The organism is uncultured Planktomarina sp., from assembly GCA_943788425.1.
In the GTDB taxonomy this organism is placed as follows: domain Bacteria; phylum Pseudomonadota; class Alphaproteobacteria; order Rhodobacterales; family Rhodobacteraceae; genus Planktomarina.
In genome coordinates this window covers 1-40,557 of the sequence record CALSQF010000016.1, presented here as the reverse complement: position 1 = coordinate 40,557, position 40,557 = coordinate 1, and the positions used below count along the sequence as shown (strand labels likewise).

At 56.7% G+C, this 40,557-nt stretch carries 31 protein-coding genes and 2 pseudogenes; 14 read left to right on the top strand and 19 right to left on the bottom strand.

Annotation, left to right across the window (positions count from 1 at the left end):
* The 9 genes and pseudogenes from ABLW18_RS12215 to ABLW18_RS12175 form a co-directional block, all read right to left on the bottom strand.
* Nucleotides 1–1,582: hypothetical protein (locus ABLW18_RS12215; protein WP_347825061.1), on the bottom strand; the 1,582-nt coding region annotated here is incomplete at its 3' end.
* A 9-nt stretch (nt 1,583–1,591) separates the two neighbouring features.
* A complete protein-coding gene (locus ABLW18_RS12210; protein ID WP_347825060.1) occupies nt 1,592–2,764 on the bottom strand; it encodes a biopolymer transporter ExbB in 1,173 nt (390 codons plus the stop codon).
* Nucleotides 2,765–2,831: 67 nt separating this feature from the next.
* Complete coding sequence (locus ABLW18_RS12205) at nt 2,832–3,362, bottom strand: gamma-glutamylcyclotransferase (protein ID WP_347825059.1); 531 nt, start codon at nt 3,360–3,362, stop codon at nt 2,832–2,834.
* 412 nt (nt 3,363–3,774) lie between these two features.
* Nucleotides 3,775–4,680, bottom strand: coding sequence for a prephenate/arogenate dehydrogenase family protein (locus ABLW18_RS12200; RefSeq protein WP_347824529.1), 906 nt, complete (start codon nt 4,678–4,680; stop codon nt 3,775–3,777).
* A complete protein-coding gene (gene hisC / locus ABLW18_RS12195) occupies nt 4,677–5,762 on the bottom strand; it encodes a histidinol-phosphate transaminase (RefSeq protein WP_347824530.1) in 1,086 nt (361 codons plus the stop codon). The genes ABLW18_RS12200 and hisC overlap by 4 nt, the downstream gene beginning before the upstream one ends.
* A gap of 197 nt (nt 5,763–5,959) precedes the next feature.
* Nucleotides 5,960–6,580 (bottom strand): 30S ribosomal protein S4, encoded by a 621-nt coding sequence (gene rpsD / locus ABLW18_RS12190; RefSeq protein ID WP_347824531.1) that lies wholly within the window; start codon nt 6,578–6,580, stop codon nt 5,960–5,962.
* Nucleotides 6,581–6,967: 387 nt separating this feature from the next.
* A complete protein-coding gene (locus ABLW18_RS12185; RefSeq protein ID WP_347825058.1) occupies nt 6,968–8,947 on the bottom strand; it encodes a DEAD/DEAH box helicase in 1,980 nt (659 codons plus the stop codon).
* Nucleotides 8,948–9,079: 132 nt separating this feature from the next.
* Nucleotides 9,080–9,451 (bottom strand): DUF393 domain-containing protein, encoded by a 372-nt coding sequence (locus ABLW18_RS12180; RefSeq protein WP_347824533.1) that lies wholly within the window; start codon nt 9,449–9,451, stop codon nt 9,080–9,082.
* Nucleotides 9,452–9,569: 118 nt separating this feature from the next.
* Nucleotides 9,570–11,832, bottom strand: a pseudogene (locus tag ABLW18_RS12175) (adenosylcobalamin-dependent ribonucleoside-diphosphate reductase).
* 126 nt (nt 11,833–11,958) lie between these two features.
* Between ABLW18_RS12175 and ABLW18_RS12170 the strand changes: the two are divergent.
* The gene (locus tag ABLW18_RS12170) at nt 11,959–12,390 is read left to right on the top strand and encodes a DUF1489 domain-containing protein (protein WP_347825057.1); all 432 of its coding nucleotides are present in this window, start codon (nt 11,959–11,961) and stop codon (nt 12,388–12,390) included.
* A 3-nt stretch (nt 12,391–12,393) separates the two neighbouring features.
* Here ABLW18_RS12170 and hisG read toward each other — a convergent pair whose 3' ends face one another.
* The 3 genes from hisG to hisS are packed head-to-tail and all read right to left on the bottom strand — an operon-like array spanning nt 12,394 to nt 15,607.
* The gene (hisG, locus tag ABLW18_RS12165; RefSeq protein WP_347825062.1) at nt 12,394–13,071 is read right to left on the bottom strand and encodes an ATP phosphoribosyltransferase; all 678 of its coding nucleotides are present in this window, start codon (nt 13,069–13,071) and stop codon (nt 12,394–12,396) included.
* Entirely contained in the window at nt 13,062–14,111 is a 1,050-nt protein-coding gene (locus ABLW18_RS12160) for an ATP phosphoribosyltransferase regulatory subunit (RefSeq protein WP_347825056.1), read from the bottom strand. Before ABLW18_RS12160 ends, hisG begins: the two co-directional genes overlap by 10 nt.
* Complete coding sequence (gene hisS, locus ABLW18_RS12155) at nt 14,108–15,607, bottom strand: histidine--tRNA ligase (protein WP_347825055.1); 1,500 nt, start codon at nt 15,605–15,607, stop codon at nt 14,108–14,110. Before hisS ends, ABLW18_RS12160 begins: the two co-directional genes overlap by 4 nt.
* A gap of 132 nt (nt 15,608–15,739) precedes the next feature.
* Between hisS and ABLW18_RS12150 the strand changes: the two genes are divergently transcribed.
* Nucleotides 15,740–15,937: a SlyX family protein gene (locus tag ABLW18_RS12150; protein ID WP_347825054.1), complete on the top strand. Its 198-nt coding sequence runs from the start codon at nt 15,740–15,742 to the stop codon at nt 15,935–15,937.
* A gap of 22 nt (nt 15,938–15,959) precedes the next feature.
* On the opposite strand, the gene dnaE is transcribed toward ABLW18_RS12150, so the two are convergent.
* Nucleotides 15,960–19,460: a DNA polymerase III subunit alpha gene (gene dnaE / locus ABLW18_RS12145; protein ID WP_347825053.1), complete on the bottom strand. Its 3,501-nt coding sequence runs from the start codon at nt 19,458–19,460 to the stop codon at nt 15,960–15,962.
* Nucleotides 19,461–19,682: 222 nt separating this feature from the next.
* Between dnaE and xdhA the strand changes: the two genes are divergently transcribed.
* The 8 genes and pseudogenes from xdhA to ABLW18_RS12105 all read left to right on the top strand — a co-directional run bounded on the left by xdhA (nt 19,683) and on the right by ABLW18_RS12105 (nt 30,103).
* The gene (gene xdhA, locus ABLW18_RS12140) at nt 19,683–21,056 is read left to right on the top strand and encodes a xanthine dehydrogenase small subunit (RefSeq protein WP_347825052.1); all 1,374 of its coding nucleotides are present in this window, start codon (nt 19,683–19,685) and stop codon (nt 21,054–21,056) included.
* Nucleotides 21,053–23,356: a xanthine dehydrogenase molybdopterin binding subunit gene (xdhB, locus tag ABLW18_RS12135; RefSeq protein ID WP_347825051.1), complete on the top strand. Its 2,304-nt coding sequence runs from the start codon at nt 21,053–21,055 to the stop codon at nt 23,354–23,356. The genes xdhA and xdhB overlap by 4 nt, the downstream gene beginning before the upstream one ends.
* Nucleotides 23,353–24,273 carry a xanthine dehydrogenase accessory protein XdhC gene (gene xdhC, locus ABLW18_RS12130; protein WP_347825050.1) on the top strand — a complete coding sequence of 307 codons (921 nt, stop codon included), beginning with the start codon at nt 23,353–23,355 and terminating at the stop codon, nt 24,271–24,273. Before xdhB ends, xdhC begins: the two co-directional genes overlap by 4 nt.
* Nucleotides 24,270–25,775, top strand: coding sequence for an ABC transporter ATP-binding protein (locus tag ABLW18_RS12125; protein ID WP_347825049.1), 1,506 nt, complete (start codon nt 24,270–24,272; stop codon nt 25,773–25,775). The genes xdhC and ABLW18_RS12125 overlap by 4 nt, the downstream gene beginning before the upstream one ends.
* A pseudogene (locus tag ABLW18_RS12120) lies at nt 25,762–26,848 on the top strand (ABC transporter permease). The gene ABLW18_RS12125 and the pseudogene ABLW18_RS12120 overlap by 14 nt, the downstream one beginning before the upstream one ends.
* Before the next feature lie 51 nt (nt 26,849–26,899).
* Nucleotides 26,900–27,832, top strand: a complete 933-nt coding sequence (locus ABLW18_RS12115) for an ABC transporter permease (RefSeq protein ID WP_347825048.1) — start codon at nt 26,900–26,902, stop codon at nt 27,830–27,832.
* Between the two features lie 28 nt (nt 27,833–27,860).
* Nucleotides 27,861–28,940, top strand: coding sequence for a BMP family ABC transporter substrate-binding protein (locus ABLW18_RS12110; protein WP_347825047.1), 1,080 nt, complete (start codon nt 27,861–27,863; stop codon nt 28,938–28,940).
* Between the two features lie 83 nt (nt 28,941–29,023).
* On the top strand, nt 29,024–30,103 hold the full coding sequence (locus ABLW18_RS12105; RefSeq protein WP_347825046.1) for an FAD-binding oxidoreductase: 1,080 nt from the start codon (nt 29,024–29,026) through the stop codon (nt 30,101–30,103).
* Between the two features lie 59 nt (nt 30,104–30,162).
* Here the strand turns inward: ABLW18_RS12105 and ABLW18_RS12100 are convergent, their stop codons facing one another.
* A complete protein-coding gene (locus tag ABLW18_RS12100; RefSeq protein ID WP_347825045.1) occupies nt 30,163–32,661 on the bottom strand; it encodes an FAD-dependent oxidoreductase in 2,499 nt (832 codons plus the stop codon).
* Nucleotides 32,662–32,869: 208 nt separating this feature from the next.
* Between ABLW18_RS12100 and ABLW18_RS12095 the strand changes: the two genes are divergently transcribed.
* On the top strand, nt 32,870–33,166 hold the full coding sequence (locus ABLW18_RS12095; protein ID WP_347825044.1) for a pantoate--beta-alanine ligase: 297 nt from the start codon (nt 32,870–32,872) through the stop codon (nt 33,164–33,166).
* 2 nt (nt 33,167–33,168) lie between these two features.
* Nucleotides 33,169–33,678: an SH3 domain-containing protein gene (locus ABLW18_RS12090; RefSeq protein ID WP_347825043.1), complete on the top strand. Its 510-nt coding sequence runs from the start codon at nt 33,169–33,171 to the stop codon at nt 33,676–33,678.
* 1 nt (nt 33,679) lies between these two features.
* Here ABLW18_RS12090 and ABLW18_RS12085 read toward each other — a convergent pair whose 3' ends face one another.
* From ABLW18_RS12085 to ABLW18_RS12065, 5 genes are read right to left on the bottom strand one after another with little or no spacing between them, the layout of a single operon-like run.
* Complete coding sequence (locus ABLW18_RS12085) at nt 33,680–35,689, bottom strand: M3 family metallopeptidase (RefSeq protein WP_347825042.1); 2,010 nt, start codon at nt 35,687–35,689, stop codon at nt 33,680–33,682.
* A gap of 1 nt (nt 35,690) precedes the next feature.
* Nucleotides 35,691–36,740, bottom strand: coding sequence for a molybdopterin-synthase adenylyltransferase MoeB (gene moeB / locus ABLW18_RS12080; protein ID WP_347823415.1), 1,050 nt, complete (start codon nt 36,738–36,740; stop codon nt 35,691–35,693).
* A complete protein-coding gene (gene dut, locus ABLW18_RS12075; protein WP_347823419.1) occupies nt 36,737–37,180 on the bottom strand; it encodes a dUTP diphosphatase in 444 nt (147 codons plus the stop codon). Before dut ends, moeB begins: the two co-directional genes overlap by 4 nt.
* A 14-nt stretch (nt 37,181–37,194) precedes the next feature.
* Nucleotides 37,195–38,385, bottom strand: coding sequence for a bifunctional phosphopantothenoylcysteine decarboxylase/phosphopantothenate--cysteine ligase CoaBC (gene coaBC / locus ABLW18_RS12070; protein ID WP_347823414.1), 1,191 nt, complete (start codon nt 38,383–38,385; stop codon nt 37,195–37,197).
* 56 nt (nt 38,386–38,441) lie between these two features.
* On the bottom strand, nt 38,442–39,320 hold the full coding sequence (locus tag ABLW18_RS12065) for an RNA polymerase factor sigma-32 (protein WP_347823413.1): 879 nt from the start codon (nt 39,318–39,320) through the stop codon (nt 38,442–38,444).
* Nucleotides 39,321–39,409: 89 nt separating this feature from the next.
* Between ABLW18_RS12065 and cobU the strand changes: the two genes are divergently transcribed.
* A complete protein-coding gene (gene cobU / locus ABLW18_RS12060; protein ID WP_347823412.1) occupies nt 39,410–39,943 on the top strand; it encodes a bifunctional adenosylcobinamide kinase/adenosylcobinamide-phosphate guanylyltransferase in 534 nt (177 codons plus the stop codon).
* Nucleotides 39,940–40,512: a histidine phosphatase family protein gene (locus tag ABLW18_RS12055; RefSeq protein ID WP_347825041.1), complete on the top strand. Its 573-nt coding sequence runs from the start codon at nt 39,940–39,942 to the stop codon at nt 40,510–40,512. Before cobU ends, ABLW18_RS12055 begins: the two co-directional genes overlap by 4 nt.
* Nucleotides 40,513–40,557 lie beyond the last annotated feature (45 nt).

Genomic DNA, 40,557 nt, shown 5'->3' with positions numbered 1-40,557 from the left:
CAGCAGTCAATTGCCGCTCAGCCGTTTGGCGCGCAGCAATGGCTTTGGACAGCGCTGAACGTAGATCATCTATGTCTGAATTTTGCGCGATCGCCTCAGCTTCTTGTAAAGCGACTTTCAAGCTCTCAAGCCGCAACAAGGCCGTTTGCAACTCCTGTTGACTTGCCGCATCGCGTGCGCTCACAGCTTCCAACTCATCTTGCGAACGCGCCTGCGCCAATCGCGCCGCCTCAAGTGCCAACAAAGCCGTCGTCAGCTCGTCGTCCAAGGTTTTCTCAACGCTCTGCGCTGCGGCCAAAAGCGCCAGGGTTTCCTCGGCTTTTTTGCGTTGATCGTTCAATTGCAAAGTCAAAGAGGATATTGCCGCTTCACTCTCTTCAAGATCAGCCCGCAGTTTTTCGGCTGCCGCTGCCATGGACAATTGTTCGAGTTCTTTCTGGTTCAATGCCGCCTCTGCAACCTCCAAACGTTCGCGCAAAAAGGCCGCAGACACGCGGTTGAGCTCTTCGTCACTCAATGCCTCCGCCAATTCTTCTGCCCGGCGACTCAGCTCTTGATTGTCCTGCTCAAGACCGGCTGCACGTTCCTGCTGCGAAGCCAAAAGCGCTAGGGTATTGGCAAGGTTCATATTTGTATTCTGCACATCGCGGCGCAAATCTGCCAGCATCTCATCCATGAGTTCGCGTTGGCGTTGCGCCAGCGCAGCCTGCTCAGTCTGCGCTGCAATTGTCGCCTGCGCCACCAGCAATGATTGCTGCAAACTGGCCTTGTCCGCATCCAGCGTCGCCAGTTCTTCACGGCGCATCGCCTCAGTGTTGATCAGCTCCTGGAGCCGGGCCTCAAAATCTGCAATGGTGGCTTCCGCAGTAGATTTTTCATCCTGCAGCGCACTGATTTGCGCCTCTGCATCTGCAATGCGCGCCGTATCTTGCAGCGATTGGGCCAGCAGCAGGGTCAATTGCGCTTCCAGCTCCGTAATTTGCCCTTCTGATTGGGTTTGTTCGCGCAAAAGCGAAGCCACTTGCGTTTCGAAATCTAGGATCGTGCCCTCCGACTGGAGTTGCTGTGTTTGAAGTTGCGACACTTGGAGTTTGAACTGCTCAATTTCGCCTTCCGCCCGCTGTTGCAGGGCCAACAAATTGGCCACCTGTATCTCGAAATCATTAATCCGTGCTGTGGCCGCCATGAGGTCTGCGGCACGCGCATCGCGCTCGGCAGTCAAAGTTGCTATAAGGCCCAATTGCCTTTCCCCGTCTGCCTGCGCTGCGGCAAGCTGATCGTCGAGCTTGGCAACTTGCAAAGTGAGATCAGAGGCCGCTGCGCGCTCCAGACCCAAAGCATCGCCCAGGGCCAAAATCTGCCCTTCCAAATCCTCCAATTGCGCATTTTTTTGGGCGATATCGATGTTGAGTTCGTCGAGCATCGCCCCCTGCCCTTTGATGGTTTGCTGCAATACAAATTGCATCACCACAAAGATCGTGAGCACAAACATCAAGACCAGCAGCAAGCCAGTCATCGCATCGACAAACCCCGGCCAGATAGAGGCTTGGAACCTTGCGCCAGTGCGTCGAGAAAGTGCCATCGCGCGCGCCTAGCTCTGATCGCGACTTGTGGGCTTGGCCAAGGCCCTGATGGCCTTTGTCAGATTGGCCAGATCACTGCGAATTTCAGATAGGCTTTCATGCCGGCCACTTGAGACTTCCTCCAGCACGCGCAGCATCTGCACATCAATCGACCGCAGGCGCATCCGGCTCTCCGCATCCATACCATCACCGCCGCCGCCTTCTCCCATCCGCGCGATCATCCGCTCTTGGCTGGCCGCCACACGTTCAAGCGCTTCGGTCTGCCCCTGATCGAGTTTCTGAGTGAGCTTCTCCAAACTCGCTGTCATCGCCATCAAATGCGCCTGCACATGAGCCTGATCTTGCCCAGTCTGGGCATACATCCGCGCGATACCGTCCATTTGCTCAGACATCTGCTCCATCATCGCGCCCAGCATGGTGTTCTGCGCGCCCTCTTCGCCCTCGCCACCCGAGAAACCCACCCGAGTGATGGTCGATAACCATTCTTCCAATTCTCCGTAAAAGCGGTTTTGCCCACGGCCCGAAAACACCTCAAGCAGGCCGACAATCAGCGAACCTGCCAGACCCAATAAGGAGGAGGCAAAGGCCACGCCCATCCCGTCCAGCTGCCCTTCAAGACCCACCTGTAGGCGGGAGAAAATGTCCACCGCGCTTTCATTTTCCGCCGGGGTCAGAGATTGAATGGTCGCCACCAATGCCGGGACGGTGGTCGCCAGACCATAAAACGTGCCCAACAAACCAACCAGGATCAGCGTATTGGTGATATAGCGGGTCAATTCGCGCTGCTCATCAATCCGAGTTGAAACTGATTCCAAAATAGACCGCGAAGAGGCAGAGCCCAATTGCGTCCGCGCGCCACGCCCCCGCAGCAAGCTGGCCAGGGGCAAAAGCAATTGCGGCGGCTTGGCCTCCTCATGCCCCTCGCGCTGGCTGGCAAAGCCTTCGATCCATTGCACGGAATAGATCAGCGACAACACCTGGTGAAAACAGGTCGCCACGCCGATGAGAAACACAAAGAGAATAAAGCCGTTGAGATAGGGATTGGCCCAAAAGGTTGGCCCAACGCTGGGATAGGCCAGATAGCCCAAGCCCATGACCCCGCCGACAATGGCCAGCATGGTGAGGATTTGACTAAACGGCTGCGAGAACTGAGGCGTTTGATCTCGGCGGATATGATCCATATCTGTAGTCCTGCCCTAAAATTCTAAGTGTATAAGTTTACTGCGCACGGCCCTTTAAGCCAAGCGGTTATGCACAATTAGTTAAGTTTGCGACTTTCTCCGCCAAATAATCCAATTGCGGATCCGGAATGCCCAAATCATGCAACATTTCAGCGGTTTTAAACAGGTATTCCGGGTTCGGGCCGCGCCCGCCTACGGCACCTGCGATGATCTGGGCCTGCTGATCCAGCCCGTAGCGGCAATATTGCGCATGATCGCGGTCCACCACATAAGTTACGGCCTGCACGATACGCCCATCGGCCAAAGGCAGGTCCACCCATTTTTCCACATAGGCCGATGAAATCAGCTCTCGCGCGCGCAGCTCTTGCAGCACATGCTCTGCCGCGCGCTCATGCACCCGCAGGGCCAGCCCAGCGCAGACCTCCGACGGCTCTGCCGCATCCAGCGCGAGCACCAAGCCCGGATCCTCAGGCGTGCCGCGATGATGGATCGAGAGCATGCAAAACGAGCGCCGATAGCCCGGCAAATCCGCGCGCACCTGCTCGGCGGCCTCAAACCCAGGGTTCCAAAGCAAGGAGCCATAGCCAAACACCCACATTTTTACTGCCCTCCGGCCTGCCTCAGATGACGCAGCCTATACGCCCTATTTCGCGGCAATAAAATACCCCACGCACATCCCGCGCCCTTGGCGCTTTATAGAGGGTGGCCCGCGTATATGATAGGGAAATCTGGCATAGAATATTGAGCCAAAAGCAGATTTTGAAAAGCTATTTGGGAGGAAGGAATGACGCACACAGCACCAGAAAACCCATGGTGGCAAGTGGCGGTTTGAAGCGCTCTTTATGCGGCGTATTTCATGGCAACCTACACGCTGCATCTGGGCATGGAGCGAATGGATTTTGCGCTCCGCGTCATGGGGCTTTCTGTTGCGAATTTATGTTCCGTCTTTGGATTTCACCGGCGGTGTCCCAGTGATCTTTTGGCAGATCGGGCGACGGGCGCGATCGGCTCTAGCTTTTCTGGCGGCCAAAATCCGGCGCATCGGTGTCTTGGCCCGCATCTATGATGCCCCGGCGGATGGCGCGGGTTCGGGTGAAATAATCATGCAGCATCTCACCATCGCCAGTTCGGATCGCCCGTTGCAGCGCGAAAAGCTCTTCGGTGAAGCGCCCGAGGATCTCTAAAGTCGCGTCCTTATTGGTCAAAAACACATCGCGCCACATGGTCGGATCACTGGCCGCGATGCGGGTGAAGTCACGAAAGCCGGTGGCGGAAAAATTAATCACCTCTGAATTCGTCACCCGGTGCAGATCGTCCGCCACACCCACCATCGTATAGGCGATCAAATGCGGTGCGTGGCTGGTCACCGCCAGCACAAGATCGTGGTGGTCAGGATCCATTTCTTCGACCTTCGCCCCCAGCGCCTGCCAATAGCGCGACAGTTGCGCCACAGCCGAGGCATCGGCGCCGTCGGGGGTCAAAAGACACCAGCGATTGTCAAACAGCTCGGCAAAACCCGCCCTTGGCCCAGAATGCTCGGTGCCCGCCAGCGGATGGCCCGGCACAAAATGCACCCCCGGCGGCACATGTGGCGTAACCGCCTCCACCACCGCACATTTCACCGAGCCCACATCCGTGATCGTAGCACCCGGCTTGATATAGGGGGCCGCCTCAGCCATCACCGTCCCCATCGCGCCCACCGGCAAGCAAAGCACCACCAGATCCGCCTCACGCACCGCACTGGCCAGATCATCGCAGACCATATCGCATAGGCCAATCTCGCGGGCCGTGGCGCGGGTCTGTTCGGAGCGCGCATAGCCTGTCACATGCGCACCCATACCCGCTCGGCGCATCGCCCAGAACATCGACGAGGCAATCAACCCCAAGCCAATAAAGGCCACGCGATCATAGCTCATGACTGTTTCTCCAAAAAGCTCTGCACCGCCTGCACCACCCGCGCGCAGCCCGCCATATCCGGCACTGTGATGCGCAAACACTGCGGCAATCCATAGCTGCCGACCCGGCGGACAAGAATGCCAAGGCTTTGCAGATAGTCATCGCACGCCTCCGCCTGCGCTTGATCTGAAAAGCGGGCCAGAATGAAATTCGCGTCTGACCTGTCAGAGGCCACGCCCAGCGCGGCCAGCTCCTTGGCCAAATGGGCGCGGGCCGCATTGTTTTGCACCCGGTGTTGAATGACGAATTCATGATCGCGTACCGCCGCCTCACCGGCGGCCAATGCTGGGGCGGAAATATTGAACGGCCCGCGAACGCGATTGAGCACATCAATGATATGTTGCGGCCCATAGCCCCAGCCCACGCGCAATCCGCCCAGCCCGTACATTTTGGACAGGGTGCGCAGCATGACCACATTGTCATTCGCCTCCACAAACCCGGCGCCACCATCCCAACCTTCCACATAATCGGCATAGGCCCCATCGAGCACGATCACGACAGTCTTCGGCGTTTTCGCAATCAACTCCGCAAGATCTGCATCCGAAATTTTTGTCCCCGTCGGATTGCCGGGATTGGCAATAAAGATCATGCCGGTGCGCGGGGTGATGGCGTCCAAAATCGCCTGCACGTCCACATGCCGCTCGGCCTCTGGCACCCTGACAATGCGCCCGCCCGCGGCCATGGCATAAAGGCGGTACATCAAAAACCCATGCTCTGTATGAATGACCTCCACCTCCGGGCCTGCATAGGCCTGGCATAGAAAGCTGATGATCTCATCGGATCCACAGCCGCAGATAATCCTCTGGCTATCCAAACCATGCAGATCCGCCAAAGCCGCACGCAGCTCGCTGTGATCGGAGGATGGATAGCGATGCAAAGTACTGGCCGCCTCCGCAAGCGCCTGTTGCGCCGACGCAGGTGGACCATTGGGGTTTTCGTTTGAGGACAATTTGAGAATATCCTGCACGCCCTGCACAGAGGATTTTCCACCGACATAAAGCTCAATATCCAAAATTCCAGGCTGAGGTTGTGGCTGTGTCATCTGATATTCCCTTCTGCCGCCCTTCTAACGTCAATCTCAAGCAGTTCCAGCGGTTTTTGAATGGCCAATGCCGCACCACGCCTGCCCCGCGAAACACTGTGACGAAATGCGGAGCGGTGTAAACTGGGCATATCGCCCCAAATAAAAAAGCCGCGGCGGTGTCCCGTCGCGGCTTTCGAAACTTGATCTGGCAAAGATTAGTTCTTCGCGTAAAATTCCACCACGAGGTTCGGTTCCATAACCACAGGATAGGGCACGTCGCCAAGACCTGGGGTGCGCACGAAAGTCGCGGTCATCTTGCTGTGATCTGCATCGATGTAATCTGGCACATCGCGCTCAGCCAATTGCGTGGCTTCGAGCAAAGCGGCCATTTGCTTGGAGCGATCACGCACCTCAATCACGTCGCCTTCAGATACGCGATATGACGCAATATTCACCTTCTTGCCGTTCACACGCACATGACCGTGGTTCACGAACTGGCGGGCTGCAAAAACTGTCGCCACGAATTTCGCACGATAAACTACAGCATCCAAACGACGCTCCAGAAGACCTATCAATTGCTCACCTGTGTCGCCTCTGAGACGCTCAGCTTCGGCATAGATGCGGCGGAATTGTTTCTCGGTCAAATCGCCATAGTAGCCTTTCAGCTTTTGCTTTGCGCGCAGCTGTGTGCCGAAATCAGACAGTTTGCCTTTGCGGCGCTGACCGTGCTGACCGGGGCCATACTCACGACGATTGACGGGTGATTTAGGACGACCCCAGATGTTTTCGCCCATCCGGCGGTCAATTTTGTATTTGGCAGCGGTACGTTTTGTCACCGGCTGATCTCCTTCGATAAAGTCGAAGCCCAACATGGGCCACTATGAAGGGCGTTGTCCTTTGGGCGAACCCCGACAGGCATCCCCTTGCGGGGGCCACCAACACCAATGAGGCGCGGATGCCAGTCCTGATGGGGGATGTCAAGGCCCAAGAGGAACGCCTTACGACGTTCCTCTGTCATCCATCGCTCTTAAAAGCTTATGGAGCCTGCAGGGCCCTGCGTCCACGTCTCTGTGAGATCCAAAATCCCATCGGTGGCGTCTGTCCCTGCCATGTCACTGCTCAGTCTTGCGCTGCTTTATCACAGTGGTAGCAGAGGTGATTCGCCTTGTGAATCCCCCTTGTGACTTTTTTCGACGCGCGCATGCCCAAGCAAATCAGAGCGTTTAAGACGGCTTTCGCTTCGGCTTACCTGGATCAAACTTGCGCGTGTCAAGGCGCCCGCCTGGCGCGCCGCCTTTGGGCTTTCCCGAGGCTGGTTTGTTTGCCGACTTGCCACCCGACTTAGCACCGGGCTTGCCATGCGATTTGCCCACAGCGGGTTTGCCCGCACCCGGTTTCCCGCTGCCAGTTTTTTTCTTGAAACTCTCAACCACCCCGTCAGGGCGGCGTTGCGCCTCAGTCTTGGATTTAAATTTGGGCTTGCCGTCACTGGATTTGGGCTTGCGGGTTTTAGGTTTTGGCGCATCGTTCCAATCTATCGGTCCGCTTGGCTTGTCCACAGGCGGCTTTTTGTCTGAACGCGATTTTGGTGCACTTGACCGCTCATAGGGCACATCAGCCGGCGGCGCTTTAAGTTCCGTCACCACTGCATCATCCTCGACAGTCATATTCGGACCCAAGGCTTTTTTGAACCCGTCAACGCTGGAGAGTTTTACCTCAAAAAACGAGGCGTCGGGATGAATTTTGATCGCGCCAATGTCATGTTTGGTCAACCCACCGGCGTTACAAATCATCGGCAAAAGTCGTCCCGGCAATGTGCCAGAAGCCCGGCCGCCGGGAATGGAGAACCAGACTGTTGGGCCAAAATCTGCAACGCGACGTGGCTTGGCCTCCTTGGCCTCGCGCGCATCTACCGCAGAAAGCTCTTCTGGAGCCGATTGCTTGGCTGAATAAACCCGCAAGAAAGCCGCGGCCACCTGAGTGGGCGAAAAATGCGACAAAAGCTCCTCGACCGCCACCTGATCGGTGGCTGAAATTTCCTGATGCCAGGCAGGATCTTCCAAAAGCCGGGCCCGATCCTTGGCTGTCACCTGATCCGAGGAGGGTGGCAGGGCCCATTCTGCCTTTACCTTCGCCCCTTGCAAAATGCGCTCTGCCTTGCGCCGTGCCGAGGGGGGTACGATCAGCGCGGAAATCCCTTTTCGTCCAGCCCGGCCCGTACGGCCAGAACGATGCATCAAAGTTTCAAAATTGCTCGGCAATTCCGCATGGACCACCAAATCCAAATTTGGCAGGTCAATCCCGCGTGCCGCCACATCGGTGGCCACACAAATCCGCGCCCGGCCATCGCGCATGGCCTGCAAGGCATGCGAGCGTTCCGCTTGGCTCAATTCGCCCGACAGGCTGACCACAGAAAAACCACGGTTGGACAGTCGCGTGGTCAGGCGACTGACCATAACCCGCGTATTGGCGAAAACCAAAGCATTCGGAGCTTCATAGAAGCGCAACACGTTGATGATGGCATTTTCCACGTCTCGCGCAGCCACGTTCAAGGCGCGGTACTCGATATCCGTGTGCTGGGATTTTTCCGCAACGGTCGACACGCGCTGTGCGTTTCTTTGATAGGATTTTGCCAAAGTGGCGATGGATTTTGGCACAGTGGCGGAAAACATCAACGTGCGGCGCGACTCTGGCGCGTGACCAAGGATGAACTCCAGATCTTCCTTGAAGCCCAAATCAAGCATTTCGTCAGCCTCATCGAGCACCACCGCCCGCAGCTCGGACAAATCAATCGAACCCCGCATGATGTGATCGCGCAAACGGCCCGGCGTGGCCACAACGATATGCGCCCCGCGGGCCAAAGCACGACGCTCGTCGCGCATATCCATCCCGCCCACACAAGACGCCATTGTCACCTGCGCCTCGCCATAAAGCCAGTGCAGCTCGCGCTTGACCTGCAAGGCGAGCTCGCGGGTCGGGGCAATGATCAAAGCCAAAGGATTGGCCGCGCGGTCAAAAACTTCGTTACCGCCCAAAAGGCTGTCACCAATGGCCAGACCAAAACCAACCGTCTTCCCGGATCCTGTTTGGGCCGAGACCAATAGATCGGCCTGTGCCAGTTCTGGTGCGGTAACGGCCATTTGAACGGGCGTCAAAGTGTCATAGCCGCGCTTTTGCAGCGCGTCAGCTAGAGCTTGTTTCACGAGTGTCTCTTTCTATGTCATGCGGGCGCTACAGCCCCCCATGGACCGACCAACCCCCGTTCGGCGCCTAAAGGCCACCATACCAGAGCGCCGATAGGCGGTTTTGCACCAGAAGTATAGAGCGGGCGTAAATTAGAGGCCCGCACCTGCGCGGCGCCGTCTTCGGCGCTTATGCGCCGCAAACAAAAGTGGCGCGAGACATCGGCGATAAATCACAGAGGAGATCGCCTTAATGGGTTTGAAATTAACAATTGGGGCCAAGATCCAAAAATAAGGCAATTGCCGCCAAATCGCCACAAAGGCCTCAACACCAACCGAGATCTGCGCACCGCGCCGAACGTGCAGCTGTTTGGCAGCTTGATCCTCGCTCAGGCCCCAATCTGCCGCCGTTTCAGCGGTGATTTCAACATAGGTCAAATCATCGCCAGAGATCCGCTTGTAATGCTCGATCTCTCGACGGCAAATCGGGCATTCAGCATTATAAAGAACTTCTAATTGGGCCATTGGATCTCTGCTCGCTGCTTCGTCTTGTCACCCATGAGATAGGTCATCGCATGGCCAGGTCCAGCCGCAGAACCGGCCCAGCCTTGTGAAGAAGATCAGCAGGCCGGGCCTATAGAATTCAGCCGCATTTCGAAAAGCCGCAGCTGCCGCATGTCATGCAGCCTTCGACCATGCGCAAATCAAACTGACCGCAACTTGAACAGGCGCCGCCCCTGCTCTCTTGGAGGTTGACCACTTCGGCTTGCGGATCGGATTTCAGACCCATGCCTTCGCCGGACAAAAACCCCGTGACCACCATGTGATGTTCAATCACCCCGCCGATAGCGGCCAGAATCGAGGGGATATATTTCCCATCCACCCAAGCCCCACCGCGTGGATCGAAGACCGCCTTCAACTCTTCAACCACAAAGCTGACATCACCGCCGCGCCGGAACACTGCCGAGATCATCCGCGTGAGCGCCACGGTCCAGGCAAAATGCTCCATGTTCTTGGAATTGATGAACACTTCAAAGGGCCGGCGATGCCCATTGAGCAACAGATCATTCACAGTAATATAAAGCGCATGCTCGCTGTCGGGCCATTTCACCTTATAGGTTTGCCCTTCCAACGCTTCGGGGCGGCTCAAAGGCTCACTGATATAGACAACATCGGCGCCTGTATCGGCCTCGGGTGCTTTCTCGCCTTCCTCTGACACAGATAAAACAGACCCGGTCACAGCATTGGGCCGATAGGTGGTGCAGCCTTTGCACCCTTGATCCCAAGCGGCCATATAAACGTCTTTGAAGGCCTCAAAGCTGATATCCTCGGGGCAGTTGATGGTTTTCGATATAGAACTGTCGATCCATTTCTGCGCCGCAGCCTGCATCCGTACATGTTCGAGAGGCGCCAGGGTTTGCGCGTTCACGAAGTAATTGGGAAGCTCTGCATCACCCATCTTTATCGCGCCACATTTGCACGGCATAGTCGATCACTTCTTCTTCTGTTCGCGTGCCATCTTTTTGCAGAACTTTGCGCGTGTAGGCATAGGCAAAAACCGGCTCGATCCCAGAAGACACATTGCCGGCATAAAGGCTGATTGTTCCGGTGGGAGCAATGCTGGTCAACAAGGCGTTGCGAATGCCATGTTCTGCGATCGCATCGCGCACATCAGCGTCCATCTGCTCCATCGCGCCGCTTGTGAGATAGCCCACAGCGTCGAAGAGCTCAAACGCCCCCTTTTCCTTCGCCAGCTCAACCGAGGCCAGATAGGCTGCTCGGGCGATTTGATGCATCCAAGCCTCCGTCTGAGCCGCGGCCTCCACGGAGCCATAACGCAGCCCAACCATAAGCAACGCGTCCGCAAGCCCGGTGACCCCAAGGCCAATCCGCCGCTTGGCCTCTGCCTCGCGTTGTTGGGCCTCCAGAGGAAAGCGGCTGGCATCCACCACATTGTCCATCATCCGAACCGCGGTTGCGACCAAATCAGACAAGACCGCCTCATCCAGCGCCGCCTGCTCTCCAAAAGGATCAGAGACCAAACGGGCCATATTGATAGATCCCAGCAAACAGGCACCATAGGGTGGCAACGGTTGCTCACCGCAAGGGTTGGTGGCCGCAATGGTTTCGCAATAATTGAGGTTATTGGCCTGATTGATACGGTCAATAAAGATCACGCCTGGTTCGGCAAACTCAAAAGTGGAGTTCATAATTTGATCCCAAAGCTCGACCGCCCGAAGGGTCTGATAAACCTCCCCTTCAAAAACCAAGTCCCAAGGATCATCCGCCTTAACCGCGGCCATAAAAGCATCCGTGACCAAAACCGAGACGTTGAACATCCGCAAACGCGCAGGATCGCGTTTTGCGGTGATGAAATCCACAATATCGGGGTGATCACAGCGCATGGTCGCCATCATAGCGCCGCGCCGGCTTCCAGCCGACATAATCGTGCGGCACATCGCGTCCCACACATCCATAAAGGACAAAGGACCAGAAGCATCCGCAGCAACGCCCTTAACCTTCGCCCCTTTCGGACGAATGGTCGAGAAATCATATCCAATGCCGCCACCTTGCTGCATCGTCAGCGCAGCCTCTTTCAGCATGTCAAAAATCCCGCCCATACTATCGGGAATTGTGCCCATGACAAAGCAATTGAACAAAGTCACACTGCGCTCTGTGCCCGCACCGGCGGTGATCCGCCCCGCTGGCAAGAATTTGAAATCTGACAAAGCATCATAGAACTTTGGCTCCCACTCAGCCGGCGCAGTTTCTACGGCGGCCAAGGCCTGCGCGATGCGCCGCCAGCTGTCCTCGACGGTGGTATCAATCGGCGTTCCATCCGCTTGTTTGAAGCGGTATTTCATATCCCAGATTTGTTCGGCGATTGGAGCTGTAAAGCGTGTCATGGCTCGTCCCATCTATAAGCGCAAGAGTAGGAAACAAAGCTAGCCCGCACGCGTTAAAAGGTCAACTTGTATCCCCGGCTCGAATCTGATCTTTTGCAAAACATACACAATATATGGGGTGGCGAGTTGTCGAAATACATAAACTTAGTAAAACTCAGCGTCGGCACCGAGTCGATTGAGGGTCTGCGCGCTTGGCAGTCCAGCCCTATGGCTCAGACCCGCGACGGACTGCCGCGCCATGTCACCCGCATGTGGCCAAAACGCAGTGAAGAGCTGCTTGCAGGCGGTTCAATCTATTGGATTATCAAGGGCGCAATTCTGTGCCGCCAAAAGCTGATCCGCCTAGACGAGGCCATCGGTTCAGACGGCATTCGCCGCTGTGCGATTGTCACAGATCCCGAGCTGATCGCTGTGGCCGCCACTCCCAAACGGGCCTTTCAAGGCTGGCGCTACCTGCAGCCAAATGACGCGCCCTCAGATTTGGCCCAAGCCCGGCCCAACGATGACAGGCTGCCAGCTGAAATGCAGGCAGCTTTGGCCGCTATCGGTATCTTATGATCGTTATTGCGCGCTGATTTTCCGGATCAACGGCCCGCAATCGCCACCAGCGCTGTGCGATTTCCAGAGGGTCGCTTGAGATTTCAAGACCAAACCATCTTCCAATATTCGTAAGTGATTGGCCTCGATCGTCGCGCCAGTGCTTGTGATATCTGCGATGGCTTCGGCAGTCTCATTCTTCACCGCTCCCTCAGTCGCGCCTTGACTGTCCACCAATTGGTAATCTGCCACACCCTGCGCGGTCAAAAACTGTCGCACCAAGCGGTGATATTTTGTGGCGATGCGCAAGCGAAATCCGTGGTCAGCCCGGAACCGGGCTGCGACTGCATCAAGATCATGCAATGAGGTCACATCGCGCCAGCAGGCCGGCACGGCGATAATCAGATCTGCAAAGCCAAAGCCCATCTCAGCCACAGGTTCGACCACATCTGCCCAATGGACTAGTTTCTCATGCACCAAATCCGTGCCTGTCACCCCGAAGTGAATGCGGCCAGCGGCCAATTCGCGCGGGATCTCTCCAGCAGAAAGCAACACAAGCTCAACCCCATCGACTCCCTCAACCTGGCCGACATATTCGCGATCCGAGCCAGATTTCGACAGCTGAACCCCGCGTTCCGCGAACCAGTCAAAGGTCTCTTGCATCAACCGCCCCTTGGAGGGCACGCCAAGTTTCAACATGATAAGCGCCCCTTCGTGGCCCGCAGGCTATATTCAGGTCGAATAATGCCGCCCACAGCCGGCACCGCACAGCCCTGCCCCAATACACGGGTCAAAGCATCATAGCGCCCGCCGGAGGCAACGGCGGGCCAGCCGGGCTCTGCGGCATAAAACCCAAACACAAACCCATCGTAATATTCCATGGCCGTGAGACCGTAGGCCGCCTCAAAACCGATGGGCGCCACATCCATCCCTGCCGCATCAAGAGCCTTGATCCGTGCGGCCACATGCGCGACCGCAGGGCCAATGGAGGGCAATCGGCTGGTGAGTGCCTGCAAAAGCTTCAATGCCTCCGGCAATTTGCCCCGGATTGCCAATAGATCGGTCAAAGCCTCAATCTCGGCAGCGGGAATGGGCGGAGCGGTGGCCTCTTCTTCCAATTGAGCCAATCTTTCTTGCACATCCTGAGCGCTGCGCAGACCAATCTGCTGACCGTCTGCCCCTAAAGTTTTAGGCGCCACAGGCTGCGAGAACCGAGCCAGCAAGGACTGAAACCGCAAAGGCCGCCAAATATGACGCCGCAAGGCGGCTTTTCGCGCGTCAGAAGTGCTCAGCCCGTCAATGGCCGCGCGCAAAAGCCCCACATCACCGGTTGAGGCTGTCAAATCCAAGGGCGCAAGAATTTGGTGAAACAATCCGAAAACCTCAGCCTCGATCGCCTCAGGCGCACTGCGGTCGAACACTTCATACCCCACTTGCTCGCTCTGCGCCTCGCGGCCCGTCGCACTGTCTTGATAGCGAAAGACCGGTCCAGCGTAGGTATAACGGGCCGGTTCTGCGCTCACGGCCATGTGGCGTTGCACCACAGGAACGGTAAAATCTGGCCGTAGCATCTGCTCACCGCGCAAGGGATCTGAGGTCACATAAGCGCGCGCGCGAATATCTTCGCCATATAGGTCGAGCAAGACATCGGCTGGTTGCAAAATATCTGCCTCTACCCGCACGGCACCATTGGCCTCAAAAGCTGCCAAAAGACGTGCAGTTTCGGCGCGGAGCTGGCTCATTGCCCCGCGACCTGTGCCGCCAGCATCTCACGCACCTTATCCACAAGCTGCATGCGCGGCGCTTCAATTTGACTGGGCCGGGCCTTCCATTCTTCTAAGCTGGCCTCTTTGGCCAATTGCGCACCGAGGATCAGATCCTTAATCTGCACAATCCCAGCCGCTTTCTCATCACCGCCTTCGATAATGGCGATTGGGCTGTTGCGATTGTCCGCATATTTCAACTGAATACCAAAATTCTTCGGGTTGCCCAAATAAACTTCGGCCCGAATGCCCGCGGCGCGCAGTTCTGTTGCCATCGCTTGGTAGTCGCCCATGCGCGCCCTGTCCATCACCGTGATGACCACGGGTCCGGGCTGCGTATTTTGCATTTGGCCCTTCATCCGCAATGCCGCCAAGAGCCGGTCAACACCAATTGAAACGCCTGTTGCCGGCACTTCTTGCCCGGTGAACCGCTTGACCAAATCGTCATAACGCCCCCCGCCTGCCACCGAGCCAAATCGCCGGGGACGGCCTTTTTCATCCTTGATTTCAAAGGTCAATTCGGCTTCATAGACGGGACCAGTGTAATAGCCCAAACCGCGCACAACCGATGGGTCTAGCACGATGCGATCCGCGCCATAGCCCTGGGTTGTGACCAGCTCAGAGATCTGTTGCAGCTCATCCACACCAGCCTCTCCTATGGTCGACCCTGCGACCAGACCGCGCAAATTGCTCAAAGTTTCCGCATTGGTGGCGCCCAGCGCCTGCATGAAGCCCAAGACCACCTCAGCCTGTTTTGCGGCCAGACCCGCACCTTGGGTGAAATCTCCACTGTCATCTTTGCGGCCCGCACCCAGCAACGCCTGCACACCCTCCAGCCCCAAACGATCCAGCTTATCGATCGCCCGCAGCACGGTTCCGCGCTCCGCGGTAAATTTCTCGGAATCCAAAGGATCCAAAATACCAGCCACTTCCATGACACCATTCAGGACTTTGCGATTGTTCACGCGAATAATGTAGTCGCCACGCGCGATGCCCACCTGTTCCAACGTATCAGACAGCATCGTGCAAATCTCTGCATCTGCGGCCATGCTGGCAGATCCGACCGTATCAGCATCACATTGATAAAACTGACGAAACCGACCATGGTCGGGTTTTTCATTGCGCCAAACCGGCCCCATAGCAAAGCGACGATAGGGGCTGGGCAGTTCATTGCGGTACTGGGCGTAGACCCGCGCGAGAGGCGCGGTCAAATCATAGCGCAACGCCAGCCAATCGTCATCTTCTTGCCAAGCAAAGACACCTTCATTCGGTCGATCCACATCGGGCAAAAATTTACCCAAAGCCTCAACGGTTTCGACTGCGCTGCTTTCCAGCTGCTCAAATCCGTAGAGGTGATACACATCTGCAATGCGCCGCAGCATCTCCGCCCGCTCGGACACATCCGCGCCAAAGTAATCGCGAAACCCTTTTGGCGGCAGCGCTTTTGGTTTGGGTGCTTTTTTCTGTTTGGCCATGATCAACCCCTATGTCTTAGCCTGCATTTAACCGCCCGAGCGCCGGGGGGCAACATGCGAGTTGGCCCGCGCAGAAACCCGGGGCAGAAAAAGACGCTTGATCCTCGCGCGAAGATCCCGCAGATGGCAGGTATGACACAAGCACTAGAAGAACAAATCGCCCATCTGACGCGCACTGTCGAAGATCTCTCTGACGTTGTTGCCAAACAGGATGCCGAGTTGCGGCGTCTCGCTGGGATTGTCGATCTTTTGGCCCAGCGCGCTCGGGATCGTGAGGCCGATGGCGGCGGCGGCGTCATTTTTGGTGATGAACGCCCACCTCATTATTGAGCCGCAAGCCCACGGCGGCTGTCTATAGATCTTCCACCATCAACACGCCTTCAAGGCTTTTCAAAGCGCCTTTGATTTGCGGCGTGACCGGGAACTCCTGGCCCAGCTCCATATCAACCTCTCCAGGCAGGCTGTCATCAAGCAGGCAAAAAGAAATCGGACCCTTAGCGCCCCGCTGGGTGGCGCGGGCCGCCTCCCTTAAAACCGTTGCGACAGGCTCAATCGCAAGCGGTGTGTCGAGATAAATCCGTAATCCCGCGCCACCCGCCTGAGCCACGGCCCCATCAATAGGCTGTACCGAACGGGCTAGCAATTTAAGCTGATCGGCCTCCATGGTCGCCTCAACGCTCAGAACAATCTTCGAGCCGGCTTCAAGATGTTCGCGGGAGACCTCGAGCGTATCGCTGAACATGGTGGCCTCAAAAGCCCCGGTCGTATCGCTCAGTTGCACAAAGGCAAATCGATTGCCACGCGCAGATTTTCGTTCCTGCCGCCCGGCCACAATCCCGGCCAACTTGGCCACCAGCGGGCCGTCCTTGGCTTTTTCACTCAATTGGTCCAGCGTAATGACCCCAGAGCGTTTCAGCGAGGACATATAGTCATCTAGCGGGTGGCCGGACAAATAAAAGCCTATGGCCTTAAACTCTTCTGCCAATTGCACAGCGGGCAACCAATTGGGCACGGGAGATAGGCGCGGTTCAGGCAGATCCTCACCCGCCTCACCAAAGAGGCTTACTTGGCTCGAATTGCGCTGCTCATGCACCGCCGCTGAATAGGCAACAAGATCATCCAAACTGTCAAAGACACGGTGGCGATTTCGGTCCAATTGATCAAAAGCTCCCGCCCGGGCCAGCATCTCCAGGGGTCTTTTGCCCACTCGTTTGAGATCCACCCGCCGAGCAAAATCAAACACGGTTTTAAAAGGCTGATCGCCGCGGCCGTCGGCAATCAACCCCATCGCCTCAACCCCGACATTTTTCAACGCGCCAAGCCCGTAGACCAAAGCCCCATCAGCCACATCAAACCGCGGCTGCGAGCGATTCACGCAGGGCGGAATATAGGCAAGGTTGAGCCCTTTGCGCACTTCGTCAAAATAGATTGCCAACTTATCTGTGAGATGTAGATCGCAATTCATCACCCCGGCCATAAATTCAACCGGGTGATTGGCCTTGAGCCAAGCGGTCTGATAACTCACCACCGCATAGGCGGCCGCATGGGATTTGTTAAAGCCATAGTTGGCGAATTTATCGAGCAAGTCCCAAGTCGCCTTGGCGGTTTTTTCGTCCACCCCATTGCCCGCGGCGCCGGCCAAAAACTTAGGCCGTTCCGCATCCATCGCCTCTTGGATTTTTTTGCCCATCGCGCGGCGCAACAAATCCGCGCCACCCAATGAGTAGCCCGCCATTTGACGGGCAATTTCCATCACCTGCTCTTGGTAGACAATGATGCCCTGCGTCTCATCTAAGATGTGATCAACCGACGGGTGCAGCAACTCACGCTCGCTTAATCGATTTTTGACCTCACAATATTTCGGAATGTTTTCCATCGGCCCCGGCCGATAGAGCGCAACCAAGGCAACGATGTCTTCAATGCAGTTGGGCTTCATGCGCTTTAGAGCGTCCATCATGCCGCTGGATTCCACCTGAAAAACCGCGACCGTTTTAGCTGCGGAATACAGATCATAAGAGGCTTTATCATCCAAAGGTATTGCGCTGATATCGCCCTCGGTCCCGGGTGGCGGCGCATAAAGCTCGCGGCCATCGACCGATTGATGCAGTGGCCGTGAGCGATGGACCAAATCCACCGCATTTTGAATCACCGTCAGCGTCTTGAGGCCCAAAAAGTCAAATTTAACCAGGCCGGCCTGCTCCACCCATTTCATATTAAACTGCGTCGCCGGCATGTCAGAGCGCGGATCTTGATAGAGCGGCACCAATTGATCCAATGGCCGGTCGCCAATGACCACGCCTGCCGCATGGGTTGAGGCGTTTCGCAGCAGCCCTTCGATTTGCTGCCCATAGGTCAACAGTCGATCCACAACCTCTTCTGCCCGAGCTTCCTCGCGCAGACGCGGCTCATCGGCCAGCGCTTTTTCGATGCTCACCGGTTTGACCCCTTCCACGGGGATCATTTTGGACAGGCGGTCAACCTGACCATAGGGCATTTGCAGCACCCGCCCGATGTCGCGCACCGCCGCTTTCGACAACAAGGCCCCAAAGGTGATAATTTGCCCCACCCGATCACAGCCATATTTTTGTTGCACATAACGGATTACCTCTTCGCGCCGATCCATGCAAAAATCGATGTCAAAATCGGGCATTGAAACCCGTTCCGGGTTCAAAAATCTCTCGAACAACAAGCCATACCGAAGAGGATCGAGATCTGTGATCGTCAACGCATAGGCCACCAGGGAACCCGCGCCTGACCCGCGCCCCGGCCCAACTGGGATGTTTTGCGCCTTGGTCCAAGCGATAAAATCTGCCACGATCAAGAAATAGCCGGGAAACCCCATGCCCTCGATGATATCCAGCTCGAAGTCCAGCCGCTTTTGATAGTCCTCTCGTGACACCGCATGGGGGATCACAGCCAAACGGCGCGCCAGCCCCTCATTGGATTGTCGACGCAGTTCTTCCACCTCATCATCGGCAAATTTCGGCAAAATCGGATCGCGTTTGTAGACTTTAAACGCGCAGCGGCGGGCAATTTCCACTGTATTGTCCAGAGCCTCCGGCAGATCTGCAAAGAGCACCGCCATTTCCGCAGGTGATTTGAGGTAATGCTGCGGGGTGAGGCGTCTTCTCGAGCCTTGCTGATCCACATAAGCGCCGTCAGCAATACAGATCAACGCATCATGGGCCTCGTAAATTTCCGGCTTGGGAAAATAGACATCGTTGGTGGCCACCAACGGTAAATCCATCGCATAGGCCATTTCGACCAAGCCTCGTTCGCTCAGCCTTTCAGCCTCGGGCATACGCCCATCTTCGCCAGGATGACGTTGCAGCTCCACATAAAGTCGATCGCCATAGGCCTGCGCCAAGTCGTCAAGTAATGCCTGCGCCTTGGCAGTCTGACCGTTTTGCAGCAATTTTCCCAATGGGCCATTCGGCCCACCTGTGAGGCAGATCACACCCTCCGCATGGTTGGCCAGCTGTGCCATTTGCACCTGTGGCAGCGTGCCGTCACTGTCCAGATAGAGGCAAGAATTGAGCGCCATGAGGTTTTCATAACCCCGTTCATTTTGCGCCAAAAGCACCAAGGCTGCCGGCGCCCGCGGCTTTTCAGTCGCCGCTGCGGGATCATAGGTCAGATCAACTTGGCAGCCAATGATTGGCTGAATACCCGCCTTTGGCGCCGCTTCCGAAAACTCCAGGGCGCAAAACATATTGTTGGTATCTGTCACGGCGACGGCCGGCATGCCCATGGCCCCGACCAAATCTGGCAATTTTTTGAGACGCACAGCCCCCTCAAGCAGGGAATATTCGCTGTGAACGCGCAGATGGATGAATTTTGGATTCTCGGGCATATATCATGGATAAACTGCCGATGCCCCAGCATCCAGAGTAAAACGTTCGGCACAGCACTTTGCCGCCCAAACCACACCGAGACACCTGCGCCACTCAAAGGTCAGATTTTTTCCTTGCCCGACTCACGAAAATAAGAGTTACTTGATCCGCGCTCAGTTTGGTTTTACGCCGCATCGGACCTTCGCGCGATTACTTAACAGACAGTGGCACGACTCTTTCAAATGAACATGTCGTTTTTCCTCAATGGGAAGTCAGTGTCTGTCACCCCCAAAACAGGCAGTGAAACTCTTTTAGATTACCTGCGCCTTGACGAGAAGCTATGCGGCACCAAAGAGGGCTGTAACGAAGGGGATTGCGGTGCCTGCACCGTCATCGTCACGGGACGCGATGGTGTGCCCCGCCCAATGAATGCCTGCATATTATTTTTGCCCCAGCTGCAAGGCTGCGCCGTGCGCACGGTGGAGGGGCTGTCCGGACCCGACGGCACGCTGCACCCGGTGCAGGAGGCCATGATCACCCACCACGGGGCGCAATGTGGGTTTTGCACCCCGGGCTTTGTGACAACCATGGCGGCAGCACATGCGACCGGTGAGACCGATTTCGATGCGGCTCTGGCAGGCAACCTGTGTCGGTGCACCGGCTACGCACCCATCATCCGCGCGGCTCAGGCCGCAGAAAAGCTCCCTGTGCCCTTTTGGATGGATGAACCGCCAAAGTTCCAAGCCCTTCAGAGCCGCGATGATGTTTTTTGCCCAAAATCTTCCGATGAATTGGCTCATTGGTATGCCCGCAATCCCAGCGCGACGCTCATCGCCGGCGGCACCGATGTGGGGCTATGGGTGACAAAGAAAATGCAAAGCCTCGGGCCAGTCGCCTTTGTCAGCCATGCCGAGGATCTGCGCCACATTCACGATGAGAAAGACATCCTGCGCATCGGCGCGGCAGTCACTATCACAAGTTTGATGCAGGCTATACGGCCGATGTCGGCGTCGTTGCACCAGCTTTTGAGGCGCTACGGCAGCCCTCAGGTGCGCAATGCGGCAACCATCGGCGGCAATATCGCGAATGGATCGCCCATCGGAGACGGATCACCGGCCCTCATTGCCATGGGCGCGCGGCTGGTCTTACGTCTCGCAGATGAACGCCGCGCGCTTGATTTGGAAGATTTCTTTATCGCCTATCAAAAGCAAGATCTGCGACCGGGAGAATTTGTAGAGAGCATCGAACTGCCCAAGGCGCAAGGAAGGCTGCGCTGTTATAAACTGTCCAAAAGGTTTGATCAGGATATTTCTGCGGTGTGCGGCTGCTTTAAATTGGAGCAGGCGAATGGGGCGATCACAAAGGCCCGCATCGCCTTTGGCGGCATGGCAGCTACCCCCGCCAGAGCCTATAAAACCGAGGCCGCATTGTGCGGCCAGCCCTGGAGCTTGGAGACGTTCAATCAGGCACAGGCCGCTATGGCCGAAGATTTCAGCCCTTTGAGCGACATGCGCGCCAGTGCAGGCTATCGCGCGCAGGCGGCGGCCAATATGCTGATCCGATATTTTCATGATCTGCAAGCAACCCAAGTGAACATCCAAGAGGTGCATCCATGAGCGCCTCTGCCAGCCTACCGCATGACGCGGCGCGCCAGCATGTGAGTGGCAGCGCACGCTATGTAGATGACATCCCCACACCGCAAGGCACCTTGCACCTGGCCTTTGGCCTGTCGTCCTGCGCAGCGGGGCAGATTAAGTCGGTGGATCTCGATGCCGTGCGCGCCTGCCCCGGGGTGCATTTGGTGCTGGAGGCCAAAGACCTCCCCCATGCCAATGACGTCTCCCCCTCCGCCCATGACGAGCCGCTCCTCGCTGATGGCCGGGTGCATTATGCCGGACAACCCATTTTCTTGGTGGTGGCCGAGAGCCACCATCTGGCCCGCCGCGCCGCCCGATTGGCCACAGTTGAGATCGCAGCGGAACCGGCCATATTGACGATCGAGCAGGCCCTGGCCGCCGAAAGCCGCTTTGAGGATGGCCCGCGGATCTATACAAAAGGCAATCCCACCGGCGCTATGGACGATGCGATCCATCGGTTGCAGGGTCAAATCAACCTTGGGGGGCAGGAACACTTTTATCTCGAAGGACAAGCCGCGCTCGCTTTGGCCGGGGATCACGACGATGTTGTGATCCATTCCTCAACCCAGCACCCCACGGAAATTCAACATAAGGTGGCCGAGGCGCTAAATATTGCGCTCCATGCAGTGCGCGTAGAAGTGCGGCGCATGGGCGGCGGGTTTGGTGGCAAAGAAAGCCAAGGCAATGCGCTGGCCGTCGCCTGTGCATTGGCCGCCTCACGCACCGGCCGGCCTTGCAAAATGCGTTATGACCGCGACGACGATTTCATCATCACAGGCAAGCGCCACGACTGCCAAATTGCCTATAACGTCGGCTTCGATGACAGTGGCCGGATTCAGGCGCTGGAGTTTACCCATTATTTCCGCTGCGGCTGGGCGCTGGATCTGTCTTTGCCAGTGGCAGATAGAGCGATGTTGCACGCGGATAACGCCTATGATCTGCCCCATGTGAAAATCACCTCACACCGGCTCAAAACCAACACCCAAAGCGCCACAGCGTTTCGCGGCTTTGGCGGCCCGCAAGGGATGGTGGGCATTGAGCGGGTGATGGATCATGTCGCCCACAGCCTATCTTGCGACCCCGCAGCGGTGCGCCGACGCAACTATTATCCGGAAATGACCTCAAAGCCCGCCGCGCGCCCGGCAATCACCCCCTACCATATGGAGGTGACCGATTTCATCTTGGGAGAAATGACCGGCAGCCTGTTGCAACGCTGCGACTACCACGCGCGCAAAGCTGAGATTGCGCGCTGGAACGCCGGCAATGCGCTGTTTAAACGTGGCATCGCGTTTAGTCCTGTGAAGTTTGGCATATCCTTTACGCTGACCCATCTCAACCAAGCCGGCGCTTTGGTACAAATTTACACAGATGGGTCTGTTTTGATCAATCATGGCGGCACAGAGATGGGCCAAGGCTTGTTTCAGAAATTGACACAGGTGGCGGCGCGCAGCTTGGGAGCGCAGCAAGCGGTCATTCGCGCCTCCGCGACGGATACCAGCAAAGTGCCCAATACCTCCGCCACCGCCGCCAGCTCTGGCGCCGATCTCAATGGCATGGCCGTGCAAGCCGCCTGCGCAACGCTTATAGGCCGGCTCAAAGACCATGTGGCCCAGCAATATGCAGTAAAGCCAGATGAGATCACTTTCGCAGAAGGACAGATCACCGCCCCCGGCCTCTCGCTCACTTGGCAAGAGGTAATCGCCTCAGCCTATGAAGCGCGTATTTCGCTCTCCGCCACGGGATTTTACAAAACACCCGAGATTGCCTGGGACCGCATCAAGGGCGCGGGGCGGCCGTTTTTGTATTTTGCCTATGGCGCAGCGGTGACTGAGGTGGTGATTGACACGCTCACGGGCGAAAACCGCATCCTACGCTGCGATATTCTTCACGATTGTGGGGCATCTTTGAATCCGGCCTTGGACATCGGGCAGATCGAAGGCGGATTTGTGCAGGGCGCCGGGTGGTTGACGACTGAGGAACTGGTTTGGGACGCAGCGGGGAATCTCAAAACCCATGCGCCCTCAACCTATAAGATACCCGCCTGCTCCGACCGGCCAGACGTGTTCAATGTAGATCTCTGGCCGGGTCAGAACACACAAAAGACAGTCTACCGCTCAAAAGCCGTGGGCGAGCCGCCCTTCATGCATGGTATTTCCGCCTTTCTGGCGCTGTCGAATGCGGTCGCCGCCTGCGGACCGCAGTATCCAGACCTTCAAGCGCCCGCCACTTCGGAGGAAGTGTTCAGCGCCATCGCCAGAGCGCGAGGATCGGCGCTATGAGTTTTGATCTTATGCAAATCAATGCGGCCATTGCCGCCCATGGTGAAGCGATCCGTGTGGTGATTGCCGATATAAAAGGCTCCTCGCCCCGCGAAATCGGCGCATCGATGTTGCTTTGGCCCGGAGGTCAAAGCGGCAGTATTGGCGGCGGCGCATTGGAATACCAAGCCTCGCTTGCGCCACAACCTGGCCTGCGGCGCTATCCGCTTGGGCCAGAGCTGGGGCAATGTTGTGGCGGGCATGTGACGCTGGTGACAGAGCATTTCACCAGCCCGGTTGATGCGACCGATGTCTTCATCCGCCGCATTGAAGGGGACATGGCGATGCCTCTGCAGATGGCCCAGTTGCAAAAGGGATGGCGCAACGGCTCGGCAGACCCAGCGGCGCTGATCTGCACCGCAGGCTGGTTGGCAGAGACGCTCACACCAGCCGCACACCCCTTGTGGATCTGGGGAGCGGGGCATGTGGGGCGGGCGGTTGTGCATATCGCCTCTCAGATGCCAGACCTTGAGGTGACTTGGATTGATACCAGCCCAGACCGCTTTCCCCAAACACCGCCTGAGGCCGTGACGCTGGTTCCGGCCGAGAACCCGGCGCCCCTTATGGCCCATGCACCGCGGCACGCGCAGCACTTGATCTTTACCTATGCCCATAGTCTAGACTTGGAACTGTGTCACGCCGCTCTGCTGCGCGGATTCGATTTTTGTGGATTGATTGGATCGGCCAGTAAATGGGCACGGTTCCAGCGGCGGTTGATGGCCTTGGGACATACGCCTGGGGCCATTTCAAAGATAACTTGCCCAATTGGTGACCCAAACCTTGGAAAACAGCCAATTTCGATTGCGATTGGGGTCACCCAAGCCCTATTGTCTCACAATATGAACGCCAAAACGCGACACAGGAGTGCGCTCTCATGAGTAAGACACTTTTACACCTTGAAGGGCTGACAAAGGCCTACCCCGGTGTCATTGCCAATCAGGATGTGGAGTTTGACATCGGCACGGGAGAAATTCATGCGCTCTTGGGCGAGAATGGCGCCGGTAAATCAACTTTGGTCAAGATGATCTACGGATTGGTGCGGCCCGATTCCGGGCGCATGCAGCTTTTTGATGCGCCCTACGCCCCCGAAGAGCCCCGTGCGGCCCGGGCCGCGGGCGTGGCGATGGTGTTTCAGCATTTCAGCCTCTTTGAAGCTTTGACTGTGGCGGAAAACATCGCCCTCGGCATGGAAAACCCACCAAAACCCAGCGCCCTCTCAGCCAGGATCACGCAAGTCTCTGAGGCCTATGGCCTGCCGCTGGATCCGGAGCGGCTGGTGGGGGATCTCTCTGCGGGGGAACGCCAAAGGGTCGAGATCGTCCGCTGCCTTTTGCAAGACCCCAAACTGCTCATCATGGATGAACCCACCAGCGTTTTGACCCCGCAAGAGGTACAAACCCTCTTTGCCACGCTGCGCAAGCTCAAGTCAGAAGGCACCTCCATTCTCTACATTTCCCATAAACTCGAGGAAATTCGCGATCTGTGTGAGACCGCAACCATTTTGCGCGCAGGGCGCAAGATCGCCACATGCGATCCGCGGAAAAAATCTGCACGCGCGTTGGCAGAGATGATGGTCGGCGGCACGCTCAACTCGGCAAAACCGCAACACGGCGCGCTAGGCGATGTGCTGCTCGACGTGGCAGATCTTTCACTTGCAGCGCAAACAACCTTTGGCACAATTCTGAAAAATATATCTTTTTCCCTGCGCAAGGGTGAAGTCTTAGGGATCGGCGGCGTTGCGGGCAATGGGCAAGACGAGCTGGTTGCTTGCCTGTCTGGTGAAGTGCTCCGCCCGCAAGACCGGATCAAACTCAACACGATGGGCATTGGGCATTTGGCCCCAAATGCACGGCGCGCCTTGGGACTTTTAGCCGCCCCGGAGGAGCGTTTGGGCCATGCGGCCGCGCCCGATATGAGCCTGACGGAAAATGCCATGCTCACGGGGATGGTGCGCAAAGAGCTCAGCCGCTCAGGCTTTCTGGACTGGCCGCGCGCCCGCGCTTTTGCGCAGGAGGTGATTGAAACCTTCGATGTGCGCACGCCCTCTGCACAGTCTGCCGCGCGGTCCCTGTCCGGCGGCAATTTGCAGAAATTCGTCATCGGACGCGAGGTTCTGCAAAATCCTTCAGTCTTGATCGTCAACCAACCCACTTGGGGCGTCGATGCAGCCGCGGCGGCGGCCATTCGCCAAGCCTTGCTAGACCTGGCAAGCCAAGGCGCAGGGGTCATCATCATCAGCCAGGATTTGGATGAGCTTATGGAAATTTCCACCAATTTCGCCGCACTCAATGCCGGCCGCCTGTCAGCCGCCCGCCCAATGTCGGGCCTAAGTTTGGATGAAATTGGCCTCTTGCTGGGAGGCGCCGATGCTGCGGCTTGAAAAACGCCCAAACCCCTCAAAGACTTGGGCTTACATGGCTCCGGTTCTGGCCGTTTTTGCCACGATGATCGGCGGCGGCATCATGTTTGCCGCTTTGGGAAAGGATCCCTTTGAAGCCATCCGCACAATTTTCTATGATCCACTGTTCTCCGAATTTGCATGGTATTATCGGCCGCAGCTTTTGGTCAAAGGCGCGCCTTTGATTATGATCGCCATCGGTCTGTCGATGGGGTTCCGCGCTGGCATTTGGAACATTGGCGCCGAGGGACAATATATCATCGGTGCGATTTGTGGCGCAGGCGTGGCGCTGGCTGTCTACCCGGCGCAAAGCGCGTTCATTTTTCCCACCATGATCTTTTTTGGCGCATTGGGCGGCTTTGTCTGGGCGATGATTCCTGCGATTTTGAAAACAAGGTTTGGCACCAACGAAATCTTAGTGAGCCTCATGCTGGTCTATGTCGCAGAACAGCTGCTGGCGTCTATGTCGCTGGGTTTGTTGAAAAACCCTGAAGGATTTGGCTTTCCCGGATCTCGCAATTTGCAGCAATACGCCAGCGCGCACAATGCAGAGCTTTGGACAGGCACCGGCATTCACATGGGCGTTATGTTTGCCTTCATCGCCGTGATTTTTGCCTATGTCTTACTGGCGCGGCATCAAATTGGGCTTTCACATTCGTTTGACCGGGGAAAGCCCCAAGGCGGCTAAATTTGCCGGGGTCAATCCAAAGCGGCTTGTGGTTTATTGCCTTGGATTTAGTGGCGCTTTGGCGGGGCTGGCCGGCATGTTTGAAGTCTCCGGACCCAGCGGACAAATCAGTATTGATTTCAATGTTGGCTACGGGTTCACGGCCATCATTGTGGCATTTTTGGGCCGGCTCCATCCGATTGGCATCCTCTTGGCCGGACTGCTCATGGCACTGACCTATATTGGTGGCGAGATTGCGCAATCCAGCCTCGGCCTGCCCTCTGCGGCGATCCAGGCCTTTCAAGGCATGTTGCTGTTTTTTCTACTTGCCCTCGACATGCTGACGAACTTCAAACTTAAATTAGCAAGTGCGGGGAGCCACCCATGAAAATCTGCACGGAGGCCACCCAGACTTGATTGCAAACAGGACATATCTGTCATGGATTTAAGCTCAATTAGCCCAACTCTCTTGGTCGCCTCGCTCATGGTGGCCGCAACACCTATTTTATTGGCCTCGATTGGGGAATTGGTGGTCGAGAAATCTGGGGTTTTGAACCTTGGGGTTGAGGGTATGATGATCATCGGAGCCATTGCCGGCTTTGCCGCGGCCGTGGGGACGGGATCGCCGATCATCGGTTTTCTCTGTGCCGCGCTTGGCGGGGCGGCCCTCTCCTTGGTCTTTGCTCTTTTGACGCAATTTTTTCTGTCAAACCAAGTTGCCACGGGCTTGGCGCTAACACTCTTTGGCCTGGGACTTTCGGCGCTTATGGGGCAAAGCTATATTGGGATTAAGCCCCCAGCGAGTGCGAAGCTGGATCTGCCTGTCATCAGCGACATCCCCATTCTCGGTCCGGTGTTATTTTCTCACGACACCACAGTCTATGTCGCCTTGGCCTTGGTCGCTGGGGTTTGGTGGTTCTTGAAATATACCCGCGGTGGATTGATCCTGCGAGCCGTTGGCGAAAGCCATGATGCCGCCCACGCTCTGGGCTATAAGGTCGTTAAGGTTCGCATTATGGCCATTATGTTTGGAGGGGCCTGCGCGGGTCTGGGGGGGGCGGCGCTCTCTTTGGTTCGCGTGCCCCAATGGACCGAAGGCATGACGGCGGGAGCTGGATGGATTGCCTTGGCTATTGTTGTTTTTGCGAGCTGGAAACCAGCGCGCGTGCTTCTGGGTGCCTATCTTTTCGGCGGAGTTGCCGTTTTGCAGCTAAATCTGCAGGCCGCGGGTGTGTCAATTCCAGTTGAGTATTTGTCGATGTCACCCTATCTGATAACCATCATTGTGTTGGTTGTGATGTCTGCGCATCGCAACAAAGCTGCACTCAATGCACCTGCGGCCCTTGGCCGTGCGTTCCATGCCTCACGCTGAGGTCATTTATTAACAGGGGGGAAACCTAATGAACATGAAAACAATCCTAGCCAGCGCCGCACTGGCGATGTCAGCGGCCACGGGCGCGCTGGCCGAAAAAACCAAGGTGGGCTTTGTTTATGTCGGCCCGGTCGGTGACGGCGGTTGGACCTATGAGCATGACCAAGGCCGCAAGGCCGTTGTGGAAGCTTTTGGCGATAAGGTCGAAACCATGTATGTGGAAAACGTTCCAGAAGGACCGGACGCAGAGCGTGTAATGACCGATATGGCGCTGAAAGGCGCAGATCTGATCTTCACCACCTCCTTTGGCTATATGGACCCAACCATCAATGTTGCGGCCAAATTCCCAAATGTGAAGTTCGAACATGCCACAGGTTATAAGCAAGCTGACAACGTCTCTGTTTATTCTGCGCGCTTTTATGAAGGCCGTGCGGTTCAGGGCCATATTGCGGGCCAAATGACCAAATCCAATATCATTGGTTACATTGGCTCCTTCCCAATTCCCGAAGTGATCCGCGGCATCAACTCTGCCTATATCCACGCCAAAGCAGTGAACCCAGACGTACAATTTAAAATCGTTTGGGCCTATACTTGGTTTGACCCGACCAAAGAAGCAGATGCGGCGAAAGTTCTGATTGAACAGGGCGCAGATGTGGTATTGCAACACACGGATTCCACCGCACCGCAAGCCGCCGCTCAAGCTGCCGGCAATGTGATTACCTTTGGTCAAGCCTCCGATATGGCGGCCTATGGACCCATGCCCCGCGTATCTTCGATCATCGATGACTGGGCCCCTTATTACATCGCCCGGACCAAAGCGGTTATGGATGGCACTTGGACTTCCACAAGCACTTGGGATGGTATCGGCGCCGGCATGGTTGGCATTGGTGAAATTTCAAGCGCCGTTCCTGCGGATATAAAGGCCTCGGCTGAAGCTCTGCGGGACAGCCTGGCCGATGGCTCCTACCATGCGTTCACCGGTCCGCTGAATAAACAAGATGGTTCCGTTTGGTTGGCAGCGGGTGAAACCGCTTCTGATTACGGCGATGGCGGTTTGGCCGGCATGAATTTCTATCTTGAAGGCATTGAAGGCGACGTGCCGAACTAAACAAAACCTATACAGGTTTGAAAAGGGGGCCACTGGCCCCCTTTTTTCCTTTTGAACACCGCGCAACTGTGCATGATTGCCCTATGGACGATTTTATCATCATTGGCGGCGGCATTGCTGGCATTTCAGCCGCAGCGCGCTTGTCGGAGCATGGGACTTGCCGGGTCTTGGAACGCGAGGCGCATTTGGCCTATCACAGCTCCGGGCGGTCGGCGGCGCTCTATGAGGAAAATTACGGCAGCCCTTCGACAATCGCGCTTGCAAAAGCTGGGCGCGCCGATTGGTATGATTTTCTGGCCGGCGTACTTAGCCCACGCGGCTTTATGCTTTTATGCCTGCGCGGTGAAGAAACCCAGTTTGACGCAGACCGGCGGCATATGGATCTGACCGAAATTTCGATGGCAGAAGCCCAAGCGCGCGTGCCGATCCTCGACCTCCAGGAGGTTTTGCGCGCAGCTTGCAGCACCACCGCGCAGGATATTGACACCGACATGATGTTACAGCGCTTTGCCAAACTCTTACGCAGGAATGGCGGGGTGATTGAAACGCATCAATCCGTTCAAGCCATTCAGAAAATTGCTGGCGGATGGCAGGTCACCTGCGAAGAGCAGACATTCACGGCGCGCCGGTTGATTAATGCGGCAGGGGCTTGGGGCGATGAGATCGCCGCACTGGCCGGACTTGCACCCATTGGGCTGACACCGATGCGCCGCAGTGTGGCACGACTGGCCGCGCCAGGCGGGCATGATCCTTCGACCTGGCCCATGCTGTTTGGCCCCGGTGAGCGGTGGTATGCCAAAGCCGACGCGGGTGCATTGATTGTCTCGCTGGCGGAAGAGACCCCCAGCCCGCCCATGGATGCTTGGCCAGATGATCATGATCTGGCCGAAGCTTTGGCGCGTTATCAAGACTATGTGACCGAAGAAGTGACGCGGCCTATATCGTCATGGGCTGGCCTGCGCACATTTGCGCCTGATCGCAATCTGGTCCTGGGTGCCGCGCCGCAAGAGGAGAGTTTCATCTGGGCCGTGGGACAGGGCGGATATGGATTTTTCACCGCCCCCGCCGCCTCGCAACTGGTGGCCGCGTCCGCGTTAGGCCGAAAACCGCAGCTGACGGCTGAGATTGTAGCGCAGCTAAGCCCGGCGCGTTTTGTAGCCTGACGTCACCAATCTGCAAGAGAAACCGGGGGGGCGGGGCGTGATGCCCCACCCTTTGGATATTATCCATCCATCCGGATGGTGGCATTGCTGGGATCATACGGGCTGTCTTGCACAACTTCGCAATCCCAAAGACTGTTAAGCATTTTCACCTGCAACTTCGTACCAGGCACAGCGAGTTCTGGCGGCAGGTAACCCATGCCGATAGATTTCTCAAAATGGACCGAATATCCGCCGGAGGTGAGGCGGCCAACTCGGGTCTCGCCATGATACAATGCTTCGCGGCCCCATGGATCCGCATCCTCCGGCCCGTCAATCAAAAGTGTGCAACATTTAACCCGGACCCCAAGCGCCTCCATCGCCGCTTTGCCATGAAACTCTTTCGACAGATCCACAAAGCGTGGCAGATCAGCCTCGAGCGGCGTGGCATCACGCCCCAGCTCTGTTCCGAAAGCGCGATAGGACTTTTCCTGCCGCAGCCAGTTTTGCGCCCGCGCGCCCACCAATTTCATACCATGTTTTGCACCGGCTTTTTCCAGCAGGTCAAAGAGATAGTTCTGCATTTCCATAGGATGATGCAGCTCCCAACCCAGCTCGCCCGTATAGGCCACGCGGATCGCATTGACCGGGCACATGCCCAGCTCAATTTGCCGTGCTGAAAGCCAAGGAAAGCGCTTGTTGGAGAGTGCAGTGGCCGGATCTGGATCGTTAATCACATCGCGCAAGACATCGCGCGCCTTGGGGCCTGCAAGGGCGAAAACCCCCCATTGGGTGGTGACGTCTTGCAGCTCAATGCGGCCAAATTCAGCCTCTTTATCCTCAATCGCCTTTTTCAGGTAATCTTGATCATAGGCACTCCATGCCCCCGCTGAGACCAAATAATATTCCTGCTCAGAGAGGCGCACAATGGTGTATTCCGTGCGCGTGGTGCCATGGCCTGTCAAAGCATAGGTGAGATTGATGCGGCCCACGCGCGGCAGTTTATTGCAGGTGAACCAGTCGAGAAACGCTGTCGCGCCGGGGCCTTTGACGATATGTTTGGTAAAGGCTGTTGCATCCACAAGCCCAACCCCTTCGCGGATGGCGCGCGCCTCTTCGACCGCGTATTTCCACCAGGCTCCACGGCGGAAACTGCGGGACTTTTCGTCAAAATCTTCGGGCGCGTCCAGCGGACCGAAATAATTGGGACGCTCCCAGCCGTTGACCCAACCAAACTGTGCTCCGCGAGCCTTTTGCCGATCATAGGCCGGCGCCGTGCGCAAAGGCCGCGCGGCAGGGCGCTCTTCATCGGGGTGGTGCAGAACATAGACGTGGTCATAGCATTCTTCGTTTTTGCGCATGGCAAATTCTGTGGTCATCCAATTGCCGTAGCGTTTGGGATCTAGGCTGGCCATGTCAATCTCAGCCTCCCCATCCACCATCATCTGCGCCATATAATAGCCGGTGCCGCCCGCAGCTGTAATTCCAAAGCTAAACCCCTCGGCCAGCCACATATTGCGCAGGCCCGGCGCTGGACCCACGAGCGGGTTGCCATCGGGCGTATAACAAATTGGCCCGTTAAAATCATCTTTCAGCCCGCTTTCCTCGCAGGAAGGCACGCGGTGAATCATCGCCATATATTGCTCTTCAATCCGCTCCAGAGCGAGCGGGAAAAGGTCGGCGCGGAAGCTGTCTGGCACCCCATGTTCAAAGCGCGCCGGGGCTTCTTTTTCATACACTCCAAGAATCCAACCGCCGCGTTCCTCGCGCACATAGCTTTGCGCATCTGCATCGCGGATCACCGGATGTTCAGGGTTGCCCTCAGCGCGGTAGGCCACCAATGCCGGATCTTGCTCCAATACGACAAATTGATGTTCAACCGGAATGGCTGGAATTTTGATGCCCAACATTTTTGCTGTGCGCTGCGCGTGATTGCCAGAGGCTGTGACCACATGCTCCGCTGTGATCACAATTTGCTCCTCCGAAGGCACAAGGTTTCCGCCCTTCTCCATCATTTTGGTGCAGGTCACTTCCCAGTGGCTCCCAGTCCAATGAAAACCATCCGCCTGCCACTTGCGCTCAATGCTCACGCCAAGTTGCCGCGCGCCCTTGGCCATAGCCATGGTCACATCGGCCGGGTTAATATAACCATCCGTGTTATGATAAAGTGCTCCTTTGAGATCCTCGGTGCGAATGAGCGGCCATTTTGCTTTAATTTCATCCGGTGACATAAAGACATAGGGCACGCCGCAGGTTTCTGCGGTTGAGGCATAGAGACGATATTCATCCATCCGCTCCTCTGTTTGTGCCATCCGAAGATTGCCCACCACCGCAAAACCCGCATTCAAACCGGTTTCCTCTTCAAGGGATTTATAAAAATCAACCGAGTACTTGTGGATATGCGTGGTTGCATAAGACATGTTGAACAGCGGCAAGAGCCCCGCCGCATGCCAGGTCGAGCCGGAGGTCAGCTCATCGCGCTCAATCAACATGGTATCCCAACCGCGTTTTCCAAGATGGTAGGCAATGGAGGTCCCAACTGCCCCGCCACCGACAACCAATGCTTTTACTTGCGTCTTCATCGCGCACGACTCCTTTTTGCGTTGCGCATAGATTGCCCTAAGACGGCGTAAAAAGGGAAGTCGCGCCGACGTCCCAGTTGCAAAAACCGACCTCACAAGATTTTTCACACCAAAATATATCATCCCAAGGCAGTTGTGTCGCTGCGAAGCGCCCTTGCAGCGCGTCATGTGCCGGGGTAAATGCGAGCCATGAGCCGAGGGGTGCACTATGCAAATTTGCCCATCTAAACTTCGCATTCGCCAAGTAATCGCCCAGCTGCACGCAGAGGGGAAAACCATTGGCTTGGTTCCGCCAATGGGACTTTTGCACGACGGGCATTTACAACTGATGCGTCGGGCGGCGCAGAGCGCGGATGCGGTTGTAGCGACAATTTCTGTGAACCCAACCCAATTTGGCCCAAATGAAGATCTCGACCGGTATCCCCGCGATTTGGATTGCGATTTAGCACTTTTGCGAGCCGAGGGTGTGGCCGCGGTCTTCACTCCCAGCACCGGACAGGCATGATGATGACAAAAGAATGGCAAAAAATTCTCAGCGTAATTTTCTGCATCGCGCTCTGCGCCGGGCCAGGGCTTGCGGGTGCGCCGCAAAAGGGCCCTGTCACCCAATTGCCCCTACCGCGTTACGTGTCCCTGAAGACCAGTGAAGGCAATGTGCGGCGCGGACCGTCTCTGAGCCACCGCATTGATTGGATCTTGAAATTGCGCAACATGCCACTGCAGGTGGTGGCAGAACATGGCCATTGGCGCAAAGTGCTCGATTTTGAGGGTGCGGGCGGATGGATCCATTATTCGCTTCTGTCGGGCGGACGCACCGTCATGATCGTGCAGGATCATGTGGATCTGCGCAATCAACCGACAGCTGAAGCCCTAACCACCGCCCGGCTTGAGCGCAACGTATTGGCGCGACTTTTGTCCTGCAAGCCCGATTGGTGCCGACTGTCATCGGCAGGCTACAAAGGCTGGGCCCCAAAGACCGCGCTTTGGGGCGTCACAGAGACTGAGATCTTTGACTAAGCTACAATCCGCGATTGTGCAGCAAGGCCGTGGCATCCGGCAATTTTCCACGAAATGCCACATAGAGCTCTTCTGCATCCACGCTGCCACCGCGGGCCAAAATATTGTCCTGCAAAGCCCGCGCGCGTTCTCTATCAAACGGCCCGCCCGCCTCCTCGAAGGATGCAAAAGCATCCGCATCCATGACCTCTGACCACATATAGCTATAATATCCGCTCGAATACCCATCGCCTGCAAAAACATGGGCAAATTGTGGGGTTGCATGGCGCATTCCAATCGCCGCAGGCATGCCAATATCCGCCAAAATTTCGGCCTGCCGCAACATGGGATCTTGAGGAGCTGCAGCCTCATGGAAGCTTAAATCCACGAGCGCAGAAGCGATATATTCCACGGTTTGAAATCCCATGTCAAACGTTGCGGCCCCAAGCATACGCTTGAGCAAATCATCCGGCATGACCGCGCCAGTTTGCGCATGAATGGCAAATTTTTGCAGGACTTCAGGCACTTCAAGCCAATGTTCAAACAACTGGCTTGGCAGTTCAACAAAGTCGCGCGCCACAGAGGTACCAGAAACGGCCGAATAGCTGACATCACTCAACATCTGGTGCAGCGCATGGCCGAATTCATGAAACAGGGTACGCGCATCATCGAATGACAAAAGCGCGGGTGACCCGTTAGAGGGTTTGGCAAAGTTGCACACATTAATCACAATGGGCGCGCGTGGACTTGGCCTCTTCCGCTGGCTTTGCAACGCGCTGCACCATGCGCCAGATCTTTTGCCGCTTCGGGCAAAATAATCGCCTATAAACAACGCTATATGCGCTCCGTCGCGGCGCACTTGCCAGACCCGGGCATCCTTATGATGCAACGGCAAAGACAGCTCTTGAAACTTCAAGCCAAACAATCGCTGCGCACAGTCAAATGCCGCTGCTATCATTTGGTCCAATTGCAAATAGGGCTTCAATTCAGCCTCGTCTAGGTCATGATCGGCCTTGCGACGCCTCTGCGCATAATAACGCCAATCCCAAGCCTTAAGCGGGCCATTCAGCCCGTCTTTGGTCATCATTTGGGCCAATATCGCCCCATCCGCCGCCGCCCGCGCCTTGGCCGGACCCCAAACCTGCATCAGCAAATCGCGGACCCGAGCCGGCGTCTTGGCCATCTGTGTTTCCAATTTGAAGTCTGAGAAACTCTCATAACCAAGCAAAGCCGCCTGCTCTTGGCGCAATCGCAGGGTTTCGCTGACAATCTCCCGATTGTCCGTCTCACCACCGTTGGCGCCCCGAGCGGTCCAGGCTTTATATGCCATCTCGCGCAGGTCCCGACGATCGGCAAATTCCAAAAATGGCACGATGAGGGACCGCGATAGGGTCACCACAGGGCCATCAAAGCCTTTCTCCTGTCCTGCAGCTTGGGCCGCCTGCACCACAAAATCAGGCAAGCCCGCAAGATCATCAGCCTTCAAGGGCAAGGCCCAATCCCGTTCGTCAGCCAGTAGGTTTTGCATGAATTTCGTGCCCAAGCTGGCAAGCCGCGATTTGATCTCAGCCATGCGCGCCGCCTCTGCCCCGGTGAGCTTGGCCCCGGCCCGAATGAAGTCCCGGCGCGTTAGCATCAAGACCCGCTCTTGCTCAGCTGACAATCCCATCGACGCACGCCGCGACCACAGATTTTCAATCCGGGCAAACAGCGCGACATCGGACGTCACCGCAGAGCTATAGGCCGACAGTTTCGGCGCCAAATCCCGTTGCAGCTCTTCGCGGATGGGCGTGCTATCGGTGCTGGCCAAAGTGTAAAACGCAGCGGCCAGCTGATTGAGCGGCGCTTCGGCCACCTCCTGCGCTTCAATGGTGTTTTCAAAGCTGGGCACCTGTGAACTCTGCGCAATCGCTTGCATGCCAGAGCGCGCTTGAGCCAATGCCGCATCCATAGCGGGAGCAAAATCAGCATCTGAGATGGCATCAAAAGGCGCGAGGCCAAAGGGGGTGTTCCAAGGTTCAAGCAGGTTCATATCAAGACAGTCCATCTGAAGAATTTGAGCCACAAATCGGGCAATCTACCCGCGGTTTGGTTTTTATCATACGGTTTTGCGCGTCGAGCACATTGTAGATCGCCATCTGGCCGCGCAGCGATGTGCCGGCATTCAAAATATATTTCAACGCCTCCGCCGCCATCAGGCTGCCGATAATCCCCGGCAGGGCTGCAAAGACCCCGGCCTGGGCACAGCTGGGGGCCAACTCCGGCTTGGGCGCGTTGGGAAACACGCATTGATAGCACGGACCAGAGCGCGCCGGATCAAACAGCGCGACCTGGCCTTCCCATTGGCTCAAAGCTCCGCTGACCAAGGGTTTTGCACGCGCCACGCAGGCTGCGTTCACCACATAGCGCGTCTCGAAATTATCCGTGCCATCCAGAACGATGTCATATTGGCCAACCAGCTCTTCGGCACGCGTGTCGGTGAGACGATGATTGTAGCTGTTCACCGCCACATAGGGATTCAAATCACCAATGGCCCGGGCCGCAGAGGTAACTTTAGCTCGCCCAATATCCATGTCGCGGTGAATAACTTGCCGGTGTAGATTACTGGGTGCCACGGTGTCATCATCAACAACACCAATGGTGCCAATGCCGGCGGCCGCCAGATATTGCAGTGCGGGTGCGCCAAGCCCGCCTGCCCCAATCACCAAGACCTTAGCGCCGCGCAGCCGCATCTGCCCGGCCCCGCCAATCTCTGGCATAACGATGTGTCGGGCATAGCGGTCCAGCTCAGCGGCCGACATTGCTGCATCAGCACCAGATACGGCCGGTGCCGCACGTGTCTTTAATTTGCGCAGACCTTGCCGATAGATCCAAATAATTGACGCAAAAGCAGCAATGATTGCCCAGAGCTCCCACGAACCGCCTGTGTTACTGCGCAACGGATGACCATCAGGCAAAATCAGATGAGCTAAAATCACCCCCACAAATACCACCGCAATCATGCCCCAGCGTTGCCGTTTTGGCGCGCTCATGGCCCAGCCAATGACCCAAAGAACCGCACAAATTGTGCCGACAAGGATCATGAGCCACGTCCTGTGGAGCCAAACCCACCTGCACCACGCGCCGTTGTGTCCAGCTCTGACACAAGAGCAAATGCCGCCTGAACCACCGGGGCCACGACCATTTGCGCAATTCGGTCTCCATGACGTATCTGAAAGGCTTCAGTGCCCGTATTGAGCAAAATCACACCCAACGCGCCTCGATAGTCACTGTCGATCGTACCGGGTGCATTGGCCAATGTGATCCCGTGTTTCAAAGCAAGCCCAGATCTGGGGCGAATTTGCACCTCATAGCCCGCTGGTATAGCCAGGCGCAGCCCGGTGCCAATCAACAATCGTGCGCCCGGCTGAACAATTGCATCCCCTCGATCGAGAAAATTGGCGCGCAGATCTGCGCCAGCGGCACCCGGGGTGGCATAGGCCGGCAGGCCAAAGCTGGCATCGGCCCCCTCCTCCCAGTTCATCTCAATGACAGGGTTCACGTCAAAGCATCCGCGATGCGCTGCGCCAACCGGCGCGCGACATCGATCTTAGGCATCTCATCCCAGGTCTCGGCGCCCGCCTTATCGATGAGGGTAATTTTGTTATGTGCCCCGCCCATGATGCCGGTCTGGGGGGTCACATCATTGGCGACGATCCAATCGCAGCCCTTGCGCAGGCGCTTTGATGTTGCATTGTCGATCACATGCTCCGTCTCTGCCGCAAAGCCCACAACCAATTGCGGCCTCAGCTCATGCGCTGAAACACGCGCAAGAATGTCTGGGTTTTCGGCAAATTGCAAAACTGGAAGAGCGCCAGAAGACTGCTTCTTGATCTTTTGGCCATGGGCGTCCGCCATACGCCAATCGGCCACCGCCGCCGTAAAAACCGCCGCATCCGCGGGCAAGAGCCCCTCAACCGCAGTCAACATCTCTTGCGCAGTTTGGACCGGATGCACATCAACGCCCGTGGGCGGCGGCACACGCGCGGGGCCGGTGACAAAGCTGACCCGTGCACCGAGATTACGTAAGGCCGCTGCCAGAGCTGTGCCCTGCGCACCAGAAGAGCGATTGGCGATATAGCGCACGGGGTCAATGGGCTCATGGGTGGGCCCCGAGGTGACCAGCACATGACGCCCCGAAAGCGGACCGTTGCGGAAAAAGCCCACAACCCGCGCCAAAATCTCATCAACTTCCGCCATGCGACCCGGGCCATATTCGCCGCAGGCCATCTCGCCGTCATTGGGGCCAATGATCTGCACCCCATCCTCTTGCAACCGCTTCAAATTGCGCTGCGTGGCGGGGTGCTGCCACATGCGCACATTCATCGAGGGGGCAATCATCACAGGTGTATCTGTGGCCAAAAGCAGGGTCGTGGCCAGATCATCCGCCATGCCCTGCGCCATTTTGGCCATAATTTGTGCCGTGGCGGGTGCCACCAAAACAAGGTCTGCGGCGCGCGACAGTTCTATATGGCCCATCTGGGCCTCTTCGGTCAGGTCAAACAGCTCCGTGAAGACCTTAGAGCGCGCAAGGGCCGCTATTGAGAGGGGGGTTACGAATTGCGCGCCAGATTGCGTCAAGACGGGCGTGACACGCGCGCCTTGCGCAGTCAAACTGCGAATCAACTCCGGAAGCTTCACCGCAGCGATGCCACCAGAGATGATTAAAAGAATGTGTTTTTCGTTCATGGTCTACAGTTACGCAGCCAGACCTCGCTCCGCAAGGTCTGGTACAGGCAAAAAGATCATTGAAAAAATGCGCTTGCCTCCGGGGCCTGAGTTTCCAGCGCCAGGCGCATTTTCTTAAACGCAGCCGCTTCCACCTGTCTGATCCGCTCTTTCGACAGACCTAATTCTTCGCCTAGGCTTTCCAAAGTGCGCGGCACCTCAATCAACTTACGCTCCCGCACGATATATCTTTCGCGATCATTGAGCACGCTCATCGCCTGCAAGAGCCACTTGCGGAGTGCCTCTTGGTCATGGTCAAGCTCAACGATTTCTGCGGCCTGCGCGCTGTCATCTGGCAGCGCATCAATCCATTCGCGGCCTTCGTCTTCGGTCGATTGCGTCGCGTTGAGCGAAAAATCAGAGCCAGACAAGCGTCCGTCCATCATCTCCACATCATGCAATGGCACACCCAAATCCTGCGCAATCAATTGCTGCAATTGGTGCCGGTCCAGGGTTTGACCGGCGTTATTCGCATCGCGCTCAATCCGCGCCTGGATGCGGCGCATATTGAAGAACAAGGATTTTTGCGGGCTCGTGGAGCCCGTACGCACCATCGACCAATTGCGCATGACATATTCTTGGACAGAGGCCTTGATCCACCACACCGCATAGGTTGAGAACCGCACACCACGGTCAGGGTCAAATTTCTCGGCCGCTTTCATCAGACCAAGCCCGGCCTCTTGGATCAAATCTCCCATAGGCGCGCCATAGCGTTTAAATTTTGCCGCTTGCGAAATCGCCAATCGCATATAGGCATTAATCAATCGGTGAAGGCTTTGCTCGCAGCGTTCATCACGCCAAGCATAGGCCAATTTCAATTCCGTTTCAGCGTCAAGCATCTCCGCTTTCATAGCAGTGCGCGGAAGAAAATTCTCGGTGCGGCCGTCTAAAGGCATCGGTTCGCCTCCCAATCAGAAAAAGATGAAAAACTTGTTACTCTCTTCTTACGCAGGTACATGCAGAATGGATCACTCTTGGGGACACAATGCCTGCAGAAAACAAATCTCCAGCCCTACGCCTGGTGCTTGGTGGCGCAAATTCCGGCAAATCACGGATTGCCGAACAGTTGGTTGTCGCCACCGGCCGGCCTCGGCGCTATATCGCAACTGCGCAGGCCTGGGATGATGAAATGCGCGTCAAAATTGCGCAGCACCGCCTGCAACGCGGACCAGATTGGACCACCGTAGAGGCGTCGCTGGATCTTGCCGAGGCTCTGGCGGCGGCTCAGCCAGACGAAATTATCCTGCTCGATTGCGTCACGCTGTGGCTGAGCAACCTCATGATGGCCGAGCGAGATATTCAAAGCGCATGTGCCGCGCTTTGCGAGGGTCTCGCCCAAGCCCCCTGCCCGGTTATTGTGGTCAGCAATGAAGTTGGTCAGGGCATTACACCAGACAATGCGATGGCGCGGGCCTTTGTCAAACACCAAGGCCACCTCAATCAAGATCTCGCCCAGCTGGCGCAGGAGGTGATCTTCGTCACCGCCGGCATCGCGCAAATTCTCAAGGCTGCGCCATGAGCGATTGGTTTTGGATTAGGCACGGCCCGACCCATGAAAAAAATTTCACCGGATGGCGCGACGTGCCCGCCGATCTGTCTGACCGCGCCTTAATCGGCCGCCTAAATGCGTATTTGCCATCTGAGGCTGTGGTGGTCTCCTCTGATCTGATCCGCTCTGTCACCACCGCCGATGCCTTTGCAGGCGCGCGGCACCGCCTGCCACACGAACCGGGCCTCAGAGAGTTTGATTTCGGCGATTGGGATGGGCGGCACTGGTCAGATGTTGCGCAGACTGATCCACAATTGAGCCGCGATTATTGGGAAAAACCCGGCACTATCATGGCGCCAAATGGAGAAAGCTGGAACATGGCCGCCGCCCGCGCCCACCCGGTGGTCGACCGGTTGAATGCGGCCCACAAAAGCATCATCGCCGTGGCGCATTTCGGTATCATCCTAACCCAGGTCCAGCGCGCCCTTAATACCAGCGCCTACGCTTGCCTTGCCCATAAAATCGACAATTTCAGCATCACCCATCTGCGCGAAGACGCGGGTGAATGGCAGGTTGTCTGCATCAACCACTTGCCATGACTTCATAGCGCCGCATCGACAGATTCATCTTTCGTAAACCATCTT

Bases quoted from the DNA above. Each gene is read 5' to 3' on its own strand.
- ABLW18_RS12100 (WP_347825045.1), bottom strand. From the start codon at position 32,661: ATGAAGACGCAAGTAAAAGCATTGGTTGTCGGTGGCGGGGCAGTTGGG.
- ABLW18_RS12205 (WP_347825059.1), bottom strand. From the start codon at position 3,362: ATGTGGGTGTTTGGCTATGGCTCCTTGCTTTGGAACCCTGGGTTTGAG.
- ABLW18_RS12055 (WP_347825041.1), top strand. From the start codon at position 39,940: ATGAGCGATTGGTTTTGGATTAGGCACGGCCCGACCCATGAAAAAAAT.
- ABLW18_RS12095 (WP_347825044.1), top strand. From the start codon at position 32,870: ATGCAAATTTGCCCATCTAAACTTCGCATTCGCCAAGTAATCGCCCAG.
- dnaE (WP_347825053.1), bottom strand. From the start codon at position 19,460: ATGCCCGAGAATCCAAAATTCATCCATCTGCGCGTTCACAGCGAATAT.
- dut (WP_347823419.1), bottom strand. From the start codon at position 37,180: ATGAACTGGGAGGAGGGGGCCGATGCCAGCTTTGGCCTGCCGGCCTAT.
- ABLW18_RS12110 (WP_347825047.1), top strand. From the start codon at position 27,861: ATGAACATGAAAACAATCCTAGCCAGCGCCGCACTGGCGATGTCAGCG.
- ABLW18_RS12200 (WP_347824529.1), bottom strand. From the start codon at position 4,680: ATGAGCTATGATCGCGTGGCCTTTATTGGCTTGGGGTTGATTGCCTCG.
- coaBC (WP_347823414.1), bottom strand. From the start codon at position 38,385: ATGAACGAAAAACACATTCTTTTAATCATCTCTGGTGGCATCGCTGCG.
- ABLW18_RS12150 (WP_347825054.1), top strand. From the start codon at position 15,740: ATGACACAAGCACTAGAAGAACAAATCGCCCATCTGACGCGCACTGTC.
- ABLW18_RS12065 (WP_347823413.1), bottom strand. From the start codon at position 39,320: ATGCCTTTAGACGGCCGCACCGAGAATTTTCTTCCGCGCACTGCTATG.
- cobU (WP_347823412.1), top strand. From the start codon at position 39,410: ATGCCTGCAGAAAACAAATCTCCAGCCCTACGCCTGGTGCTTGGTGGC.
- ABLW18_RS12210 (WP_347825060.1), bottom strand. From the start codon at position 2,764: ATGGATCATATCCGCCGAGATCAAACGCCTCAGTTCTCGCAGCCGTTT.
- ABLW18_RS12115 (WP_347825048.1), top strand. From the start codon at position 26,900: ATGGATTTAAGCTCAATTAGCCCAACTCTCTTGGTCGCCTCGCTCATG.
- xdhA (WP_347825052.1), top strand. From the start codon at position 19,683: ATGAACATGTCGTTTTTCCTCAATGGGAAGTCAGTGTCTGTCACCCCC.
- moeB (WP_347823415.1), bottom strand. From the start codon at position 36,740: ATGATCCTTGTCGGCACAATTTGTGCGGTTCTTTGGGTCATTGGCTGG.
- xdhC (WP_347825050.1), top strand. From the start codon at position 23,353: ATGAGTTTTGATCTTATGCAAATCAATGCGGCCATTGCCGCCCATGGT.
- ABLW18_RS12105 (WP_347825046.1), top strand. From the start codon at position 29,024: ATGGACGATTTTATCATCATTGGCGGCGGCATTGCTGGCATTTCAGCC.
- hisC (WP_347824530.1), bottom strand. From the start codon at position 5,762: ATGACACAGCCACAACCTCAGCCTGGAATTTTGGATATTGAGCTTTAT.
- ABLW18_RS12180 (WP_347824533.1), bottom strand. From the start codon at position 9,451: ATGGCCCAATTAGAAGTTCTTTATAATGCTGAATGCCCGATTTGCCGT.
- xdhB (WP_347825051.1), top strand. From the start codon at position 21,053: ATGAGCGCCTCTGCCAGCCTACCGCATGACGCGGCGCGCCAGCATGTG.
- ABLW18_RS12090 (WP_347825043.1), top strand. From the start codon at position 33,169: ATGACAAAAGAATGGCAAAAAATTCTCAGCGTAATTTTCTGCATCGCG.
- ABLW18_RS12085 (WP_347825042.1), bottom strand. From the start codon at position 35,689: ATGAACCTGCTTGAACCTTGGAACACCCCCTTTGGCCTCGCGCCTTTT.
- ABLW18_RS12160 (WP_347825056.1), bottom strand. From the start codon at position 14,111: ATGAGCCAGCTCCGCGCCGAAACTGCACGTCTTTTGGCAGCTTTTGAG.
- ABLW18_RS12125 (WP_347825049.1), top strand. From the start codon at position 24,270: ATGAGTAAGACACTTTTACACCTTGAAGGGCTGACAAAGGCCTACCCC.
- hisS (WP_347825055.1), bottom strand. From the start codon at position 15,607: ATGGCCAAACAGAAAAAAGCACCCAAACCAAAAGCGCTGCCGCCAAAA.